At 43.5% G+C, this 57,671-nt stretch carries 42 protein-coding genes and 3 pseudogenes (2 of these 45 running past the window's edge); 13 read left to right on the plus strand and 32 right to left on the minus strand.

Annotation, left to right across the window (positions count from 1 at the left end; all coding sequences use genetic code 11):
* The 4 genes from ADJ77_RS07815 to pyk form a co-directional block, all read left to right on the plus strand.
* Positions 1–641 carry the 3' portion of an MBL fold metallo-hydrolase gene (locus tag ADJ77_RS07815; RefSeq protein WP_234398022.1) on the plus strand. The gene continues 172 nt to the left of window position 1, outside the view, so 641 of the gene's 813 nt are visible here — the last part of the coding sequence; its start codon lies off the left edge, out of view; the stop codon is at positions 639–641.
* A gap of 786 nt (positions 642–1,427) precedes the next feature.
* On the plus strand, positions 1,428–2,195 hold the full coding sequence (locus tag ADJ77_RS07820; RefSeq protein ID WP_025077404.1) for a hypothetical protein: 768 nt from the start codon (positions 1,428–1,430) through the stop codon (positions 2,193–2,195).
* A gap of 30 nt (positions 2,196–2,225) precedes the next feature.
* Positions 2,226–2,570, plus strand: a complete 345-nt coding sequence (locus ADJ77_RS14140; protein WP_025077405.1) for a hypothetical protein — start codon at positions 2,226–2,228, stop codon at positions 2,568–2,570.
* A 19-nt stretch (positions 2,571–2,589) separates the two neighbouring features.
* Positions 2,590–4,056: a pyruvate kinase gene (gene pyk, locus ADJ77_RS07830; RefSeq protein WP_025077406.1), complete on the plus strand. Its 1,467-nt coding sequence runs from the start codon at positions 2,590–2,592 to the stop codon at positions 4,054–4,056.
* Between the two features lie 571 nt (positions 4,057–4,627).
* Here pyk and rpiB read toward each other — a convergent pair.
* From rpiB to ADJ77_RS14070, 14 genes are all read right to left on the minus strand, one after another.
* On the minus strand, positions 4,628–5,074 hold the full coding sequence (rpiB, locus tag ADJ77_RS07835) for a ribose 5-phosphate isomerase B (RefSeq protein WP_025077407.1): 447 nt from the start codon (positions 5,072–5,074) through the stop codon (positions 4,628–4,630).
* A 64-nt stretch (positions 5,075–5,138) separates the two neighbouring features.
* Positions 5,139–7,154, minus strand: coding sequence for a transketolase family protein (locus ADJ77_RS07840; protein WP_050696251.1), 2,016 nt, complete (start codon positions 7,152–7,154; stop codon positions 5,139–5,141).
* A gap of 807 nt (positions 7,155–7,961) precedes the next feature.
* Positions 7,962–8,630 carry an NUDIX hydrolase gene (locus tag ADJ77_RS07845; protein WP_025077408.1) on the minus strand — a complete coding sequence of 223 codons (669 nt, stop codon included), beginning with the start codon at positions 8,628–8,630 and terminating at the stop codon, positions 7,962–7,964.
* A gap of 247 nt (positions 8,631–8,877) precedes the next feature.
* Positions 8,878–10,038 (minus strand): galactokinase, encoded by a 1,161-nt coding sequence (gene galK / locus ADJ77_RS07850; protein WP_025077409.1) that lies wholly within the window; start codon positions 10,036–10,038, stop codon positions 8,878–8,880.
* Between the two features lie 87 nt (positions 10,039–10,125).
* On the minus strand, positions 10,126–11,409 hold the full coding sequence (locus ADJ77_RS07855) for an MFS transporter (protein ID WP_025077410.1): 1,284 nt from the start codon (positions 11,407–11,409) through the stop codon (positions 10,126–10,128).
* Positions 11,410–11,451: 42 nt separating this feature from the next.
* Positions 11,452–12,543: an aldose epimerase family protein gene (locus ADJ77_RS07860; RefSeq protein ID WP_025077411.1), complete on the minus strand. Its 1,092-nt coding sequence runs from the start codon at positions 12,541–12,543 to the stop codon at positions 11,452–11,454.
* Positions 12,544–12,859: 316 nt separating this feature from the next.
* Positions 12,860–13,783 (minus strand): hypothetical protein, encoded by a 924-nt coding sequence (locus ADJ77_RS07865; protein ID WP_050696252.1) that lies wholly within the window; start codon positions 13,781–13,783, stop codon positions 12,860–12,862.
* 508 nt (positions 13,784–14,291) lie between these two features.
* Positions 14,292–15,575: a bifunctional folylpolyglutamate synthase/dihydrofolate synthase gene (locus ADJ77_RS07870; protein ID WP_050696253.1), complete on the minus strand. Its 1,284-nt coding sequence runs from the start codon at positions 15,573–15,575 to the stop codon at positions 14,292–14,294.
* Positions 15,576–15,766: 191 nt separating this feature from the next.
* The gene (gene dnaJ / locus ADJ77_RS07875; RefSeq protein WP_050696254.1) at positions 15,767–16,927 is read right to left on the minus strand and encodes a molecular chaperone DnaJ; all 1,161 of its coding nucleotides are present in this window, start codon (positions 16,925–16,927) and stop codon (positions 15,767–15,769) included.
* Between the two features lie 14 nt (positions 16,928–16,941).
* Positions 16,942–17,517, minus strand: a complete 576-nt coding sequence (locus tag ADJ77_RS07880) for a nucleotide exchange factor GrpE (protein ID WP_050696255.1) — start codon at positions 17,515–17,517, stop codon at positions 16,942–16,944.
* A 62-nt stretch (positions 17,518–17,579) separates the two neighbouring features.
* Complete coding sequence (locus ADJ77_RS07885) at positions 17,580–19,196, minus strand: ABC-F family ATP-binding cassette domain-containing protein (RefSeq protein ID WP_025077412.1); 1,617 nt, start codon at positions 19,194–19,196, stop codon at positions 17,580–17,582.
* A 665-nt stretch (positions 19,197–19,861) separates the two neighbouring features.
* Entirely contained in the window at positions 19,862–21,460 is a 1,599-nt protein-coding gene (locus ADJ77_RS07890) for a hypothetical protein (RefSeq protein ID WP_025077413.1), read from the minus strand.
* 25 nt (positions 21,461–21,485) lie between these two features.
* Complete coding sequence (locus ADJ77_RS07895; protein WP_025077414.1) at positions 21,486–21,689, minus strand: hypothetical protein; 204 nt, start codon at positions 21,687–21,689, stop codon at positions 21,486–21,488.
* Between the two features lie 553 nt (positions 21,690–22,242).
* On the minus strand, positions 22,243–22,785 hold the full coding sequence (locus tag ADJ77_RS14070; RefSeq protein ID WP_208595992.1) for a hypothetical protein: 543 nt from the start codon (positions 22,783–22,785) through the stop codon (positions 22,243–22,245).
* A 206-nt stretch (positions 22,786–22,991) separates the two neighbouring features.
* Here ADJ77_RS14070 and ADJ77_RS07905 point away from each other — a divergent pair, with 206 nt between their 5' ends.
* The gene (locus tag ADJ77_RS07905) at positions 22,992–23,882 is read left to right on the plus strand and encodes an RluA family pseudouridine synthase (RefSeq protein WP_025077416.1); all 891 of its coding nucleotides are present in this window, start codon (positions 22,992–22,994) and stop codon (positions 23,880–23,882) included.
* Between the two features lie 1,112 nt (positions 23,883–24,994).
* On the opposite strand, the gene ADJ77_RS07910 is transcribed toward ADJ77_RS07905, so the two are convergent.
* The 3 genes from ADJ77_RS07910 to ADJ77_RS07920 form a co-directional block, all read right to left on the minus strand.
* Positions 24,995–28,054 (minus strand): glycoside hydrolase family 2 TIM barrel-domain containing protein, encoded by a 3,060-nt coding sequence (locus ADJ77_RS07910; protein WP_050696257.1) that lies wholly within the window; start codon positions 28,052–28,054, stop codon positions 24,995–24,997.
* A gap of 75 nt (positions 28,055–28,129) precedes the next feature.
* On the minus strand, positions 28,130–29,107 hold the full coding sequence (locus ADJ77_RS07915; RefSeq protein WP_025077417.1) for a FecR family protein: 978 nt from the start codon (positions 29,105–29,107) through the stop codon (positions 28,130–28,132).
* 635 nt (positions 29,108–29,742) lie between these two features.
* Entirely contained in the window at positions 29,743–30,267 is a 525-nt protein-coding gene (locus ADJ77_RS07920) for an RNA polymerase sigma-70 factor (RefSeq protein WP_025077418.1), read from the minus strand.
* Positions 30,268–30,723: 456 nt separating this feature from the next.
* Between ADJ77_RS07920 and ADJ77_RS07925 the strand changes: the two genes are divergently transcribed.
* The 3 genes from ADJ77_RS07925 to ADJ77_RS07935 all read left to right on the plus strand — a co-directional run bounded on the left by ADJ77_RS07925 (position 30,724) and on the right by ADJ77_RS07935 (position 36,833).
* Positions 30,724–34,062 (plus strand): SusC/RagA family TonB-linked outer membrane protein, encoded by a 3,339-nt coding sequence (locus tag ADJ77_RS07925; RefSeq protein ID WP_050696517.1) that lies wholly within the window; start codon positions 30,724–30,726, stop codon positions 34,060–34,062.
* A gap of 4 nt (positions 34,063–34,066) precedes the next feature.
* Entirely contained in the window at positions 34,067–35,599 is a 1,533-nt protein-coding gene (locus tag ADJ77_RS07930; RefSeq protein WP_050696258.1) for a RagB/SusD family nutrient uptake outer membrane protein, read from the plus strand.
* 478 nt (positions 35,600–36,077) lie between these two features.
* Positions 36,078–36,833 carry an agmatine deiminase family protein gene (locus tag ADJ77_RS07935; RefSeq protein WP_025077419.1) on the plus strand — a complete coding sequence of 252 codons (756 nt, stop codon included), beginning with the start codon at positions 36,078–36,080 and terminating at the stop codon, positions 36,831–36,833.
* A 182-nt stretch (positions 36,834–37,015) separates the two neighbouring features.
* Here ADJ77_RS07935 and ADJ77_RS07940 read toward each other — a convergent pair whose 3' ends face one another.
* The 5 genes from ADJ77_RS07940 to ADJ77_RS07960 are packed head-to-tail and all read right to left on the minus strand — an operon-like array spanning position 37,016 to position 44,066.
* Positions 37,016–38,500: a DUF4091 domain-containing protein gene (locus ADJ77_RS07940; RefSeq protein WP_394330604.1), complete on the minus strand. Its 1,485-nt coding sequence runs from the start codon at positions 38,498–38,500 to the stop codon at positions 37,016–37,018.
* A complete protein-coding gene (locus ADJ77_RS07945) occupies positions 38,497–39,891 on the minus strand; it encodes a sialidase family protein (protein WP_025077421.1) in 1,395 nt (464 codons plus the stop codon). The genes ADJ77_RS07940 and ADJ77_RS07945 overlap by 4 nt, the downstream gene beginning before the upstream one ends.
* Before the next feature lie 24 nt (positions 39,892–39,915).
* The gene (locus ADJ77_RS07950; RefSeq protein ID WP_050696259.1) at positions 39,916–41,904 is read right to left on the minus strand and encodes a glucosamine-6-phosphate deaminase; all 1,989 of its coding nucleotides are present in this window, start codon (positions 41,902–41,904) and stop codon (positions 39,916–39,918) included.
* Positions 41,904–42,692, minus strand: coding sequence for a glucosamine-6-phosphate deaminase (gene nagB / locus ADJ77_RS07955; RefSeq protein WP_025077422.1), 789 nt, complete (start codon positions 42,690–42,692; stop codon positions 41,904–41,906). Before nagB ends, ADJ77_RS07950 begins: the two co-directional genes overlap by 1 nt.
* Positions 42,693–42,749: 57 nt before the next feature.
* Complete coding sequence (locus tag ADJ77_RS07960) at positions 42,750–44,066, minus strand: MFS transporter (RefSeq protein ID WP_050696260.1); 1,317 nt, start codon at positions 44,064–44,066, stop codon at positions 42,750–42,752.
* Positions 44,067–44,320: 254 nt separating this feature from the next.
* Between ADJ77_RS07960 and ADJ77_RS07965 the strand changes: the two genes are divergently transcribed.
* Entirely contained in the window at positions 44,321–45,865 is a 1,545-nt protein-coding gene (locus tag ADJ77_RS07965; protein ID WP_025077423.1) for an alpha-L-fucosidase, read from the plus strand.
* 109 nt (positions 45,866–45,974) lie between these two features.
* Here ADJ77_RS07965 and ADJ77_RS07970 read toward each other — a convergent pair whose 3' ends face one another.
* From ADJ77_RS07970 to ADJ77_RS08015, 9 genes and pseudogenes are all read right to left on the minus strand, one after another.
* Positions 45,975–46,760 (minus strand): hypothetical protein, encoded by a 786-nt coding sequence (locus tag ADJ77_RS07970; protein WP_025077424.1) that lies wholly within the window; start codon positions 46,758–46,760, stop codon positions 45,975–45,977.
* Positions 46,761–46,853: 93 nt separating this feature from the next.
* Positions 46,854–47,738: a hypothetical protein gene (locus tag ADJ77_RS07975; protein WP_025077425.1), complete on the minus strand. Its 885-nt coding sequence runs from the start codon at positions 47,736–47,738 to the stop codon at positions 46,854–46,856.
* Entirely contained in the window at positions 47,728–48,105 is a 378-nt protein-coding gene (locus tag ADJ77_RS07980; RefSeq protein WP_234398012.1) for a LytTR family DNA-binding domain-containing protein, read from the minus strand. The genes ADJ77_RS07975 and ADJ77_RS07980 overlap by 11 nt, the downstream gene beginning before the upstream one ends.
* A 113-nt stretch (positions 48,106–48,218) precedes the next feature.
* A complete protein-coding gene (locus tag ADJ77_RS07985) occupies positions 48,219–48,854 on the minus strand; it encodes a SanA/YdcF family protein (RefSeq protein ID WP_025077427.1) in 636 nt (211 codons plus the stop codon).
* Between the two features lie 657 nt (positions 48,855–49,511).
* Positions 49,512–50,576: a relaxase/mobilization nuclease domain-containing protein gene (locus tag ADJ77_RS07990; protein WP_025077428.1), complete on the minus strand. Its 1,065-nt coding sequence runs from the start codon at positions 50,574–50,576 to the stop codon at positions 49,512–49,514.
* A complete protein-coding gene (locus tag ADJ77_RS07995) occupies positions 50,560–50,991 on the minus strand; it encodes a plasmid mobilization protein (RefSeq protein ID WP_025077429.1) in 432 nt (143 codons plus the stop codon). Before ADJ77_RS07995 ends, ADJ77_RS07990 begins: the two co-directional genes overlap by 17 nt.
* 298 nt (positions 50,992–51,289) lie before the next feature.
* The gene (locus ADJ77_RS08005) at positions 51,290–51,757 is read right to left on the minus strand and encodes a DUF3408 domain-containing protein (protein ID WP_025077431.1); all 468 of its coding nucleotides are present in this window, start codon (positions 51,755–51,757) and stop codon (positions 51,290–51,292) included.
* Positions 51,758–51,761: 4 nt separating this feature from the next.
* A pseudogene (locus ADJ77_RS08010) lies at positions 51,762–52,768 on the minus strand (toprim domain-containing protein).
* Between the two features lie 217 nt (positions 52,769–52,985).
* A complete protein-coding gene (locus tag ADJ77_RS08015; protein ID WP_050696518.1) occupies positions 52,986–54,260 on the minus strand; it encodes a VapE domain-containing protein in 1,275 nt (424 codons plus the stop codon).
* Positions 54,261–54,891: 631 nt separating this feature from the next.
* Here ADJ77_RS08015 and ADJ77_RS08020 point away from each other — a divergent pair.
* The 4 genes and pseudogenes from ADJ77_RS08020 to ADJ77_RS14540 all read left to right on the plus strand — a co-directional run bounded on the left by ADJ77_RS08020 (position 54,892) and on the right by ADJ77_RS14540 (position 56,905).
* On the plus strand, positions 54,892–55,179 hold the full coding sequence (locus ADJ77_RS08020; RefSeq protein WP_050696261.1) for a helix-turn-helix domain-containing protein: 288 nt from the start codon (positions 54,892–54,894) through the stop codon (positions 55,177–55,179).
* 15 nt (positions 55,180–55,194) lie between these two features.
* The gene (locus ADJ77_RS08025) at positions 55,195–55,485 is read left to right on the plus strand and encodes a helix-turn-helix domain-containing protein (protein WP_025077432.1); all 291 of its coding nucleotides are present in this window, start codon (positions 55,195–55,197) and stop codon (positions 55,483–55,485) included.
* 127 nt (positions 55,486–55,612) lie between these two features.
* A pseudogene (locus tag ADJ77_RS08030) lies at positions 55,613–56,005 on the plus strand (ThiF family adenylyltransferase); the annotation flags it as partial.
* Between the two features lie 133 nt (positions 56,006–56,138).
* Positions 56,139–56,905: pseudogene (locus ADJ77_RS14540) on the plus strand (hypothetical protein).
* A gap of 219 nt (positions 56,906–57,124) precedes the next feature.
* Here the strand turns inward: ADJ77_RS14540 and ADJ77_RS08045 are convergent.
* On the minus strand, positions 57,125–57,671 hold the 3' end of the coding sequence (locus ADJ77_RS08045) for an AIPR family protein (protein WP_025077434.1). 1,802 nt of this gene lie beyond the right edge of the window; the window shows 547 of its 2,349 coding nt (coding positions 1,803–2,349); its start codon lies off the right edge, out of view — the gene reads right to left on this strand; it ends in the stop codon at positions 57,125–57,127.

Here is a 57,671-nt window from a genome sequence, read left to right on the forward strand (position 1 = left end):
AGACAGCAAATACCCGTATTGTTATCGACTGCGGTCCTGACTTTCGCCAACAGATGTTGCCACAACCTTTCTGCAAGATTGACGGACTGTTAGTTACGCATATCCACTATGATCATGTGGGAGGTGTTGATGATGTACGCCCCTATTGTAGGCTGGGGGATATAGATGTCTTCGCTAATGCAGACACCTGTGCTGGACTGCGGCATAATTTCCCTTACTGTTTTGCTGAAAATCTTTATCCCGGAGTACCCAGATTGAATCTTCATGCCATTCTGCCTCATTCTCATATACGGATAGGGGATATAGAAGTGGTGCCCATTACCGTGATGCACGCACAGTTACTCATCCTCGGTTATCGTTTTGGAAAACTTGCTTATATAACGGATATGAAAACGATAGACGATGCGGAACTTCCTTATCTTGAGGGGGTTGAAACCTTGGTGGTAAACGGCTTGCGTTGGGAGCGTGAACATCATTCGCATCAATTGATACCTGAAGCAATAGCGTTCAGCAGGCGAGTAGGGGCTAAGCGGACTTACTTAACCCATCTTACGCATCAGATTGGTTTGCATGAAGTGGCGCAGAAACAGCTTCCGGAGGGGGTGTTCTTTGCGTATGATGGCTTGAGAGTTGAAGTGTAAAGACTAATCTCGTAAAGCCTTTCCCTTTTGATACTTCTCCAAAGGGGGGTATCAATACTGAGTTATTTGTGTGTGTTTTTTCATACAGCAAATGGATTGTTTCTTTTCCCCGTGCATGTAACCCTGAATTATCTTTACATAATTTGTTGTTATTCCTGCTTCAAAACGGTGACAAAACACCTTTGTGGTTGTGCTTGTAACTGTCATGAAACCAATAACTTATAATCTTGGGTTAGGATAAGGTACTTAATGGGGCTTCAATTAAGCCTTAGTTGGACTTCAATTAACGCCCTTTTGGATGCTAAGTAAGGCTTAGTTGGAACGCAATTAAGCATCTATATATAATCAAGTAATGAAAAAATAGGACAAAACCTCTTGTTGTCCAGTTTCTTTTCTTTCAGAAACGGGGGTGAATGTTGTGACATACTTGTATGTCTCTCGGATAGCCTTTTGGTATAGTTCTCATCTGTTTTTTATGTTTCAAAACTTTTCAGTGTCTTACTTCTTCCTTTCTGTCTTTCCTGCTTCTTCTATGTTTCTGCAGCGGTTTTTGTCAGGGAGGGGGGGGCTTCTCATGGAAATGATTGCAGAGCCTCAGTTTCTTTATGCAGGAAAGCAAGTAGAATCTTTCTTGTTTATTCGTTGAATCCACGTTATATTATTGCTTAAAACATTTCCAAGTATGGAAGAAAATTCTTAAATTTGCAGAAAATAATCTGTGCTTGGCAAATTGGCAGTAGGCTTCCTTTGCCCTTGCTGATATCGTTTTTAAGAAAACATAGAGTAATGCAGTATCATGTAACTTGTAATAAATGCAATCGTGCGTTTACGATTACGGCTGATAGCGGTGACCGTATGAAATGTACCTGTCCTTATTGTGGGCAGTCGTTGCTTGTCAACCTGCCGGCTATGGCAGAGCCTGTTACGCCGGTTGTGCAGCAGCCAGTCAGTCCTTCGGTGCAGCCACCAGTGACCGGGCAGGGCGGTAATGATGGTAAAGGTATAGCTGTCAAGATTCTTTTAACAGTGCTTATTGTGCTGATTCTGGGCGGTCTGGGTGTTTTTGCTTTCGTCCAGTGGCAGAATAAGAAAGAGGCAGCACGGCTGGAGTTGCAGGCACAGCGTAAGGCGCATGCTGATTCGCTGATGCAGATACGGGCGCAGCAGGAGGCACAGGAAGCTGAGGCGCAGCGGGTGGATGAACAGCGGAAGTCTGTGTGCAACTTTATAAAATCATTCTATCAGAAAGCCGTTCTGGTGGATGACGTTGACGTCAACTTCTATGAACGTTATCTGACGGACTACTGCCGGCGGATGATTTTCGGAGTGCTGGAGGATTATGAGTCAGATGTGGAGGACGGAACGATATGGTGGGGAGCTTTTGGCAATACGGCTTCCGACCCTGATAAAATCCAACTTCTACGTAACCTCAGCATCACTCCGGTGGAGGGAAACTGGTATAAGGTGAGACTGACACAGGATGGTGCGACTGAATACCGTCAGTTAAAAGTACTTACGAAGGATGGGCACGTCCTCATTGATGACGTAAGATAAAACCCCAGACTAAGAAAGGAGGGAAAGAAGATGCAATTTAACGTCGTTTGCAAGCATTGTCATCGTCCCTTTGTTATAGAATCGGGACCGGGCAGTACATTAAGGTGTAATTGCCCTTATTGTGGTGAAGGTATGGTGGTTGCCACTCCACACATGGAGGTGACAGCCGGCAGTATTGCTGAGACTGCTGCCACAGTGAGCCACGAAGAAGTGGAAAAGGATAACACAAACGAGCAAACCAATCCGGTGAAAACCAAAAAACCATCGAAGGGTGGGTTGGGAAAGAAGGTAACAATAGTATTTGTTGTCCTTCTGGCTGTCGTGATACTGTTGTCATCACTCTTATATATTATTTTCTCAGCAATGTCGAATTAAACAATAACACACTCAAATTATGAAACAGACAAAGATAGTATGTTCTATTAGCGACCGACGTTGTGATGTCGATTTCCTGAGAAAACTTTTCTTCTCGGGTATGAATGTCGTCCGTATGAATACTGCACATGCCAGTCCTGACGGTATCAAGGAGATTATCCGCAATACACGTGCAGTGTCGCCACACTTGGCTTTGCTCATTGATACCAAGGGTCCTGAGGTGAGAACTACGGCTGTTGAGGAGCCTATTCACTACAAGGTGGGTGACATGGTCAAGATCTTTGGTCGTCCAGATGTGGATTCTTCTAAGGATATTATCAATGTTTCTTACCCTGATTTTGCCCGTGACGTGAAGGTGGGCGACCATGTTCTCTTTGATGACGGAGCATTGGACATGCTTGTTATAGAGAGTGTTGGACCTATGCTGGTGGCTCAGGTGCAGAACGAGGGTGAGCTTGGTTCACGCAAGAGTGTGAATGTCCCGGGTGAACATATAGAGCTTCCTGCACTTACAGAGAAAGACAGAAGCAATATCCTGTTGGCTATTGAGGAGGATATCGACTTCATCGCTCACTCTTTCGTGCGGTCAGCTGCCGATGTGCATGAGGTTCAGAAGATTCTTGACGAGCATAATTCTGACATCAAGATTATCTCAAAGATTGAGAATCAGGAGGGTGTTGATAATATTGATGAGATTATTGATGCGTCATACGGAATTATGATTGCTCGTGGTGACTTGGGTATTGAAGTGCCGATTGAGCAGATTCCGGGTATTCAGCGCAGCATCATCAACAAGTGTATCATGAAGAAGAAGCCGGTTATTGTGGCTACTCAGATGCTGCATACGATGATTAACAATCCTCGTCCTACACGTGCCGAGGTGACCGATATTGCCAATGCTATCTACAGCCACACTGACGCATTGATGCTGAGTGGGGAGACAGCGAGCGGCAAGTATCCTGTTGAGGCAGTGCAGACAATGTCACGTATTGCTGAAGCTGCTGAGGTCGATGCTCACAAACGTGGACACGTTACGGTTCCTATGACCAACCGCAACGACCAGCGTGAGTTCCTGTCAAGAAGTGCAATTGAGGCAACTGAGCAGTTGGGTGTTAAAGGTATTATCACTGACAGTGAGACCGGGCAGACGGCACGCAACCTTGCTGCCTTCCGTGGTCCGCACCCAGTGTTGGCTATCTGCTATAAGGATAAGGTGCAGCGTTGGCTGAATCTCAGCTATGGTGTCATTGCTGTCTATCAGCAGCAGCATAAGTCAAACCAGGAAATGTTTACTGCTGCCTTGCGTATGCTTCGTCAGAAGGGGTATATTGATCTGGAGGATAAGATTGCTTATCTGTCTGGTTCGTTCGGTACTGGTAGCGGTACGACTTTCCTTGAGATTAATAAGGTGGGTGATGTGTTCGACCAAAGTTATCGTTTCCACCTCCCGGAGGGATCGTACAGTAAAGGAACAGAAGAGGCTTAATGGCTGTTTATGCTGAAAGGGCTGCATGAAGTGTGTCCCTTTCAGCATATTTTTTCTTAGCTTTTCTTCTTTATGGGCAGGTAAATTCATTATCGGATAATCTGTTATTCCTCTCTGGCAAGTAGTTCAGTTTCTTGGAGGATAAGAGTCTCAAGTCGGTTGTTGGAGGTTCTTGGAATTAGAGTGTTAGATATTCTTTTAACTCGATAATGTTGCATTGTCTTTGGAGAAGTAAGTCTGCTAATCAAAGAAGGCTTGTTTACTTTTGGTAGCACAACCCTTTTTTAACTATAAGTTGCTCTCCTTCCAGTAACATTTTGCAACGTGTTAGTGCTTAGCACCATTGGTGTTTGCTAACATCACCATGTGTGATGGGCAACAGCACATCGGTTGTAGACGGGAAGACATGTTCATTATTGTCATTAGAATGTATTATATAGTGACATCAATGACTTACTTGTATGGGATATATTTACCTTACAGTACTGATTCAGAATAAAAGAAAAGGTGTTCAGAATGTGCTCCTGAACACCTTTTTTGATGTAGTCTTTATTAGATGTTATGACTCTTTTTAGTCCTGCTGGATGGCAATCTTCTTGACACGGCGTTCGTGTCTGCCACCCTCAAAGCTGGCTTTGAAGAATTCATCAAGAATCTTTGCGGCTGTCTTGTTATCAATAAATCTGCCAGGAAGCACTATGACGTTTGCATCATTATGCTGACGGGTCAGCTCTGCTACGTCCTTGTTCCATACCAGACCGGCACGCACACCTTGGTGTTTGTTGAGCGTAATAGCCATGCCTTCTCCACTGCCACAGATGGCAATGCCCGGGTAAACTTCACCACTCTCAATGGCTTCAGCCAATGGGTGGGCATAATCAGGGTAATCGCAACTCAAGTCACTGTTGCAGCCAAAGTCCTTATATGCGTACTTGTGTTCTTCCAGATACTGGATAACGAACTGCTTCAATGGATAGCCTGCGTGGTCGCAGGCAACTCCTACTGTCTTAATTTCCATAAGCTGTTTAGGTTTTATGAGCCCCTTGGTCCTGATGAAGACCCCAGGGGGTCAGGTTAAACGTTTATGCTAAAAATGCTTTAACTTGCTCGTAGACATTCTCTGGGGTGAAGCCTAATTTCTCGTCGAGCACCTTGTAAGGTGCTGAGAAGCCGAAGCTGTTGAGACCAAAGACCTTACCGTTGGCACCGACCAAGCCTTCAAGGGTGACAGGAAGTCCTGCTGTAAGACCGAAGATCTTGGCATCCTTCGGCAATACCTGTTCCTGGTAGTCCTTGCTCTGACGACGGAAGAGACCCTCTGACGGTGCTGTTACAACACGTACCTTCAGTCCGTCCTTACGCAGCAGTGCGGCACCATCAATGCAGGTAGAGACCTCTGAGCCGCTTGCAACGAGGATAACGTCAAACTGGTCGTCTGAACCTGTTACGATATAAGCACCCTTGCGTGTCTGCTGATAGTCAGTTCCTTCGGGCAGGCTATTTATGTTCTGACGCGAGAAGATGAGTGCTGTCGGCGTATCCATGTTCTCCATTGCCATCTGCCAGCAAACAGTTGTGTCATCGCTGTCGGCAGGACGAAGTACACGTACAGAGTCCTGTCCGGCATGGTTCCTTAGTTTCTCCATCAGACGAATCTGTGCCTCCTGCTCAACCGGCTCATGTGTAGGACCATCTTCACCGACACGGAAAGCGTCGTGTGTCCAGATAAACTTCACAGGAACCTGCATGAGAGCAGCCATGCGTACAGCTGGTTTCATGTAGTCAGAGAATACAAAGAAAGTTCCCATAGCTGTGATGACACCTCCATGAAGCATCATACCGATACACATACATGCCATTGCCAACTCACTGACACCTGCCTGGAAGAAGGCGCCGCTGAAGTCGCCGCGTGTGAGTGAATGTGTCTTGTTGAGGAATCCATCAGTCTTGTCAGAATTACTGAGGTCGGCTGATGATACGATCAGGTTAGGTACTTGTTCTGCAAGCAGACCGAGGCAGGCGGCAGAAGCATTACGTGTAGGGATGTCACGCTTCTGTACAAGACCACTCCAGTCAATCTTCGGAGCCTTGCCAGAGAACCACTGACGCATCAGTTCAGCCTTCTCCGGGTTTTCTTTCTCCCAAGCTGCTTCAGCTGCGTGACGTTCTGCGACAATCTTTCTGAGTTCTGCAGCACGGTCGCTATAGAGTTTCTGTACTTCCGGGAAAATCTTGAATGGGTCTTCAATATCACCACCAAGATTCTTTATGGTATTTGTATATGCGTCTCCGCCAAGTGGTGCACCGTGAGTCTTTATGCTGTTCTCGTAGCTACTGCCGTCAGCCTGCAGTGCTCCCTTGCCCATAACGGTCTCGCCGATGATAAGGGTCGGGCGATGTTCTTCCTTGTTTGCAGCGACAAGAGCTTCACGAATGGCATCCGGGTCGTTTCCTGCAATCTTCATAACGTTCCATCCCCACGCCTGGTACTTCATGGCAGTATCTTCTGTCATGACGGCAGCGCACTCTGTAGAGAGCTGAATGCCGTTGGAGTCATAGAACATGATGAGATTGTTCAGCCCTAAGTTTCCAGCCAAACGTCCTACTTCGCTGCTGATACCTTCCTGAATACCACCGTCAGAGATGTAGGCATATATCTTGTGTTGCATCATGGTTTTGCCAAGACGTGCCTCAAGGAACTTCTCGGCTACAGCTGCACCGGCAGCGTAAGCATGGCCTTGTCCAAGTGGACCTGACGAGTTCTCTATGCCGTGAGCAATGTCACGCTCTGGATGACCGGGAGTGATTGAACCCCACTGGCGGAACTGTTTTATATCATCAACCGTAAACTTTCCCTGTAGGGTCAGTGCTGCGTAAAGCATTGGAGACATGTGACCTGGGTCGAGATAGAAGCGGTCACGTCCTGCCCATTCCGGTTGTTCTGGGTCATAGACGAGAAATTCAGAGAAAAGGATGTTGATAAAGTCCGCACCACCCATAGCACCACCGGGATGTCCCGACTTAGCCTTTTCTACCATTGACACTGCGAGAATTCTAATGTTATCCGCTGCTCTGTTCATCAATTTCTTGTCATTCATAATAGATAGGATTAAAAAATTATAATGCAAATATAAAGATAAATATGGAGACATCAAAATATTAAACTTACTATTTTATGAAAATGTTTTAAAATAATTTTAACCACTGGCTGGTGTCCTGTGTTTATTGTAATGTATGGTGGTTCTCTCTTCTTTTATTATGACTTGAAGTTGTTGTCGGTGATGCTTGGAGAATAGCAAAAGGCATTGCTCGTGTTTGTCCTTTTTTTTCATGACCTTCATTTTTATTGGTGCTTTCTTGCATGCTAATTAAGGCTTAATAGCATTGCAACTAAGGCTTAATTGAAGTCCAATTAAGCATCATTTCTTGTTTTGATATTGTAGTTAATTGATGCACAGGCATTTGTAAACATCTCGTTTTGTCCGTTATCTATCATTGGAGGGAATGTTGCTGATTGTCTTTTATTTCATACTTATATTGCTGTCTTTTGCAGCCTGAGGGGGAGTTTTTACGTTATACTTGAGTCTTTTGGGCTGCTTATGATGAGATACAATAAAAATGGGAACGCACGGTGATACGTTCCCATTTCAATTGTTGTTTTATGGATGCGAAATAGTATCTCCTTGTAGTTTGTGTTTGACAGACAGTTAGTTTGCTGCTATGCACTACCTGCTGTGGTAATAACTCCAGCTTGCACTTTTATGTTGGCAGTGTAAATTTAATGCCGTGTAATGTAGGAGAGGGTTGTGTTTTGCATCCGTTTCATAGATAGATTCCTGCTACTTGTCAGTGTGATGTGGATTTCTGCACGGCTGCTTCCTGAAGCCTGAACACAGTTTTATGGATTATAGCGTTGCGTCCATGTATGCCTGCTTGTTGATGCGATACAAGGCTGCGCCACGTTTGCTTGTAATCTTATCAATGAAGTTCGTTTTCTCAATGAAGTCAATCTGCTTAATACGCTTGCGGAAGTTTCGCTTGTCAATCTCTGTTCCTAAGATAGCCTCATGGACATGTTGAAGTTGTGTGAGAGTAAAGAGGTCCGGGAGAAGATTGAAGCTGATGGGATCTTTGTGAAGGAGCTTACGTAGTTGGCTCAAAGCCATCTGTACCATAGCGATATGGTCACCGTACAGTTCCGGCAACTTGTCGATGTCAACCCATTGAAGGTCGTTCTCTTCCAGTAGTTGATGGTCATAATCAGAAACATTGATGAGTGCACAGTAAGCAATAGAAATGACACGGTCGCCCGGGTCACGGTCGGTTTCACCGAATGCTCCCACCTGTCGCATGTAAATGTCGTTGATGCCTGTACACTGATACAAGACGCGGTTTGCAGCTTCCTTCAGGCTTTCGTTTTCTCTTACGAAACCGCCATAAAGTGACAGTTTACCGCTGTACGGCTCAACTTTTCGTTTACCGACAAGTAGCTGAAGTTTCTTGTTTTCAAAACCCAGTACGATGCAGTCCACCGATACCAGCAGTTTAGGTTCTCCTTTATAGTATTTATTCATGTTATAGGGTTTTTGATTAGAGATGTAAATGTATGGTTATTTCTTTGGTGAATAAGTAGTAGTAATCCGTTTGTTTTTGGAGTAAAAGGTTTGAAAGGTTGGTCACGTATATGCCCGAGTGGCTTGGTTGGACTTGTTGACCTTATTGGCTGAAAGGGCTGAATCCCATGTGAAGAACCCAGCCCTTATGCTAAATTACGTATATCCTTGCAGATGATGACACCTTAAACCAGATGTCATGGTATCTTTAGCAAACCTTGTGGGAACCTTCACTGATAACCACTGGATAAACTTCTGGTGCATGACCATACTTTGCATTGAACTTCTCAGTTGCATCTGCAATGAATTTGTCATACAGTTCATCCTTGACAAGGTTGATAGTGCAACCGCCAAAGCCGCCGCCCATGATACGAGAGCCAGTCACGCCATTCTCCTTAGCAACGTCGTTGAGGAAGTCAAGCTCTTCGCAGCTTACCTCATACTCCTTGCTAAGACCGTGATGTGTCTCATACATCTTCTGACCTACTGTCTCATAGTCACCAGCAAGGAGTGCGTCGCAGACAGCGAGTACACGTTCCTTCTCACCCAGTACGAAGTGTGCACGCTGGTAATCTTCAGCACTCACCTCTGCTTTGACAGCCTCCAGTTCGTCCCAGTTAGCATCACGCAGTGTCTCGAACTTCTTTTCTGGGAAGTGCTTGCACATTGCAGCAACAACATTCTCACAGCTTCTGCGGCGGTCGTTGTATGGGCTACCAACGAGTTCGTGCTTAACCTTTGAGTTTACAAGAACGAGCTTGTAACCCTGTGGGTTGAATGGGAAGTACTCGAACTCTCGGCTGCGGCAGTCAAGACGCATCAGCTTGCCTTCCTGTCCGAAGACACTTGCAAACTGGTCCATGATACCACAGTTCACACCGATATACTTGTGCTCTGTAGCCTGACCTGCGAGTGCGATGTCCCACTTTGAAATCTTATTGTCAGCGAACAAGTCGTTCAACGCACATCCGAAGCAACTCTCCATAGCAGCGGAAGAGCTCATACCTGCTCCGAGAGGCACATCACCTGCAAAGGCAATGTTGAAACCCTTTACGTCAACACCGAGAGCCTTGAACTCCTGTACCATACCATAGATGAAACGTGCCCATGTTGCGCGTGGTCCCTCTGGGTCGTCAACCTTGAACTCTACACGGTCCTTGAGGTCGATAGAATAGCACATTATGGTGTTTGTACCGTTTGGACGAACCTCAGCCATGATGCCTTTGTCCACTGCACCTGGGAATACGAAACCACCGTTATAGTCGGTGTGTTCGCCGATGAGGTTGATACGTCCTGGTGAGAAATAAATGTTTCCGGTCTTGCCGTCGAAATGTTTGATGAAACGACTTCTTACGAATTCTATGTCCATGTTAGTAATGTTTTAAATGATTGTTAGGGTATTATTGATATATTTCAGTATAATGGCAAGCATAATGCCTGCCATTATAAGTTTTTTTTAAGCCTTTTTTGAAGGATGTGAACCAATCAAAGCGTAGAAGAGCATGTATGCGAGCATGCCGACAATGAGCCAATAGCTGTTGATGTCGCCAATCTTGGTAGCCATGAGGTTCTGGATTAATGGCATTACACCACCGCCGACAACCATGGTCATGAACAGACCAGAAGCTGTTGCTGTGTACTTGCCGAGACCTTCTGTTGCGAGGTTGAAGATAACACCCCACATTACTGATGTACAGATACCGCAAAGGATGATGAACAACACCTTTGTTGGAACTTCTGCCTCAATCCATGTACTCTCAGCAATATTAGGAATTGTAAGGCTCATCTTGCTTGTTTCAGACATGAAGATTGCAACGAGCAGAAGAACAATAGCTAAAGCCGAAGTAACTGTAAGCTGTGTACGTGAAGAAACCTTGCCACTGATGAAGGCACTTACGAAGCGACCAACAAGCATCAGCAGCCAGTAGATACCAGCAATAAGACCTGCAATGGCAGCACTACCGAGCACACCACCCTCTGCAATTGGCTCACTGAGGTAGAACAGGAGCTGACCAGGGATACCAACCTCAACACCTACGTAGAAGAAGATGGCAATGATACCAAGTACCAACTGGCGATATCCTAAAGCGCCTTTGATGCCACCAATAACGTCAGACTTCTCTGTCTCAGGCTCTGTCAACTGTGTAAACCAAACGATAACGAAGGAGGCTGCAAAGATAACCAATGCGATGAGCAGCAGTGGGGTGACAGCCTTTAGGGATGTTCCCTTTGTAATCTCACCAATCATAGAACCTGCAACCATTGGAGTCAATGTTGCTGCGAGTGAGTTCAATGATGCACCAGTCTGGATAAGCTGGTTACCACGGTTACCACCGCCACCAAGAAGGTTCAGCATTGGGTTTACTACAGTATTCAAGATACAAACACAGAAACCGCAAACGAAGGCACCGAGCAGATAAACTACGTATGTGCTGATAGCGTTTCCGTCCATTCTACTTGAACCATATTGGATGGCAATACCGATGAAGCCAAGTGCTAAAGCAACAAGAGCAGTTTTCTTGTAACCATGCTTTGTAATCATCATACCGGCAGGGATACCCATGAACAGATAGGCAGCGAAGTTCATCATGTTACCCATCATGCCAGCCCACTCGTAATGCTGTTTCCAGATTGTACCGAAAGGTGCAGCCATGTTGGTGACGAAAGAGATCATAGCAAACAGGAACATCATGGTAATAATAGCTACCAAGGTTCCTTTCTTGTTAGTTTGATTTTCCATTGTTATGCTTTAGTTTTTATTTATTATTTCGTATTCAGGTTCTTATTTCTCTACACCGAACTTATAGATAGTTCTCTGCGTGTACTCCTTACATGGCTCCAGGATAACTGAAGGGAAGTAAGGATGGTTCGGACTGTCTGGGAAGTGCTGTGCTTCAAAGCAGATGGCACTGCGGCGTGGGAAGGTTGCACCGTGCTGACCTTTGTAACCGTCAGCCCAGTTGTCAGTATATACCTGAACGCCAGGCTCTGTGGTGTAAACCTCCATTGTTCTTCCGCTCTTTGGCTCCTTGATACGTGCAGCGAATGAAAGTTCTCCCTCTTCTTTCTTATTCAGAACGAAGCAATGGTCGTAACCAGCACCATTCTTAATCTGCTCATGGTCAGCATCAATGTCCTGACCTACAGGCTTTGGCTCACGGAAGTCGAATGGCGTACCGGCAACCTTCAGAATCTCACCTGTCGGGATAGATGTCTCGTCAATAGGGAGATAGAAATCGGCATTTATCTGACACTCCAAGTCATCAATCGTTGGTGTTGGATTAGCAATACCTGCCAGTGAGAAGAAGCCATGGCTGGTAAGGTTGATGATTGTCTTCTTGTTGGTTTTTGCTGAATACTTGATAACAAGTTCGTTATCATCTGTGAATGAATAGGCTACCCAGATGTCAACTTCGCCCGTGTAGCCTTCCTCTCCGTATGAAGATGTGTACTTCAATACAACAGCGTGGTCGTTTACCTGTACCGCATCCCATACCTTTGCATTAAATCCTTTCTTTCCTCCATGCAGTGAGTTAGGACCATTGTTGATGGCAAGGTTGTACTCCTTCCCATTCAACTGGAAACGTCCTTTGGCAATGCGGTTACCATAACGGCCAATAAGGGTTGAAAGATAAGGTTCTGGTGAATTGATGACCTCTTGTATATTATCATGTCCTTGGATGACATTTGCCAAGTTTCCTTCTTTGTCAGGAACCATGATAGCAACAATCGCACCACCGTAATTAGTGACTGCAACCTCATTGCCCTTGGCATTTCTGAGTACATAGAGATCGGTTTTCTTACCATCTATCGTAGTCTGGAAGTCCTCTTTCTTCAGACCACACACGTAGTGTGTCTCTTCGACATTTACCATGATGTTCTGTTTTTAGTTACTTTTCAAGAGTTGCAAAGTAAATAAAAATAAACGAAAACTGCAAACTTAACTTTGAAAATAATAGTGTATGGTGTGTTAAAAACAATTAATATAATAGCGTTTTAACCCGATTCTGTCATTAAGAATATTGCTTTTGGCATTTTTTAATGACTGAATAGGGTTAAAATCAATTCAACACTAAAATCTTAGTTATAAATTATATAGGTGTTTGATAATAGCGCAATCTGCATGCTTCAGTGCTTTTGTCTTCGCCTAAAGAACCTTTGAATCGCCTTTGTTTTTTGATGAACATGCTTTAAGCAAAGGATAGTTCGAACTCTCCTGAAACTTCATTAATTTGCGCTGAATAGGATCTAACTCTTCGTGTTTCTTTTAGCTGAAGCATTTTCTTGATAAAAGGTGCTGTCGGACTATCAGGATAAGCCTTTATAAATCGTTCCCACTCGTCTTTAGCTTCTTTTTCTACGTAATCAGTATCCACAGCAGGAGTGTTATCAAGGCCAAACAAAAAGGCAGACTGGAGGAATTTATAGTCATCTCGTAGTCTACAGAATAATTCCTTCTGTGTTGGATATTTCTTTACGTAAGCCTCGTGTCGAGCAAGCAGATTACCCAACTCTCGCCAAGTTATTATGAGTCCAGCATCTATGCTAATATTCTCAGCATCCTTTATCAGGTTCCAGTAGTCCTGATAGTACTTAGGCAATAGTTTGACATACTGAGTGTATATTTTGGTTGGTAGGGTCAATTCTGCGAGTCCCTCTCCCAATTCTTTTATTTCTATCCCTGCCTTCTTATAGAATAACTCCTTCTTTTTGATGGAATCGTGTGGCTCTATTTCATGACCATCGTTGTCTATTCTAAAACTGTAATAGTTCTCAGTGTAATAGAACTCACGCTCATTGATCTTGTCCAGCTCTTTTTGTACTTGCGCACTAAATTCATCAAAGATTCGACAACGCTCCTCCGGCGATGCATCCTTTATTTTAATGTCAATTATTTGCTGATGAAGTTTTATACGCTTCAAAGGGTCGGTTGTTTGTGCAAGAACTTGCTTAACGCTATCAATCTTAGCATTTTGTTGGGTGCTGTCGATATTTGTTTCTTGCTTTGTACTATCGATGTTTTGAACATCTTTATTTGTTTGCTTAGAAGGATTGTTTTGACAAGCTGTCAATAGTACAATTCCTGATAAGAATAGATATATGATTCGCTTCATAAGATTAATGTATGAAAGGTTTAGTAATGATATATATTGTTCTCTGTTCTTCTGTGCAAAGATATATATAATATAGGAAGAAACTCTCAATTATTTGTTTTTCTTATTTGTTTCTTTTTAATATATTTTTTGTATCAAGTTGTTCTGTTGTGCGTGTCTTAGTTTGCCTTTTTGTGGTTTGCTTTTAAAAATACCCAAACTTAATATGCTTGAATAGACACCTTTTTAGAATGTTTGTGTTTGAAATATTCTGACAAAAGCCAGTCTTATAAGTTCGTTTTTTAGGTAAAAAACAGTAATTTAAGTGGGCTTTGTAACTGTCAAGTAATCAGATAGTTGAAGGGTGGTAAAATAAAAGGTGCTTGGTTGCATTCCAAAAGGGCGTTAGTAAGACCTCAAAAGGGCATCTTTTGCAAGTCAATTAAGCCTTAATTCGAATGCAATTAAGCACCAATAAGAATTCGGTTTGTGATTTTTCTTTACAAAGTTATTGTTTGGGAAATAAGTGTTAAAGCCCACTTAGCAAGTCGGCAACCACATAGCTTGAGCCACCAACGAAGATGAAATCATCTTTATCGGCATCTTGAAGGGCTGCTCGGTAGGCTTCAAGGACTGTTGGATAGACCTTTCCGTGCAAATCGTAGTCGTCGGCTGTTTCTGCAACCTTTTCTGCTGGGAAGGCACGATGTGTGCTCGGTTGTGTCCAATAATAGATGGCATCATCGGGGAGCATAGACATAACCGCATGCAGGTCTTTGTCGTCTACCATTCCGAAGACCATGCGCTTCTGTTTACATGCTTGGCGATTGATTTGTTGTGAGAGGTAGGTCCAACCGCCAGCGTTGTGACCTGTGTCGCAAATAACCAATGGATTTGCTTGCAGCTTCTGCCATCTCCCCATCAGCCCAGTTGCCTTGTATACATTAGCAAAGCCTTTCACAATGCTGTCGGTATTCTTGATGACACCTTTATTATATAGCTGCATGGCTGCCGTGAGCACAGTGTTGGTGTTTTTCTCTTGATAGTTACCGCCCAATTCGCCTACAATGTCGCCGAAGAAACGAGTATGATAAGCAATGCCTCCATCAGGGTGTGGGTGAGAAGAAAGTACTGTGGGGATGTCTTCTGCAAAGATAATGAGCGACTCCTCCTTCTGTGCTTTTGCCTTGAAGACAATTTGTGTTTCAGGCACTGACTCACCAATAACGACGGGTACACCATGTTTGATAATACCAGCCTTCTCTGCTGCGATTGCCCCGAGTGTGTTGCCGAGGAATTGGATGTGGTCGAGAGATATGTTGGTGATAATCGATAGGATAGGGGTGATGATGTTTGTGCAATCAAGTCTACCACCTAAACCCACTTCGATGATGGCAATATCAACCTTTTGTTCAGCAAAATACTTGAAAGCCAATGCTGTTGTGAGTTCAAAGAAAGAAGGGTGGAGCGGTTCAAAGAAGGCACGTTCTTGTTCAACAAAATCTATAACCTCCTGTTCTGAAATCATTTCTCCGTTGACTTTGATACGCTCGCGGAAGTCAACGAGGTGCGGACTGGTGTAGAGTCCGACTTTATATCCTTCAGCTTGGAGGATAGCCGCCAACGTATGTGAGCATGAACCTTTTCCGTTGGTTCCTGCAACATGGATAGAAAGGAAGTGGGTGTGTGGATGACCGAAGTGTTCATCTAATGCCTTTGTAGTCTCAAGTCCTTCTTTGTAGGCAGAAGCCCCGACGTGTTCAAAGACGGGTGTGCTGTTGAATAGATATTCTACTGTTTCTTGGTAGGTCATAGTTGGGTGTTGGGTGATGGGTGTTGGGTGATGGGTGGTGATGAAATGTTAGGAAACGATTTAGCCCCATTAGCCAATGAAGTCTAATGGGGCGTATAATCATTATCTTAATTCTATTTGTAAGCTCATTGCTTATTTATAAAACTTTTCTAACTCGTCAGCTTGTCCAACTCGTTTACTCGTCAACTTGTTTAGCTAAAGAGCTTTTTGAAGTTCTCAAAGATAGAACGCTTAGTGCTGTTATCACCACGGAAGTTCTCGCTTTGGCGCAACTCCTCAATCATTCTCTTTTCTTCCTTATTCAGTTCCTTTGGAACATAAATGCTGATGTGAACCACTAAATCACCAGTGCCGTTGCCATAGCCTTGTACGGCAGGAAGACCCTTGCCACGCAGACGGAGCGTCTTGCCGGGCTGTGTGCCGGGTTCAATCTTTATCTTTACGTTACTGCCGTCGATGGTAGGAATCTCAACCTGTCCGCCTAATGCAGCTGTTGGAAAGTCAAGGAGAAGGTTATAGATCACATTCTGACCATCACGAACAAAGGTGTCGTTGTTTTCTTCCTCAATATATACCTGTATGTTACCCGCTACACCATTGTGTCTGCCGGCATTACCTTTACCAGGTACATTGACAACCATACCTTCAGCTACACCAGCCGGAATGTTGATTTCAACAACTTCCTCGCCCTTTACAATACCTTCACCATGACAGTGAGTACACTTGTTCTTGATGATAGTTCCCTCACCATTACATACGTGACAGGTTGTCTGGGTCTGCATCATACCAAAGATACTCTGCTGTGTGCGGATTTCAACGCCCGAACCATGACAGTTCTGACAAGTCTCTGTGCCGCTTCCACTCTCTGCACCAGAGCCATGACAGTGGTTGCAGGTTACATCCTTGCGCACCTTGAACTTCTTGGTAACGCCTGTTGCAACCTCTTGTAAGGAGAGACGAACCTTTAATCGAAGGTCAGTTCCACGATACTTGGGTGCCTGATGCCTGCCACCTCCGAAACCTCCGAAACTTCCACCATGTCCGCCGAACACATCACCGAACATAGAGAAGATGTCGTCCATGGAGAAACCGCCACCACCGAATGGATTGCTACCACCAAAGCCACCACCAGGAGCATCAAAGCCAAACTGGTCATACTGCTGACGCTTCTGTGGGTCGTGCAATACATCGTAGGCTTCAGCAGCTTCCTTAAACTTAGCCTCGGCTTCATCATCTCCCGGATTGCGGTCGGGATGATACTTGATGGCAAGTTTTCTGTATGCTTTCTTTATCTCGTCTTCAGAGGCATTCTTGCTGACACCCAGCACCTCATAGTAATCTCTTTTTGCCATTCTTCCTTATGAAATTATTGTCCCACAGCTACCTTTGCATGGCGTATCACCTTGTCATTGAGCGTATAACCCGTCTGTACACAGTCAATGACCTTGCCTTTCTTGTCATCGCCCATACCTGGAACCATTGCAATGGCTTCATGATAATCAACGTTGAAATCGGCATCATCGGTCTCTATCTTCTTCACACCAAGGTTTTCCAAGGTCTTTAAGAACTTCTTGAAGATAAGCTCATAACCCTCTTTGATTGCCTGTGGGTCTTCTGTCTTGTCGGCAGTAGCACGCTCGAAGTCGTCAAGGATAGGTAGAATGGCAGAGATAGACTTCTCGCTTCCATTGAGAATCAGCTCTGACTTCTCTTTCAGCGTACGCTTCTTGTAGTTGTCAAACTCAGCTGCCAGACGGATATACTTGTCCTTCCACTGCTCTGCTTCTGTCTGTGCAGCTGTCAACGGGTCAACTTCTTCTACAGTTGCTTCCTCTTCGTTCGTCTCTTCAGCCTGTGTTTCAGTTTCGTTCTGGGTTTTCTCTTCGTTGTTCAACCCCAGCTCTTCGCCTTCAACCTTTATATTTTTCTCTTTTTTGCTCATAACTTAATTGTACTATTTGTCATGGCATATACTTGCAAATTGTATGCCATGTTTTGAATAGCTTAGTACATTCCTGCTTTCTGCTCCTTTATCTGGTCGTCATGGATATACTCATCATAACTCATCAGCTTGTCGATAGTACCATTTGGAGTCAATTCGATGATACGGTCAGCAACGGTATTGATGAACTCGTGGTCATGTGAACTGAAGAGAATATTACCCTTGAAGCCAACCAGATTGTTGTTGAATGCCTGAATACTCTCCAGGTCGAGGTGGTTGGTAGGGGTATCAAGAATCAGACAGTTTGCATTCTGAAGCTGCATACGGGCAATCATACAACGCATCTTCTCACCTCCAGAGAGTACGTTCACCTTCTTCTCAACCTCTTCCTGCTTGAACAACATACGCCCCAAAAAGCCTTTCATAGCCACTTCGTTGCCCGGACCGTACTGTGACAGCCAGTCAACAAGGTTCAAATCGCAGTCAAAGAATGTGGTGTTATCCAATGGGAGATAAGCTGTGGTGATGGTTACACCCCAGTTATATGTACCGCCATCAGCCTCACGATTGCCATTGATAATCTCGAAGAGGGCTGTCATAGCCTTTGAATTGCGTGAAAGGAAGACAACCTTCTGTCCCTTTTCGATATTAAAGTTCACGTTGTCGAACAGTACAGTACCGTCTGAATCAACAGCCTTCAGGTTCTCAACCTCAAGAATCTGGTTGCCCGGCTCACGCTCCATAGAGAAGATGATGCCCGGATACTTACGGCTTGACGGACGGATTTCCTCAACGTTCAGACGCTCCAACATCTTCTTACGTGATGTTGTCTGCTTACTCTTGGCAACATTGGCAGAGAAACGGCGGATGAATTCCTCCAGCTGTTTCTTCTTCTCTTCTGCCTTCATCTTCTGGTTCTGAGCCTGACGCAATGCCAGCTGTGAACTCTCATACCAGAATGAGTAGTTACCTGCAAAGACGGTTACCTTGCCGAAGTCGATATCAATTGTCTGTGTGCTGACCGAGTCAAGGAAGTGACGGTCGTGCGAAACAACCAACACTGTCTGGTGTTCGTCAATCTCGCCGAGATAATCCTCCAGCCACTCAACGGTCTCAAGGTCAAGGTCGTTGGTAGGCTCATCAAGCAAAAGGTTCTCTGGCTTACCGAAGAGAGCCTTTGCCAACATGACACGCACCTTCTCTGTGTTTGACAGTTGCGACATCTGCTTCTGGTGCAGGTCGTCCTTGATGCCAAGGTTCTGCAGAAGCTGTGCAGCATTGCTTTCAGCCTCCCATCCGTTCATCTCAGCAAACTTCAGTTCCAGGTCAGCAGCACGGTTACCATCTTCCTCGGTCATCTCTGGCTTGGCGTAAAGTTCCTCACGTTCCTTCATGTTCTGCCAAAGTGACTCATGTCCCATGAGGACAGTGTCCATCACCTTATACTCATCATATTTGAAGTGGTCCTGCTCCAATACAGACAGACGCTCTCCCGACCCCAGCTCTACTGTTCCCTTGTTAGGCTCCAAGTCGCCTGAGATGGCACGGAGCAAGGTAGATTTACCGGCACCATTGGCACCTATGACTCCGTAAATATTACCTGGTGTAAACTTCAGATTGACATCCTTGTAGAGAACTCTCTTGCCGAATTGGATAGCAAGATTTGAAAGTGTAATCATCTTTTTCTAATACCTTATTATATAATAATTTGGCTGCAAAGGTACTATTTTTATTTCACATGACAAAATCTCATCCTTGCTTCTACTGACGTTACTTACTAAAAACTTCCCACTCTGATTTGGTGATGTAGCAAGACAGTATAAAGATTGGTTCTTCCAGCGTTTGTATTGATAAAGCCTACAAAGAATAGACGTAAACCACTGAACTTATCACACGATTATTTTAAATTCATTTTGCTGTCATTTTAACATTTTGCGTAAACACCTTGTAAGCTAATCAGTTAAATGTTCATGATGTGTGACAGAAGTGACAGGAAAGTCTGTTTTGAAATAATCGGTTATGAACTCTCTCACCATACAAGAAAAGACAAGTATATAGAGTCTTATCATCTCTCCACTTACCGTTCGAAGATCATATTGAGAGTCTTATTCTGTTTTTCGTTTTGCCTTTAACCCAAATCGGCCGTTAGACTACAATGCGTTCATTATGAATCGTATTGTTTTCTGACAGCCGATTTGAATGTTACGAGGCTAAACAATAGAAAAGAGCCATATCAGAACTCGTAATTAGAGTTTGATATGGCACTTTTATACCCAATGATTATAATCTATAACTTTTTGATATGTGCATTATAGTTTTAACACACCCACATCAGTTCTCTGCTTTACTCTGCGGTCCACAGACGCATTCCCTTGTAACGGTTAAGACCTCCATATACATCAGCACAGCCCATATGACCTTCTACAGGATAGAAATAGAGATAATATGCACCTCTGGTAGCTACAGTTGGATTGCCATTCATTGGAGTCGGAGTGCTCGTCCAATAGGCACCATAGGTTCCGATACCAGAGAGTGTTCCATTATCATAACTTCCCAAAGCAGGAAGGAAGAAATAATCATCAATGCGGCTCGGTCGCCCTGTAGGGACATTGTGATTAAGAATATTACAAGATATATCTTTAGTCGTATAATTATTGCCATCAGAAGAATTATTAGAACTGAAGCTGTTAATCTTATTCTTTTTCTTAAACCACATTCCACCTACGTATATGTGTCCCATGACTGTCCAAAGCTCTTCATTATCCCAATGGGGATTACCGCCTGTTATATACCAGGAAAGCTCATTTACGTTTGGACAATTTATACAACTGCGTTCAGCCCCTCCTGCAGAGAATGCCTTTTCGTTGTACCAACGAGAGTCTGTTACACTCCGTGGGTAATAAAATGAATTACTCTGTCCATTAATGGCAGGCTGGTAATTTTCTTTACCTTTCCAGTAGTCCTGATCATTCCTGGCATCCCACATATAATACTTAGAACTATAGTCTTTTGGATCCAGATTAGCAGTGATATCATAAATCATACCAGTCTCACAGTTGACTTTAACAGTCTTGGTAACAGTACCTTCAAGCGCAGGTCCTCCATAAGGAAAAGGAATGTCTTTTTTATTACGGAGCCAATAGCGTATGGTCAGGGAATGTTGTCCTGGAGCAATGACAATATAAGAACCGTTTACAGAAAGATCGGCCTGACTGTTTGTTACAGGAAAACCGTCACGACCATCCAAGGTAAGCGTGATCTTTTTGGAACCGCCAAATTTTGGAGAAGGCGAAAGCGTTCCATTAGCAAAATCGTAGGTACCAGCAATTTCATCCTCTGATATGACTTCAATCTTAAACAACCTACTGTTCTTTACATATTTATTTGATGTTCGTGGTTGGAAGCAAAGATAGGATGCTTTGTGTTTAAGTCTGAATTTCAACTGGTTGCCATTACCTGAAGCTATGGCACTTCCACAGTCACCAGACGTGCCGGCATGGGTGAAGTCGTTAGGCTTTTCCTGCTTCTGGTCAGAGCTAATAGTCACTTCTGTACCTGATGCGCTATTAGCACCTGTGTAATGTATTTCACAGTCATTCTTGAAAGATCCGATAATAGAAAAAAGACCACGAGTCTTGTCTTTGTTAAGTTTTCCTTCCGAGCTCTCTTGCCAATTGCCGCGCATGTCTTTTGCCCATATTTTGTCTCCTGTAGACCAATAAGGGGTTGCGCCTTTCCCAATGGCATGGGTAAGGAAAGTGCGACTTGCTGGAGAATTAGCACGTGTTGGCAGTACATCCTCACTTATGAATGTCACTTTCGTGGCTGCGCCATTTCCCCCGTCTTTTTTATCCCCTTGTACTGCATCGTCGTTGGTACATCCTACCATTGTGATAGCTGCAACCAGAATAGCTGTCTTAAAAAATAGATTTCTTGTTTTCATTTAACACCTAAATTTTTGATAATTACTACTTTTGGGGAGTATCTGCGCTCCAAGGTTGATTGTCTTCGTCATTGGAGAAAAAATCCTGTTTGGCATCGCCGAATGTACCACCTTGTCCGATGTGTTCATGATCTCCACTGGCTTCTACCATCAAACTCTCAACTTCTACATGGATGTTTTCTACCATGGGGCAGGTATATACCTGTTTCTTTAATTTTGTTCGATTCATTTTCAACATTTTTTAGAGTAAATAATAAATGATATTTATATAATTTGTGAATATTCTTAATCAGATAAACGTAAGATGTTTTTTCATCCTCTATGTTTATGGAGAAACATGTATTTTTACGCAGAAAATCATAAGGAGCTTTAGCTATGTGTACCTTCATATTGGTAAAGTATGATAGAGAAATCACACACAATCTGTTTAAAAAGCAGGAAAATCAAGAATATCTTAATCCTCATCCTTATTTAAGTTAAGTTTATAAAGCAATATTGAATATATTTATTTGTTTGCCAACATCTCATTTTTTAGTTAATTTAATTTTCTGTCTACAAAGGTATGTGTTTTTTAATTGTAAGAAGCAAAAGGTCTGGTATAAATATATTTTTTTAACATTCAATGTTCCATGTGTAACTATTTAACGATATGTGTATGATAAAATTTCAAGCCTCAAACAAGACTTGAATTGCATTAAACGGGGTCGATTGCGTTTCCTGTCAGGTTCAAGGATTTAATGTAATTCCAGAAATGCGTCTGCTCCTAAATTAGTGCGGAATGCTCAAGAATTCTTCTGTTTGATTTTCAGCTTGCGTATTCTACGTTCATCACAATTCTTGAATACAATTACATAGTGGTGTATTTCCTTGATTATCACTTTCTGCTCCGGGGTCGAGACCGCTTGCGTCACATAGTCAAGCACACGCTCCGCATCTGCAAGCAGCTCGCCATAATCAGTGCAGTGGTCAGGCGTATTGTCAACAACCTCATCAGGCGAAGAGTTGCAGGACAGTTTGTGCCCATTATGTCCTTCCTGACCGCCCGACTTTCTGCCACTTAGTTTGCGAAGAGTTTTCGTTCTTCTGACAATCTCGTCTTTCATGCTCTCTTTGCCTGACGGCGTGCTGCTGCCTGGGCTCTTTCCCTGCTTCTCGTATTTGGACAGACGCTCTGTCAACTTGGCGATACTCTTGTCTTTCTTATGAATCTGGCGATTTGAACATTCTATGTTACGGTTCAGTCTGGCAATCTCAGCATACTGCTCGTTGATGGTATCATGTGTCAACCACATCTTTGCTTTCATACCCTGCAGTACTATTGACATGTCCGTAACTTGCTCTTTCATTAGGTGTAAAGGTGTGAAAGAGATCTCACATATATTAGAAATAAGCACACTTCATCCTGACTTGTTGTAAGTCTATTATAAAAAATTCAGAAATAATAATAAGGGTATATCACTTACTGCTGAATAGTTACCTTTTTTGTCTTAAAACAATCTGCCATTCTATTTATTCTTTGTACTTTTGCAGCATGATAAGAAAGAACCCATATAAAGAGGAGAAATACAAGCATTATCGGGTGGCGGAGCCGGCTTCGTTGCTTGAGTGGCTGTTGGCTAATCTGAAAGAGAGCAAGAGTAAGGTGAAGGCAACGTTACAGAACCGTGGCATTAAAGTTAACAGCAAGTGTGTTACGCAGTTCGACTATCAGCTGAAGGCGGGTGACAAGGTGTCAGTCAGCAAGAGCAAGAAGAACGACCAGTTCCATAGCCGTTACGTGAAGATAGTCTATGAAGACAGGTTCCTGGTTGTGGTAGAGAAGAATGTCGGCATCCTTTCAATGGCTGCCGGTCACACTTCGCCGAATGTGAAGAAAGTCCTGGATGATTATTTCCATAAGACAAGGCAGAAGTGTACGGCACATGTCGTGCATCGTCTTGACCGTGACACGTCGGGACTGATGATTTATGCCAAGGATATGCAGACCGAACAGTTGCTGGAGCGTGACTGGCACAATATAGTCTACGACCGCCGTTATGTGGCTGTGGTAAGCGGTGAGATGGAAGATGACGAGGGAACGATAGCCAACTGGCTGAAGGACAACAAGTCATACGTTACCTACAGTTCGCCTGTGGATAACGGAGGAAGATATGCTGTTACGCATTTCCGTGTGCTCGACCGTACGGTTTCGCACAGTCTTGTGGAGTACCGTTTGGAGACAGGGCGCAAGAACCAGATTCGTGTTCATTCTGCGGATATGGGGCATCCTGTCTGTGGTGATATAAAGTATGGTAACGGCGACGACCCTCTGCACCGTCTTTGTCTGCATGCCTATGTGCTCTGTTTCTATCATCCCGTGACACATCAGCGTATGGAATTCGAGACCCCTGTTCCAACAAATTTCAGACATTTATTCAAGTAATAGAACAATTCCTATGGACAACCTACAGTATATAATACCTCTGCTTGCAGTTATTGTAATCGGTTTTATTCTTATCAAGAAGATAACGGGTTGCATCTTCCGTATTGTTGTTACAGCTGTGATGCTTGCCGTTTTTTATTGGGTTCTGACAACTTTAGAAGTTCTTTAGTGGAATAGTCGCAAATTATTTACGTGAAAAAAAATTCTTTTTTCATGAAGATAATTTGATGGCTGTGTATATTCAGCTGCGGCAATATGACGAGATTGTGGGGTAAGGTAGCCTTATCTTTGGTTCTTCCGTTAAATGCGTAGATTGGAAACAAAACAGAGGCTTATACACCTGCATGGTATGACTGTCCAAGGTCGGACGGTCTCACAAAAAGGAATAAAGCACAAGATAAAAATGCAGAAAAGGCAAACAGATACTATGTCTTTCCGTTTTCTACAAACAACTTATTCCCATATCACCCAACGTTTGTAAACTATTTTCATGCAGTTCAAAGCTAACACATGGTCTTTTGGCTTTGAAAAGACGCCCAATTGACCTGCAATAGACGCCCTTTTGAAGTCCAATTAAGCACCTTTTCTTGCATGACTTTATAACCAACTGATTTTCTGTTGGTTGCAAACTTGCTTTTTATACGTATTTTTGCCTTTGTCTGTAGGTGTTTTACCCGAAATTATGTCATGATTTTTCAATCCGTTGTCTGCCTTTTCAAAGTGTTGACATGAAAAGGTTTTCTGCATAGGAGGATGATAATAAATCAGGTGGCCAAGACAGTCTTGGCTGTGTTTTTATTTAACAAATAACTCCGGTTCTTCCGTTAAAGCTATACGAAAAGTGTCCACGCATTTAACGGATGAACCTTATTTTTTCGTTTTGGTATGCCTTTCTCCAGACGTATTCCTGTCTGTATTGAGTTGCGGAGGAGATTAGTGCGAAGCATATACCTTGTTGTCCGAACCGATAACAGGCATAGGAATAGCCCCTTTCATTGTCTTGCGAAAATTAACTTTGAATTTTATTGAACGCAAAAAGCCCTGTTCCTTTCGGCCTTGGAGATAGAAGGCAAAGGGAACAGGGCTTTGTTATATTTGTTTGCTGTCTGCGTTTATTTGGCCAAAGCTGGATAGAGTACAAACTCGAAGTTGGTAGGTTTGACAGCTACACGGTACTTCTCTGCAACGCCAGGACCACAGGTGGCAGTACCAACACCGTTCTGTGCAGCATCCAGATGTACGGTAAGCATACCGTCACGTGACAGCTGATTGATATGGGTTGCGCGGTCGATGACGCTGTCAGAGAATGGCGTTACAGAGAACTGGAACGGACGCTTTGCTGCTACCATGAGGCTGTTACGTGTGTCAGAGAGTGACATCCAGCGCACGTCTGTACGGTTGCCCGTTGCCTGTGGCTTCACATAATAGTGGAACATCGCCTCAGCTGTAGTCTTGTAGCGTCCAATCAGACCAGCCTGTGTGCGGTCGTTATAGGTCTCAACATCACCACGACCGTTGTATTCAACCTTGTCAAACGAGTCCTTTACACGGAAAGTAAGACCAAGGCGGGCAAGCGACTTGATGGCAGCTGTATCAGGTGTGAAGTCTACCTTCACTGCCAGTGCACCGTTCTTCAGTGGCTGATAGGTGAAGACAGCCTTTCCAATCACGTTGCCTTTCTTGCCAATTACCTCTGTCTCGGCACGTGTTACTTCCTTGTTGCGGGTAATCTTCGTAACTTTCTGACTGATAGAATCGAGCCCATCCTTGCGCCATACTCTTACACCGAACTGGTCACGTCCATCGTTGTCGGTTGCAGGGCGGTAGAGGCTCAGGCTCAGCGGAGCATCGAGGAACTCCTGACTCCCGTTCTTCAGAGAGGTCAGTTCGCCGGTATTCTCATTCACCTTGTAGCTGATGCGCTGCTTCTCACGTGGGAGGAAGGTGGTACAGTCGACTGCCCTCTCCAGTACAAACTGGTCATATGCAACAACGTCATTCTTCGTAAGAATCAGCGCATCGTTGACAGGACGCCATGTAAGGTTGAGGTAGAGTTCCTTCTGTGTACCAGCTGAAACGGATGGGAGGATGATTGTTGTTGTCTCGTGTGGAGCGCAGTCTACGTGCTGCGTTCCCTCTAAGACGGTCTTTCCGTTCTCGTCAATAATCTGCCAGTTGAGCTGGTAAGCGTTCAGATTGGTGAAATCAAACCAGTTCTTTACCTTTACAGATATTTCCTTCTCGGTTGAAACCAGTTCAGACTTGATGTTCTGGTAGATTTTCTTCACCTCTGCAAGATGCGGGTGGGGGGTGCGGTCGGCTGCAATCAGACCGTTACAGCAGAAGTTGTCGAAACTTGGCACATCCTTAGGACCGTAATCACCACCGTAACTCCAGTACCAGTTGCCGTTCCTGTCAATCTCTCGGAACGACTGGTCAACCCAGTCCCAGATGCTTCCACCCTGCAAGATTGACTCTGATTCAATCAGGTCCCAGTAGTCCTTCATGCCGCCACAGCTGTTACCCATAGCGTGAAGATACTCACACATGATGTAAGGGCGTGTTGTATCGGTTCGCTTTGCGTATTTCTTCATGTGGTCGAGGGACTGATACATAGGACAATAGATGTCGGTATTGAAGTTTTCCTCGGCACGTTCATATTGGATAAGACGTGTCTTGTCGGCGTTCTTCAGCCATCGGTAGGTGTGTTCGAAGTTCACGCCGTTGCCTGCTTCATTGCCCAGCGACCAGATAATGATGCTCGGGTGGTCCTTTGAACGTTCATACATGCGGCGTGTTCTGTCCATGTGTGCAGCCAGCCAGGTACTGTCCTTTGCTAAAGACTCTTTGCCATAGCCCATTCCGTGAGACTCAATGTTAGCCTCGTCAATGACATACAAGCCGTATTTGTCGCACAGCTGGTACCAGTAAGAGTCGTTAGGATAGTGAGAACAACGCACAAGGTTGATGTTGTTCTGCTTCATCAGTCGGATGTCCTGTTCCATGAGTTCCTTGCTCACGGTGCGTCCGAGCTCTGAATGTTCATGTCTGTTGACACCCTTCACGAGGATAGGTGTACCGTTCACGCAGAGCTGTTTGTCCTTTATTTCTATGGTTCTGAAGCCCACCTTGCTGCCAGTCTGCTCAGTAACGTTGCCGTTCTTGTCCTTCAGTGTGATGAGGAGCGTGTAGAGGTTAGGGTGTTCGGCACTCCACGCAGCGACGTTCTGTACGGTCTTTGTGGTGAAATTTATCAGCTCGTCATTACCCTTTTCGCTGACGGACTTATCCTCAGAGAGGACAGTATTGCCCTTTGCATCGGTCAGAACATAGCTTACAGTACCATTTCCTGCACCTTTAATATTTGTAGTAAGGCTGAAATTTCCACTGAAAGAGCCGTTAGCTTGCTTGTCAACACCTGCTGCAACGTTGTAATCAGCAATATACTGCGTCGGGGTAGAGTAGAGGTAAACGTCCTGCTCAATACCACTTATGCGCCAATAGTCCTGACACTCGAGGTAAGAGCCAGCTGCCCAGCGGTAGACTTCCATAGCGATAGTGTTCTCACCATCGTTCAGATACTTCGTGATGTCCCACTCTGAAGGCATCTTTGCACCCATATTATAGCCAATGTAGGTTCCGTTTATCCACAGATAGAAGAACGACTTGACACCCTCGCAGCAAAGAACTATGCGTCGACCCTTCCATGTTGAAGGCACAGTAAAGGTGCGGCGGTAAGATCCCACTTCGTTCTCTGCGTATGGAACAAGGGGAGGATTCTTCTTGAATTGGAAGAGTTTGTCATCAAACTCGTAGGTTTCGTTGACATAGATAGGCAGACCATAGCCCTGACGTTCCCAGTTTCCTGGCACGTTGATTTCGTTCCATCCCTGTACGGCAAAGTCAGTCTGGAAGAAGTTTTTTGGTCTGTTGTCAGGATTCTTGGTCCAGTGGAATTTCCATTTGCCGTTGAGTGTCATGTAATAGTCCGACTGCTCATAGCCTCCGGGCTGTTGTAGCTTATCAACCGAGCTGTAAGGCAGGACATAAGCATGCGGCTCAATCTTGTTCAAACCTGTGGTGTACTGACTCTGCCACTCAGGGGTAGGCGTCTGTGCAAATGAACACAAGGGGGTAAGTGCTCCTAAAAGAAGCGCGTAAAGTTTTCTCATGTCTATGTTAGGTAATGAAGTTGTCCGAAAGCGACCTTGCTAATTCACAATAGAGAAGATAACTCTCCCAGCTTGTTATTCTGAGAGGGTTATCTCCTTGTTGTTGATAGTGTAATGGAAAGAAATGGTATAAGAGAGTCCGTCCAATACGTTTCTTATATCCTTGTTCTTCTTGATTACACCCGTATAAGTCTTCTTGTTGTCTAATTTGGAATCAACGATGATCTTATAATCATAGAGCTGCTCCAGAATGTGTGCAATCTCTTTGACCTGCATATTGTTGAACGGTATCATGTTGTCACGCCACACAGCATCGACAGCTGCATACTCATTCTCGGTCTTGATGGACTTTGAGTCTTTGCTTACGGTAGCCTTCTGGTTGGGATGAAGGATAACCTTTCCCTGTCCGTTGAGCCCTGTCACTTCCAGTTTTCCTTCTATCAGGCTGATGACTTCACGTCCTTCGGCACTCTGTCCGTTGAAGTTGAAGGTTGTTCCTAATACCTTTGCTGATGCGCCGTCACTGTTTACAATGAATGGCTTTTCTGCATTCTTGGTCACATGAAACAGTGCCTCGCCCTTCAAGTTGACCTTTCTCTCATCTCCTTCAAAGTTGTCTGCGTAGCTGATGGTCGCTCCCTTGTTCAGCCAGACAGTGGACTGGTCAGGTAATGTGACTTTTTTTATTTCATTCAGAGCGGCAACAGTGATGGTTTTTTCAGAACGGTAAAGATAGGCAAAGAGCCCTCCTCCAATCATCAGTACAGCCATCAGAATGGCTGCGGCATAGCGTAGGAAGTGGAATGTGCCTTTACTTCTCTTCTGTTTCTCGTAAGCGTCAATCTGATTGAAGAGTCTGGCTTCTGCTTCCTCAATCTTTTCAGATGTGGCAAGTGGGTTAGGCTTTCCCAGGTGGTAAGCCAGTTCCATCCCGAAGAAGTCCTTGCGATTCTCCTCCGAGTGTGCGAGCCATTCTGCCAGCTGCTCCATCTCTCTGTCTGTTGCCTTGCCAGTGAGATAGTCTTTGGTAATCTTATTATTTATATCGCTCATTCTGTTTTGCTTCAACTGCGGTCTTTAATTATGCTTTTTAATCAATATCAATTTATCAGATGATATTCTTTATAACAACCCAACAGCTCTTTTTACGTAATGATGATTAATAAAAAATGTTATAACCGTGTAGATCCGTCACTACAGCATGCTTTGTCTGTCGTTGTTTTTTCAGCGTTGTGACAGCGTGTTGCCATAGTCAATGGTATAGAAAAACACGATGAAAATTGTTATTATATAGGGTTTACAGTTGTTCAGTCACATAGCCTTCTCGTGAAATATATTTACAAACAAGAGGGGCTTAATAGTCTTGTAAACAGCATGAAAATGCTTTCGTGACAAGGTTTGTAACAGTCTTTCAATCAGGTGATTATATGGTTGTACAAGAAAAGCAGCTTAATTGGGCTTGAATTAAGCCTTAGTTGGCGTTCAATTAAGGCTTAGTTCGATGCCAATCAGGGCTTGAAAGGGACGCAAGTAAGCATCTGTTGGATTTCTGTCAGGTGAGTTTTTATTACAAAAGTCAGGAAACCCAAATGTCAGCGTTACGGTTTTTGCCCGTTCCGTATCCGTTTCAGGCAACGGCGACAGGGCAAACTGGCTTTGCAGCAGTTCAGTCCTCGTTAGGGAAAGTCTTATGCGTGGCGTTTCAGTTTTAGTCTTAAAGACTTCAAAGCCTTGTAAAGATGCACTTCTACAGTGCGTATTGAGATGCCTAACTGTTCGGCAATCTCCTTGTTCTTCTTGTCGTGCTGATAGCTGAGGATGAATACTTCACGGCATTTGGTAGGAAGTTCTCCGATGGCATCATTGATTTGCTTGCGCATCTCCAGTCCTTCAATATAACCCATTACATCGTTAGCCTCGGGGTTATAGTAGTCCAGCTTGAACTGAGTAACCTTCTTCACGCTTTCGGCATGGTTGCTGACCACTGTACGGTGCTTGATGACATTGAGTGCACGGGTATAGACGATGCGATAGAGGAAAGCCTTGATGTGGTTTTCGTCTTCAACGTCTTCCTTGTGTTTCCAAAGTTCCATGAAGGCTTCCTGCACGATGTCTTCCGCCTCGTCGTCGTGTACAAGGCGTGCGGCATAGAAGGAAAGAGAGGGGTATAATGCCCTGAATATCTGTCTGAACCTTTGTTCTGGTAATGTCATCGTTGATTTCTTGTTCCTGCCGATTATGGTTCTATCAGTACCTGCAGATTGGCATCTGGCATGGTGTCAGCAGAAGAATTTTAATCTTTATGTGACAAAGATACACTTTTTTATACTTGCTAAAGGGGCTTTAGTGGTTAATTTATGTGAAATGGATGTGTTCTACCTCTTATATAAAGAAAATTGACTATCTTTGTAAAAATAAAGTTTTAAGTAGATGTTCATAATTAATTGCCAGTATATTTAAGTCTGTTTTCCATTCAGTCTGCCAGCTTGAAGTAAGGAATGTAGCAGGCTACACGATTGATGAGAGTTGCCGGATTGACAAAGAACAGACCTGGGGATATTGGTAAAGCAAGGAATAAAACATAAAAAAACATGTATGCGGTTAATTCTGAATACCTGTTTTTATGTGTCGTCAGCGTGTTATAAAGATAATACCTGTTGAAATGGAATATGAGTAAAGCTGATAGTCCGAAAGTATATTTTACCCTTAGATTATGTCTGTGTGCCTTCCTGTTGTTGATAGGTGTACAGACTGCTTCTGCGCAGGTGTCGCTGACGACGAATCAGACAGAACTGAAGACGGTCATACAACGCATAAAATCGAAGACTAAATATCGCTTTTTTTACAATGACGAACTTGGAAAAGAACTGGTCAATGCTGTTTCCATGCGCAATCTGCCGATTGATTTCGTTCTGGACAGGCTCTTTGAGAACACGGGAATAACGTATAAGATAATTGACAATATCATCTATCTGAAGAAGGAAAAGCAGCCTGTAGCAGGTGGGGAAGCCAATGCTCCGGCTTCTGACCATCCGCAACGTAAGGACGGAACACGCAAAACGCCTGTGCTCTATACTTTCAATGGGCAGATACAGGACGTGGCAGGCAATCCGCTCATTGGTGCAACGGTCATGGTAAAGGGGGCTTCAAAGGCGCATGCTGTTGCTGACCTTGAAGGTAAGTTTGTGCTGAAAACTGAGAATCCCAATCCGTTGCTGATAGTCTCCTGTATAGGTTATAATTCTGTCGAGAAGCGTATCGAGAGCCGGCATAACCAGCTGTTTGTGTTGAAGGAAAATCTCTTCGAGTTAGGAGATGTCTTTGTGACGGCTTTGGGTATAAGCCGTTCACGTAGAGCCTTGAACTATAATGTCAAGCAGATGGATGGGGATGAAGTGAATACTGTGAAGACAACCAATCTTATCAATGCCTTGGGAGGAAAGCTGGCTGGCGTCTCTGTCAATGAATCGGCAGCCGGAATGGGTGGTGCAGCGCGTGTTGTGATGCGTGGTCCGAAGTCGTTGGCGCAGAGCAATCAGCCACTTTATGTCATTGACGGTATCCCTGTCAATAACCGTAGCAATGATGATGTGAAAAGTGGTATATACTCCCAGCAGCCCGGTACGGAGGGTATTTCAGATATTAACCCGGATGATGTGGAGAGTGTTTCCGTGCTCAGTGGTGCCGCTGCCGCAGCCCTTTATGGATCTGCTGCCGCACAGGGTGCTGTGATGATAAAGACGAAGTCGGGAAGAGTGGGGAAGATGTCAGTGGAATTATCCTCAAGCACCCAGTTCCTGTCGCCCTTTGTCTTGCCCGAGTTTCAGAGCAGGTATGGCAACCGCATCAACGAGATGAAGTCGTGGGGAGCAAAGAATACGCATGGCTCTGGCGGCTACACGCCCGATGAATTCTTCCGTACGGGGGTAAACTTTACCAACAATGCCACGCTGACAACGGGTACTGAGCGCAACCAGGTATATCTTTCTCTGGGTTCTTCAACCGTGAGCGGCATTATTCCTAACAATGATTTCCAGCGTTATAATCTTACGTTCAAGAATGTTTTTTCAACCTTGCAGGACAAGCTGAGGCTTACTTTTTCTTTTAAGTTCGTAAGGGAGAATGACAGGAACATGTTGGCACAGGGACAATACTTCAATCCCCTGACATCAGTCTACCTTTTTCCGCGTGGTGAGAGTTTTGAGGCAATCAAGGAGTTTGAGACTTATGATGTGTCACGAGGGATAAGTCTGCAGAACTGGAAGTATGGTGACGACCTGAAGATGCAGAACCCTTATTGGGTGGCTAACCGTATGGTCAAGACGACAAAGCGCAACAGATACCTTACAGACCTCGGTGTGAAGTATAATCTTACAAACTGGTTGGCACTTGAAGGACGTCTCCGGTGGGATGAGGCTGTGAATAAGCTGGAGGACAAACGCTATGCTTCCACGCTCGACATCTTTACCCATTCACCTTACGGATATTATGGTTATTGCAAGGTGAACGACCGTTCTCTCTATGCTGACTTCATGGCTGACATTTCCAGACGTTGGGAGAACTTCTCACTTGAAGCGAATGTTGGGGCGGCATTCTCAAAAACATCGTATGATGTGGCTGGTTTTCAAGGTGGTTTGAAGGCACCATCAAATATCTTTACACCGAATGCAATCGACTACAGTAAGGTGTCGGGAGATAACCGTCCAATCTTCGATATTACACGTCATGCCATCAATTCGCTTTTTGGAAGTGTGGAAATGGGCTGGCGTGAACGCATTTATCTGACGGTGACAGGCCGAAATGACTGGGATTCAGCTCTCAGCAACACTGCCCAGCAGTCCTTCTTCTATCCTTCTGTAGGCTTGTCGACCATTCTCTCAAGGCAGTTCAAGCTGCCGGAATTCATCGACTTTCTGAAGTTCCGAATGTCATGGGCATCTGTAGGGTCAGCCATACCAGCTAACATCTCTTCCACTTCACGCTACGAGTATATCCCCTCTACGGGAACTTACCACACAGTGACCTATAAGTTTCCAAAGAACTTCTATCCTGAACGGACAAACTCGTGGGAAGCGGGTATGACGGCTAATCTGTTCAAGGAAGCAGTGTCAGTGAAATTCACGCTCTACCAATCGGATACGAAGAACCAGACTTTTCTTCGCCAGATAACCTTGGGTGGTGCTTATAACCGGGAGTATATCCAGGCGGGAAACGTGCGGAACAGGGGCTTGGAACTGGGTGTCGGCTACAATAAGAAATGGAACAGTCTGCGCTGGGCGGTGGATATGAATTACAGTATGAACCGTAACCGTATTGTCAGATTGCTTGATAATCCTGATGAAACCTTGCGACAAGGCGGATTGAATGGTTGCGAAGTGATACTGACACAAGGCGGCACGATGGGCGACCTATATACATTTACTGATTATAAGCGGGATGCACAGGGAAACATCCAGCTTAATTCAGACGGGCAGGTGATGCAGATGGAATTGCCTTCACCTAAGCTGGTCGGCTCGGTGTTGCCTAAGGCACACCTTGGATTGAGCAGTAAGCTGTCGTGGAAGGGAATGGAGTTCGGCATGCTGATTACAGCCCGTTTGGGTGGAGTCTGTGTGTCGCAGACACAGGCTTTCATGGATTCGTACGGCGTATCTAAGAAAACAGCGGAGCTGCGGGATAGAGGTGGAGTTAAGATAGGTGAGCAGTTGCTCTCGACGGAGAAGTTTTATTCGGTCGTGGGAGGTGAGACTCCAATCTGGGATGAGTATGTTTATAAAGCATCAAATGCCAGAATAAGGGAGCTTTACCTTGGTTACACGTTCGATAAGTTGATTCGTGGGGCAAAGGTGTCGTTGGCTCTGACAGCGAGAAACCTGCTGATGTTGTACTGTAAGGCACCTTTCGACCCTGAAGCAACACCTTCCACGGATATTTACTATCAAGGCTTTGATTATTTCATGCAGCCCAGCCAACGCTCGTTGGGCTTTAGTATCAACGTAAAACTTTAAGGTTATGATGTTTAGTAGAAAGATACAGTTCTTCTTGTTCTGTCTGCTGGCAGTCCTGTCTTCCTGTACGGGCAACTTCGTTGATATAAACCGTCCGGGTAGCAAGTTGTCGCCCGAGGAGCTGCAACGCGATAACTATGCGGTAGGCTCTTTCCTTATTCAGATGCAGGGAGTGGCTTTCCCAGAGCAGGAGAATGCTTACCAGACGATGATAGACTTCGTTGGCAACTATCTTGGACGTTACACAACCTACACAAAAGAGCTGCCGAAGAACCACACGCTTTTCAATGCAAGCAACGCTTGGTGTGCCTGGCCTGCCTCTTATGCACCCTCCGTCGTCTCTGCTTTCAATGAGGTGGTGACGCTGAACGGCAAGGAAAATATTTCTTATGCATGGGCATTGATACTGCGAGCACAGGCATTCCTGCGTTTTACGGACATATACGGACCGTTCCCGCTCAGTATGGATAAAGACAATGCCGAGGTTTATTCTTCGCAACGGGACATTTATCTGCAACTGATAAACGACCTTGACAAGGCGACAGCCTATATTGCATCTGATGTAAACCTTGCCAATGAAAAGACCGTTTTTGCCCCATACGACCTTGTTTACAAGGGCGATTTCAATAAATGGCGTAAGTTTGCCAATTCGCTCAAGCTGCGCATTGCCGTGCGTATCAGCAATGTGGAACCAGCAATGGCACGTTCGTTGGCAGAACAGGCTGTTAGGGATGGTGTGATAGAAGACAATGAAGAAAACTGTACCATCAGTTATAACAAGTCGGGCTTGTGGACTACTGCTGTTTCATGGGGCGACAGTCGCATCTGTGCCGACCTTGAAAGCTACATGACAGGATATAGGGATTCACGACTGTCAAAGTACTTCTTGCAGCCGAATGTGGCTGGTAGCCGTAAGTTCATTGGCTGTCGGGCAGGAGCGTTGATTGAGAGCAATGTACTTGCCAAGCGTCTTTATTCTACGGTCAACCTGTCAGAGACAACTCCGGGAGTATGGCTTACGGCTTCAGAGATGGCTTTCTGCAAGGCAGAAGGTGTCCTGCGTGGTTGGAATATGGGTAGCGGAGCTGTCAGGGACTTCTATGAGCAGGGGATAAAACTATCCTTCAAGCAGTGGGGAGCGGATGGTGTTGCTGCCTATTTGCTTGATGATACATCAGTGGAAGCTGATTATACAGACGCATCAGGGGGCTTTGGAGGGAATGTTACGAAGGTTTCAACGATTACCATAAAATGGAATGACAATGCACCGATGGCGGAGAAAATGGAGCGGTTGATTACGCAGAAGTGGATAGCTCTTTTCCCGAACGGACAGGAGGCATGGAACGAAATCCGCCGTACAGGTTACCCTCGCATCTTCCCTGTACCACAGGCTACCAATGGATATACGCTATTGACGCCCAACAGGATTCCCTTTGACAAAAATCAGCAAATCAATAACCGTAGTAATTATGACAAGGCTGTAGAGTACTTAGGCGGTGCGGATGATTACGCAACGCCAATGTGGTGGCAGAAATAGGATTTTTTCTGTGCTTATATAGTAGCGTTTTTGAGAAAGTTTCTTTACAAAAGCATATGCTTCTATATGCTGTTTTTGCACTCAAAAAGGCTGTTTTTATCACTCTTGTAATCGTCATGTAATCAGGTAGTTATAAGAGTACGCAAGAAAAGGTGCTTAATTGGACTTCAAAAGGGCGTTAGTAAGACCCCAAAAGGGCATCTTTTGGAAGCTAATTGGGCGTCTTTTCGAATCCAATTAAGCATCTCTTTGCTTTTGAATAGTGAATTTTTATTTACAGTTACTTCGGTTTCTACTTCCCTTTTGATAGGTATATGATTCTTTGGTCGTTTTGTCGTTGGGTGTAGGTTATAGATTTAAAATATAATATTACAGTTCGATATAAGTTTATATGTGGAAAAAGTTTACTTGATAGTCATAATATCAAAGGAAACGGCTAAAGGAACTGCTACAATATATTAGAATCGACTATAGGAAATTGAGGTATACCAAGGATTATAGGGCACGTGACTATATGCCTTTCCAACTGGGTAAAAATAACTTCTTAAAATATCGATACTATCCAGATTACCTTGTTAATAGCAAAGATGATAATGATAGGGATTATATCACAAACTGTACCAAGGTTTTAAGTGGTATGAGTATTAGCTGTAATTCCATTAATCTCCTCGTTGATGGGGGTAATATGGTCGTATGTGGTCCATATATTGTAATGACGGATAAAGTATATGTAGAAAATCATTGTAAGAAAGACGACGCTGAATTCAAAGCGAGACTTGAGTCTGAGTTAGGACATCCAGTCATTATTATACCTTGGACTATGCGCGGTGATTTTGATGCTAAAGATACAGATAAGTATGGACATTCTGACGGTTTCATAAAATGGTGTGGCGATAATCGTATACTGATGTGTAACCACGGTGATGAATATCCAGAAGAAGCTACTGCTATAAAAAATGAACTTGAGATGTATGGGTTTGAAGTGGCTGAGATGAGATTTAATGATAAGGTGACTTCGCCTATGGCAGGTCTCAATTGGGCTTATATCAATTTCCTTCAAGTCGGCAAGCATATTATTATGCCAATATTTAATATTGAAGAGGACTTCATTGCTTATAACTATATAGCGGATGCATTCCCTGATTGTACTATTCATCAGATAGAAATGGCAGAGATTGTTGAAGAGGGAGGAGCACTTCATTGTATAAGTTGGAATATATTTCAGAATAATTGAGAGGCAACTATATTAGTTAAACAATGTTTACAGACAATTAAGCATTATTCATAATGAATTGAAAGAAGAATTTTATTGGATGTCAAAAAATAATCCCACGAGTGTAGTTATCTACACTCGTGGGATTAATTTAGAGGATAAAAAACTTCTTCTTAAGCATGAGAGCCTACCAACAAATATCGTTATTTGTTGAGTAGTGATTCAATCTTATATATGCTTTCTTTCAATTCAGCCTCGTTTGGCGTTGGGTTCTTGAACAGAGAAAGAGCTTCTTCTAATTGCTGTAAGGCTTTCAGATTCTTCTTTTGCTTGTACTCCTTGCGCAATGTCTCAATCTTTGCAACGTTTTGTACACCTCTTATTATATGTTCAAAACGGCGGCTTGAGTGGTTCCCCGGATACACAATGTAGGTGTCGCCCGGTGTGAACAACTTGAAGCGGCTGTCATACATCGGGTTGTCGGTCCAGTTCATCCATGCCCAACGTAGGAAGCCGTTGAAGCGATTGGCAATACAATAGAGTGGGAGGTAGGTTGCTTCTATCGGCTCGTTGTTACTGCCGACATTCGGCATTGCATCTGGGCAGGCGGTATAGGAAGTGCTAATCCAACCTTTTGAGTTTCTCAAAGCAAGGTCTTCTGGTGTGAATTGCTGCTTCCAAGCAATGCAATAGTCGTAGATTTTATCGACAAGTTCTTTATGGTAGTTACCTGCTAACGACATTTTAATACCGGGCGCAGCCTCCTGTGCAATGCGGTAGGCATCTTGCATAGCATCGAGGGCGCGTTCGTCCATCGCTATGACAGTTCTGTCAAACCAACCTTTCTCCTTCTGGTGGGCAGCAAAAGAACGTAAGAATGGAATCCATAAGTCGTTGTACTCTTTGCTGTTAGTTGTCGTTTTAAGTTCCTTATGACTTTTCGATGCCTCATCATAATAGGTGAAAGTCATGTCCCAAGGCACCATTGAAAAACAATTGATGTCTCCATTGATTCCGCAGGATTCGAGGAAAGAAATCCAACGGTCGAAGGCTGTATAGTCATACGACCATGTTCCGTCTGTCTTTCGTGTCGTTTCAATCATCGCATCGAACTTGTCATTGCTCTGTACGCCCCATGGCTCGTAGAAAAGGATGGCTGAAGCGTTGCACTGTCCAGCACGTGCCAGCAACTGCATGTAGGGGCGGAGAATGTCAAGATGGGCTTGACTCCAAGGAGCTACACCGTAGTATCTACTAACTGCGTAGGGTTGTTGCCAGAAATTCAGGTGGAAGTTATTAGAGAGTGTAATCTTTCGATTGAGCACTTTTACGGTGAAAGGGATGGTACTGACCGTTTTCCCGTCTTGTTGTAGCTGTAGGTTTAGTTTGTAGGTGCCAGCTTTGATGTCCTGCGGAATCTCAATTGTGCACCATGCTGCCTTGCCATACATTGGGTCGTCAGCTCTTATGCTATCATCACCGATGATGTCGGGCATGAGCCATGTCTGTAAGGAGTCGGGGTGATCACCACAGTTTTGGAAGTCATCAGTGATTACGGCATTAAGAAAATGAGCTGTAGCAGTCGACAGGAGTCGATTGCTACAGCTCATAGTTAATTTTAAGTTGCCCTTTACCGTTTCTGGTAATGGGAACTCAAGTCCGATACGTTCGCCTTTCCAGGCTGTTATTTCTTTCTTCTCACTTGCTTTTTTTTTACGGCAAGTAGTGCTTTTGTCTGATGTGCCTTTGCTGCATCTACCACGTACTTAGTGCGGTCAACGTAAGGAAGAATATCATATTCACCCTTAGTAATAGCCTTCAATGACAGACTCTTGAACTCAATATCATAACCGTCGTTCTGTCCACGGACTTCGTAGAGGAAACCGATGCGCTGATTCTTCATAAGAACCATTGTAGAGTAGCAAGAAGACTCGTCGGTTACACGCAGACCTTTCTTCCAGTTGCTGCCCAATGCGTCGGCGGTAGAGTAGTCAGCGTAAGATGCCAACTCCTTATAGAAGAAACCTACACTGTCACGACGTGCGCTAAGTGGTACTGACTGAAGAGCTACGAAAAGATTCTTGCCGTCAGCAACTCTCTTTGCAGGAACGATGAGAATACCACCGTTGCAGGCATTTACCTGCTTGCCAGTCATGTTCTGTGGCATTACTTCCTCGCCCCAGCTACCTGTAGCCTTCGCAGCATCTTTGTAAGTATAGATATTGAAGCGTCTGCCTCCGTAAACATCACGGCAGCTAAGTAATACGCTACCATCAGGCATTTCTTCAACCTTTGACTCGTCCTGTGCAATAGAAGGAGCCTTTGATGGAGTACCTAAGACATTCCATGTGCGACCGAAGTCATCAGAATAGATAACGAATGTACCGCAGCGGTCAACGCCCTTCTGACGAATAGGGTGTGCGATGTAAAGACGATAGAACTTTCCTTTGCGCACGTAACGGCTCTGCATAATCTTACCTGATGTCAGGAAGATACCATCTGGGTTGCCACCGTTAGGCAGCTTACCATCGTAGAGACCGTGAATCATTTCGGTAAGGTCGGTTCCATTGTCCCATGTCTTGCCACCATCAGTACTATGGAAGAAGTAAGCATGCTGTGGGTTCTGACGGGTTGCAGTCTGATAAGCACTCTTTCCTGCTACACAATGGAGCAACACATTGTCTGACGTACGGTCAGCAATGATACTTGGATCGCCGAAGGCGGTACGGATTGGGTCAGCTGCATGTTCGTTACCACGTGCCACGCAAACCGTATCAGACCATGTTTTACCGAAGTCCTTACTTGTCTTCATGACAACGTTAATCTGCCACAAACCATTTCTGTTATTCCATCCCACATCAGTGTGACTAAGACGGAAATCGCAAGTAGCTAACAGTGTTCCCTTACGTGTCTCAGTAATTGCAGGGATACGATAAGGAACTGGGCTGTTAGCTCTATCAAAAACGATGGTGGTAAAACCATCATCGTTCTTGATATTGTTGTTCTTGTCTGTTCCTACTGCACCTACTTGTAAGAGTGAGGCGCAGAGGGATACAGTTAATAAAATCTTTTTGTACATTTATTCTTATTTGTCGGAAAAATACTAAAACTTGTATTCAACAAATGCTTCCATTGCCTCGTAGCAAGCAAGTCCTAAGTCATCATAGAGCTTGGCAGTACCACGGTTGCGGTCTTCTGAACGCTGCCAGAAGAGACGCTCGTCATTGCCAAGGAATGGAGCACTTTCCATCTGACTCTGATGCTTCAGGATAGAGTTACGTTTTGCACGGAGTTCCTCTGGGCTGATAGGAACACACATCTCGATGTTCTCAATTTCCCATTCTGCCCATGCACCACGATACATCCATACGCGGCAGTCCTTCAGCCACTCTGACTTAGCTTCCTTCTCAAGGTCGATAGCAGCAAGAACGGCGTCTGTACACTTACGGTGAGTACCATGTGGGTCAGCCAAGTCGCCTGCTACATAAATCTGATGAGGCTGTACCTTGGTAATGAGTTCTCTAACGATGTTTACGTCTGCTTCGCCCATTGGGAGCTTCTCAATCTTACCAGACTCATAGAAAGGCAGGTCAAGGAAGTGAACATGGTCGAGTGGAATCTGATTGAAGGTAGAAGCTGTACGTGCCTCGCCACGACGGATAAGTCCCTTGATGGTACGAATGTCCTGTGTGTCGATGTCACCTTCCTTCTTATTCTTTAAGAACTCCTTAATCTCCTTGTACTTAGACTTGATAACCTCGTCTTGCTCACCAGCGAAGAGCTGATTGAAGCCATTGATGAAGTGCATGAAGCGTACAACTTCCTCGTCACCTACAGCAATGTTACCTGATGTTTCGTAAGCTACGTGAACATCATGTCCCTGCTGTACCAAACGGCGAAGTGTTCCACCCATTGAAATAACATCATCGTCAGGGTGTGGAGAGAATACAATCACTCTCTTTGGGAATGGATTAGCACGCTCTGGACGATAGGTGTCGTCAGCATCTGGCTTGCCACCTGGCCAGCCTGTAATTGTATGCTGGAGATCATTGAAGATCTTAATGTTTGCATTGTATGCTGAACCATAGAGTGCAAGGAGTTCGCTAAGACCATTCTCGTTGTAATCCTTATTAGTCAACTTGAGGATTGGTTTCCCTGTGACCTGGCAGAGCCAAACGAGTGCAGAACGTACCAGCTTGTCCGTCCATTTACAGGAAGCAACGAGCCAAGGGTGCTGGATACGTGTCAGCTTTGCTGCTGCTGAAAGGTCAATGGCAACGTGCGCATCGTTGTGTGTCTGCAGGAAAGATGCCGGAACCGCATCAGTAACCTTTCCTTCAACGGTCTTCTTGATGATGTCTGCCTTTTCTTCACCCCATGCAGTAAGGTATATCTTGCGAGCAGCGAGGATGGTGTTGACCCCCATTGTGATAGAACAGGGAGGAACTGATTCCTGTGAACCGAAGCTCATCTTCATTTCTTCACGTGCAGTCTCATCAATAAGGATGAGGCGTGAGGCTGATGTAATACTTGAACCAGGCTCATTGGTTGCAATGTTGCCCATGCGTCCGATACCCAAGAGAATAACATCAAGCCCACCCAGTACTTTGATGTGCTGCTCATACTGGCGGCAATGCTCCTGTACTTCATCCTGAGCAATGGTACCATCTGGTGTAAAGATGTTCTCAACTTCAATATCAATATGATTCAGGAAACGCTCCTTCAGTTGGTTGATGCTTCGGTTTACATTCTCAGCATTCAGTGGAAAATACTCATAGGCATTGAAGACGACAACATTCTTGAAACTAAGCCTTCCTGCCTCATGACGCTTGATAAGTTCCTGGAAGATTGGAGTGAGGGAGGAACCAGAGCCAACGCCCATAACATATTTTCTTCCTTCCTGTTCTCTCTTCTTGATATCAGCCTCAAGCTGGTTGGCTATGTTAACAGCGCCCTCTTCTATCGTTGGGAAGATGTCTGTCGGAACCTTCTCAAAGCGTGTGATTTCAGAGCGTTCTATGGCAGTTGCCGGATGATAAAACTCCTCAGGTATTTGATTGAGTACTATTTGTGAACTTAAATTCAGTTTCATTACAAGTTCTCCTTCTCTATGTCTTTAAAGTATTTGTATGTTTCTACAGTTAACTTGTCTGTTGCACTTTCATCACACACAATGATACCGTGCTCGTGCATCTGTAGAGCACTGATTGTCCATTTCTGTGTGAGCGGACCTTCTACAACAGCACGCAAAGCCTCGGCCTTGTTATGACCATTAACAAGAATCAATACCTCTTTTGCGTCCATTACTGTACCAACACCTACAGTCAATGCATGTACAGGGACTTTGTTTGGATCATTATCGAAGAAACGTGAGTTTGCAATACGTGTGTCTGAAGTCAAAGTCTTGATGCGTGTACGTGAGCGAAGTGATGAACCTGGCTCGTTGAAAGCGATATGTCCGTCGGGACCAATACCACCGAGGAAGAGGTCGATGCCGCCTGCTTCACGAATCATATCCTCATAGTGCTGGCACTCTGCCTCAAGGTTTTCTGCGTTACCATTCAGAATATGGATGTTCTCTTTTGGACAGTCTATGTGGTTGAAGAGGTGCTCAGCCATGAAAGAGTGGTAGCTCTGTGGATGACTCTCTGGCAGTCCGACATACTCGTCCATGTTGAATGTAACCACGTTCTTGAAGCTCACTCTGCCTTCTTTGTAAGCCTTTACCAACTCTGCATACATTCCTTCCGGTGATGAACCAGTTGGCAAGCCGAGTACAAATGGCTTCTCTTGATTCTTAGCAGCATTGATGCGCTCAATGACGTAGTTGGCTGCCCATTTAGATAACTGTTCGTAGTTGGGTTCTATGATTAATCTCATAATCTATTGGTTTTAATTATTTTGGTTTGGTTTTATGTTAATAATTCTCTTCTATTTTTATGCTTCAATCTTTTCTTTTTTCGTCTTGTCTTCGTATGTGAATGGAACGAACCATGTTATCAGCAGCGCTGGGATGGTACATACCAATACGAAGATAAAGAACTGACGATAACCTAACATGTCACTGAAAATACCACTCAACATACCTGGTAACATTACACCCAAGTTCATGATGCCACTTGCAAAAGCATAGTGTGCCATCTGGTGTTTACCAGGTGCAATCTGCTGCATCATAAAGAGTGAGAGTCCAACAAAGCCGAAACCATAGCCGAAGTATTCCATAACAATAGCCCCACCAATCAACCAAAGATTCTCTGGTTGATAGACTGCTAATAAAGTATAGGCGATAAATGGAATGTTAAAGATTAATGCGAGGGAGAAGAGGCTCTTCTGCAATCCTCTCCATGCAATGTAATAACCCGCAAGGATAGAGCCAATAACGAAGGCTGCAGCACCGAAGGTTCCATAACAGAGTCCAATCTCTTGTTCACTTAATCCCAAACCTTGTTTGGCACGTGATGCCTTAAGGAAGAGAGGAACAATCTTCATTACAAAACCCTCTGCAAAACGATAGAGGATAATGAAGAATATATAATATATAATGTGTTTCTTCTTGAAGAAGTCAATGAATACCTCTATAAGTTCGTTTAATGATTCTTTTAATGACTTTGGCGAATCTGTTGTTGCCTTCTTTGGGTTTGGAAGGATAAAGATGTGGTAACAGCCTATCACTATCATAATTGTAGCAATAATAAGCATGATAAACATCCATGCCTTTGTTACACCAAAATGCTCAATGAATGTACCTGCAAGGTAGACCAATCCACCTGTTGCAGCAATCTTAGCAATGTTATAGAAGGCTCCCTGCCAACCAATCCAGCGTGCCTGTTCTTCATTTGAGAGTACAGACATATAGGTTCCGTCTGCAGCAATATCATGCGTAGCACCACTCAGCGCAATAACTGCAAGTATTGCAATCGTGACAGAAAAGAAGAATGGAAGATGAAGGGCAAAGGCTACTAATGCAAAAAGCACACCTGTAAGTAGCTGTGTCAGAACAACAAAGAATTTCTTTGTTTTATAAATCTCTAAAAACGGACTCCATAAGGGCTTTAAGGTCCAAGGAAGCATGATGAGGGAGGTCCAAAAGGCTATCTGTTTATCAGATACTCCCATTCCTTTATACATAAGTGTACAAACCATGTTGAGCACAACGAAAGGCATACCCATGGCAAAATAAAGCGTAGGAACCCATGTTGCTGGACTATGCACCATCTTGTTTTCCTCTTTTAGGTTCTTAGGGTTTAGACTCATTTTCTTTAATTAATATTTTCTAAGAAAGTAACAGCTGAAGAGCTACTTGTACTTATCTGCGAGGCTTCATTTAACTTTAATTTACCAATGAGATAGGTTTGTAGCTCTTAAAGCTATACTTCTTTGATTTCAGACCTAATATATAACTCATAGAAATGTATTTTATTGTATGCGTTTTTGGTTTATTCGATGAAAATATCTAATTTTGCCGCAGAATTTCATTTTTGCATTTATAAATCATTACCTATATTCTTATGTGGCTGAATTCTTATTCCCATTTTTTGAAGGCAACGATAGCTTGTACAGGCTTATTATTCTCATCGGTAGTTCTTCCTGTGGTTCATGCCCAGGAACAGAATGTTGTTGTAATTAATCCGACGGATTCCCCTGCTGATATTGTTCATAAGGCAGCAAATGTTGTTCCGTCTGAACGTCAGTTCAACTGGCAGCGTCAGGAACTTACAGCTTTCTTGCATTATGGTGTAAATACTTATACTGGTAGAGAGTGGGGCGATGGCAAGGAGTCACCGGCTATCTTCAATCCTACTGACCTCGATGCAGACCAGTGGATACGTGAGTTGAAATCGGCTGGTTTCAAGTGTGCCATCCTTACCTGTAAGCATCACGATGGTTTTTGTTTGTGGCCATCAGCCTATACAGAGCATAGCGTGAAGCATTCTCCATGGAAGGATGGTAAGGGCGACGTGGTACGTGAGGTGAGCGATGCCTGCAAGAAGTATGGTATGGATTTCGGCGTTTACCTTTCTCCTTGGGACCGTAATTCGGAACTTTATGGAACTGAGGCTTATAACGATTTCTTTGTTAAGCAGTTGACAGAATTGCTGACCCTGTATGGTAAGGTGAGCGAAGTGTGGTTTGACGGTGCTTGTGGTGAAGGTCCTAATGGAAAGAAACAGGAGTATGACTTCGTACGATGGTATGAACTTATCCGTAAGTTGCAGCCAGAGGCAGTGATTGCTGTAATGGGACCTGACGTGCGTTGGGTTGGTACTGAAACTGGTCGTGGTCGTGAGATGGAATGGAGTGTTGTTCCAAAGGATAATCTTGACCAGGATGCAATTGCAAAGAATTCACAGCAGGAGGTGTTGACTGCACCTGTTGGCGATATGATGGGGCAGGACCTCGGTAGCCGTAAAAAGATTGAGAAGGCAAAGTCACTTGTCTGGTATCCGGCTGAGATTGACGTCTCTATCCGTCCAGGTTGGTTCTATCATGAGGCACAGGACAGCAAGGTGAAGTCGCCAAAGGAACTGATGGATATCTATTTTACTTCTGTCGGAATGAATGGTGTACTTCTGTTGAATCTCCCTCCTAACAAGGAAGGTAAACTTGCTGATGCCGATGTTAGGAGTCTTCGTGGTTTCCGTCAGTTGTATGCTACTACCTTTACTGATAATCTCTTGGCAAATGCTAAGGTTACTTGTGCGCTTTCAGAGGGTAAGAGTCGCAATGTCGTTGACCATAATTATGATACATCTGTATTGCCAAAAATGAAGGATGGTAAAGCTGTCTTCCAGTTCAAACTGAAGAATCCAGCTACTTTCAACGTTCTTTCTGTGCAGGAGGATATCCGCAAGGGACAGCGTGTAGAGAAGTTCTCACTTGAGGTGAAGGATGCAAAGGGCAACTGGAAGAGGGTGACAGAGGGTACAACCGTAGGCCATAAGCGTTTGTTGAAGTTCCCTGTAGAGACTGCTAAGGAGGTGCGCCTTATCATCAGTGAGGTGCGTGCCGTACCTGCTATCTCTGAGATTGGTTTGTACCGATTAAGAGATTAGGCTATTATTCTAAGGCTTATTACAATAAGTTATATAAAAAAGGACGCACAGTTTGTGCGTCCTTTTTTATATAATAATACTTATTCTTTATTACAATATCAGTTCTTATTTATCTCAAAGTATGTTGATTTTTGATTTCGACCTGCTTTGCAATCTCTCTTAATAGTTCATTGCTAATGGCAATAGAGAGTTGTGGAACATTTCGGTTGTTTATAGTAGAAATAACTTTAGCTTTGCCGAAAATATCCTGTGTTAGTTGTTGGTCCTTACGCAAAGCATCAGCGTATGGTCCACAAGCGAGGATAACTGTGTCGAAATGTGACCAAAATGATTTTGTTTCTTTCATAAGGTCAAAGCGTTGACGGATATTTTCTTCTGTTTCTTGTCTCTCTTTTACAGATAGTCCATAATTATTTACTCTACATTTTTCATTCAATTCTGTGATAAAACAGTCTTTATAAAAGTCAATTGTAGAGATGTTGACAGGATTATCAAGTTTCCCAAGTTCTCTGATATAATTGATGAGTTTCTGATAATTATACCAAGTAGCAGATGTTCCACCAGCACCCGAAATAATCTTATCACCTTTCTTCCTCTCAATAGTGAATCGTTGAGGTTTATTATATGGAGCAAATGGACAAAATGTTTCCCAACTTCCATCCCACTGTGGGATTTCCTCTTCATTAATAAATCCATGTCCTTTTTCCACTAAATTCATCCATTGATTATAGTTATTAGAACATTCTTGCTGCTCTGAGGTACTTCCTTCTTCGTGGGCACATTCCTTACCAGTGATTAGTATTTTGGCATTTGGGTTACCCAATCCAATGTAATTTTTCACTTCTTTCTGTGAAAACTTCATTAATAACTCTTGAAAAGCGTTGATTAGTTCCATAGTTTTAAGTTTATGAATTTATCTGTTTTAATTTAATAAAAGCATGAATGGTTTGTCTGTAAGTCTTTATCTCTCAAGCTGTATTTTATTGGTTTATTGTTTCTTAAATATCAATAAGTTATCTGCATACCCCTTCCAATCAGCCACTCCACAAATACTATCTGTTGGGGTGCGATAGAAGGTGTTGCCGTTGTTTCCACCTGTCAGATAGATAGCGTCAGTAAAACCGTAGTCGGAAAGGGCTTGTGCAAAGTCGTAGAGGGATTCTTTATGGATTGTCTCAACATACCAAATCGTTGTAGAGCCTGCCTTACGTGCTAATGCACAGCGTGTCACTTTTCCCTTTAAGGCAAACTGCTCCTCACATATTTGTCCTGCCGATACGAGGGCAAACTGGCGGAACATACTGCCGTTGTGGGCTTTTACATACTCCTTTATAGTATCGTCTTGACCGATGCCAATTTGCCATTTATTGCCAACGATGGCTACAAAGCCAGCCTTGCTGTGACCGTTTGCATATTCCTTGCCTTGATAGACAAAGTCGCCAATGTACTTGTATTGATGGTTTTCATCCCAATAGTAATCCCAACCATGTGTAACAAGGCAGACCGTAGAGTCAATGACCGAAGGGACTGTGCGGGATAGGGTAGGCGTGAGTCCGTGCAGTTCGTATAGTCTCATACTTACTCCATAGAGTGAGTCTACCTTCATTGTCACACCTTGCAGAGAATCTGATGGCATCTTTTCCAAGTCGCAAATGATTTCAGTTGAGGTGCGACTTAGCGGGTAATCAAAGGAAAGTGTACGGTTATTTGCTTTCTGCCAGAAGTAGACGGTTGCAGCAGAGAGGGAGATAAAAACAAGCGCAACAAGTCCTGCCCACCATCTGCGGGATGCTGGCTTCTGCTTGTCTTCTATCTGAGAAGGTTTGAAGTCCGTACCTCCTAAGAACTGAATATCGTCGTCATTATAACTCATTTTGCTTTTGTTTTATACCCTCTTCAAGGAGTTGCAGTGCCTTGTGGGAAATAGAATCGAGAACTATCTTTTGTGACAGTTCCTTTCTCCATAGGCTCAGCTGGTCCTTTTTTGTGTCAATTCTACTGATATAGTGAAGGTTGAGTACATATTGTTTACCCACCCTTACAAATACGATTTCCTGCTGTCGCATCTGTTGGTCAATAAGTTCTGTGATGGTTTTGAGGTTCATCCATAGCTGTATCTCCTCCCCATTTGAAAGTGTCATCACACAGTAGTTGCCGTCTGACCGGATATAAAGAATCTCGTCAAACGCCAGTCGCATCATTTCTGTGCTTCCGTTTTGTATGATTAACAGCTGTTTCACTACTTATTGCCAACAATTTATTATAGTACTGCAAATTTAGTAAATAAAAGCTATACTCTCGTTTCTTTGTTGAGAAAATATCTCTCCTTTGGACTATCAACTGCATAGAATCTCTACTTGCAGAAGTCTTTTCGGTGTGTAACGTGCAAGTCAATGAAGAGTTTAACCCTTGCCAGTAACTCTCTTATATGTGTCCATATAGCCCTTGGATGGCGCACGTCGTCGGCATTATACCCCACGGCATTGATGTTCATCTCGTCTGCTAAGAAGATGCTGCGTTCGTTATGCCACTTCTGAGAGATGATAATCATGTCATGTACATCGAAGTTTTGTTTTATATTCCTCATAGAGAGTAGGGTGCGATAGCCTTGTCCGTCCATCGTGATGACACTGTCAGGTACGCCTCTTTTCATCAGGTCTTGGCGCATTGTCTGTGGCTCGTCATAACCTTCTCGCTTGTCTCCACTGATGATGAGCTGTCTGAACTTTCCATGTTTGTAAAGTTCTGCTGTGGCATTGATGCGTGCCATGTAGAAGGCACTCGGCTTTTTACCGTCCCTTGCCTTTGGGTTTGTGCCGAGCAGTAAGGCTGTCTCCATTTCAGGAACGTTGTTGATGTCGTTGAATGTCCTGCCTTCTGCATTCTTGTCAACGATAAAGTTACAGAGTACGACTACGGCTCCGAGTAAGGTAATGATAGCGATAGTGGAGTAAATGATTCGCTTCTTCCTCTGTTTGTTTCTTTTCATTTTTATTTGAATTAAATATACCAAGTTGTCATACACTTTAATGTGTCTTGTCTTGATACTTTTTTAAATAATCTCGGTGCAAAGTTAGACTTTATCTTCTACCTACTCTCATCCTTTTTCTCCCTGCTGATGAAATAGTGTTCAGGCTGTATGAAACGTAGAATTTATAATTCAAAATTCACAATTATGATTACCGATTGTAGGATAGTTCAAAGTTCAAAATTATGATTATCGATGTAGGATAGTTCAAACGTCAAAGTTTAAAGTTGAGCTGTCAACTATCTTTACAAAATGATGAGATATTAAACTAAAAAATCCTCTGAAAATACTTGTTTTAAGTGTTTTTGTAAGTAGTTTATTATCAGGTGGTTGTGAGGTGGTTTTTTAAAAGGTGCTTGTTAAGGGTTCAAGAGGGCGTTAGTAACACGGCAAGATGATTTCTAAAATACAACTAATTGGAAATAAACAAGTTACCTTGTTTGTTAAACTGAATAGGTAACGATTTGGAAACGAACGAACTAATTGGTGTCGCTGTTTTCTGCCTAACAAAGAACGCTTGTTATTCTGTTTGCAAAGATAATACTTTGTTACCGAATAACAAGCGTTTTCAAAGAAATATTCACATATCTGCATTTTTGATTGTTGCTGTTGGAGTTGCTATAATCCTCTCCCTCGCTTCTTCTTTCTGTTGGCTTGGTTTCTGAGCTTGCGCTGCCATGCGGACTCGGCATAGTCATCGCCATGTGTTGTTGGCGTAATCATTCCGCCTACCCCCTCCACCAAATCATCGGCTGTACTGATGGCTGCATCTGCCATATCTCTTATAGTTTGTGCGATTTTTGGCGTTTCCTTAGTTGGTGGTGGACTGTATGAACGGCTTGGGGGTACGAGTTGATAGTCAGCATCCTTAGTATCTGTATGCTTTGACGATTTGCGTATTACTTGGTCAGATTTATTCGTATCGGTTTTCTTACCTGCCTCGAAGTTCTTTTGCAAAGAACGGTAGCCAAACTCTCTGCCTACTTCCGATGCCTTGAACGAATATTCTCCGTATGAGAACTTCAAACCATAAACCTTGCTCTGCTTGTTCTTCATACGATCTATGGTTACTCCATGCTTGTTCAACTCATAGAGGAACATAGAATGTCCTGTGATACCTATACTTTTGTACTTTTCAAGTAGGTCATAGCATATTCTTTGTAGTTCTCTCTTTGTTTCCTCTCTTGTGGGATTGGCTTTTGCTTTCTGATGTTTCCTTTTGATTTTGACTTCCTTTGCAATGGTTAAGCCTTTCTCCCTGCTGATTTCCTCTGTTATTCTTGCAGCCTTGTTGCTTACAAAGGTGGTATCATAAACTTCTCCGTATAGGCTGATGCGGTTGGCGATAATGTGGATATGCCTGTTGTCTGTATCCTTGTGCGTTACTGCCATCCACTGATGGTTGTCAAGTCCCATTTTCTTGGCAAACAGATGGGCTATTTGGGCAAGTTCAGAAACAGATAGTTTCTTCTCGTCCTGTGGCGCAATGCCGATTTCGATGCGCAGGAATTTGTTTCTGCATCTGGTATTGTAATCGCTGACCAAGTTCATTTCCTCGTAAATAGCCTTTGATTCTCTGCTACAAAGGTTATGAAAGGCAAGCCGATTACCCAGCTTGCCCTCTCTGAAGATATAGTCCAATGCAGTGCTTCCGTGCGCTATCGCCTTACACTTTCCTATCATACCTCGGCAGATTTAAAACCTTATATATATCGTCACCAATGCGGAAGTGAGGGTCGAAAAAACGCTTAAATGCTTCTTTGGCACATATGGAAAGGTTCTTGGTTATCGGCACCCATGACTCGTCCTTTATCCTGATGAGGTTGGAAACCTGTGCGTAGAACATTCCCGTTCGGTAGAGTACGGCAATGGCTTCCTTTTCATTGTCGGTCATCTTGGGAACGGTTACCACTTCACCATTCAAAAGAATCTCACGGCAGTACTCGGAGAACTTCCGCCCTGTGCTTTCTGCCTTTGCCTTGATGCGCTGCTTCTCCTCCAAAGTACACCTAATCTTGATGAACTCCGTCTTGTTCATCTGTTTTTCTTCATTGTTCTTCTGCTGCCATTGGGTAGCTTTTCTTCTGTATTTCTTCATATAAGTTTCTCTGAAAGTTAATCATTATGGATGATTCGTTGCTGCTTAATTTCTGAATGATGACCGATGAGAACGGAGTGATTACGGTCTAATCTCCCCGACTGTTTATCGAGGGGAGCAAGAGCAGTTTGTACCCACAAACTGACGTCTTGCAATAGCTGCTGAAATGCCGATAACGCCTTGGGGCGTTTCCTCTGCCGAAAGTGAATGCACGGCATTCCGTGTCTAACTACGTTCGTGGCATTCCCTCCTTTCTGTCTTTTAGACAATAACATAGTATTCGCTCCTTTTTTCGTGCTTATAGCTTTCTCCACTTCTCTATATCCTCGTGGTATTCCTCCAAATGACTGCGCACGAGGTTCTCCACGAAACTTGAAAGATTGCTGCCCCTGTCGCCCAATCTTCGCACGATGAGGTCTGCACGTTCCTGTGTTTCCTTGCTCAGATAGACAGCCTTCCTATTACTGAGTTTGGCAGGTAAAAGATAGGCTTGCTTGTAGGCTTCAAGCGTTTCCTTTCTCATTTTGGCACTGATGCGTTTCTGAACGGGTGCATTCTCTGGCAGCCTTGCTTGTTCAGTTTCGTGTAAAAGCTCGGTACACCGTGATACCTCTGTGTTCTGTAATGGCTCGACATCCTCTGATGGCTTACCGCTCCGTGTCATCTTTGTGTGCTGCTGGCTACTTCTTCCGAGCAGTTCTTCTTCGTTACCACCTAAATAATATGAAAGGTCATACTCTACCTCTGTTGTTTTCTTCTTTTCCATTTTTCTATCTTATTTTATGTTTAACTTGTTTTACCTTTATGGAGTTGCTTTGCATTTGCTGCATCGCCTTTGATTGTTTTTCTTCTGCTCACATACCCTATGCACGTGATACTCGTTGAGGTCTTTGAAGTTTCCGTAATGCACGGACATATCCTCGACCTTGAAACCAGCCCTGATGAAATCATTGGTTGCCCTCTTTCATGCTTCGTCATTGTCAAGGAAGGTACGGATATGGGTGAGGTGTCGGTCATTCAAATAGCGGATAGTCCTTGCCACGTTGCTCACGGAGTTCATCACGAGGCAAACTCTCGTTACTTCTTCTTTCATTGAAAGGAGAGAAAGGAAATCCATAAATCCCTCGAACACGCATACAGGCTGTATCTTATCAGCGTCCTTGTCTCTCAACTTATCTATGAATATCGGAGTAATGTCCTTCGGGGCAATCGTTCCCTTGAAGGAACCATTGTCCCGAAGCTCATAGCCACCCGACTGATTGGCAAAGCCGATGGCTTGATAATGATGGCCTCTTACCTCATAGCTGATACAACGTAGAAAGGGTGTAGCCTTTTCTATGTTGATGCAGCGTTCTTCTGTGAGGTATTTCTGCAAATGGAGTGGCAAGATGTCTGATATACCTGTCAGTCTCCTTGCTCCGTTTGCAGATGCTGCTTGTCTGATGCTTTCCTGCTTGGAAGAGTCTTGTACACTCTCTCTTTGAGGATTACACACTGTATAATCGGGAGCGTTTCGTCCCAATTGACGGATGGCTTCCAACAGCGTGCAGCCTTCTAACCGCACACAAAGGTCGATAATACTTCCGCCTTTGCCTTCGGCATAATCTATCCAAAGGTTCTTCTCAGTGTCCACCTTGAAACTTGGATGTGTGTCTTCACGAAACGGTGAACGGTAGAGGGCATAGGCTGGTGTCCTACGCACAGATTTGATACCTTTCCTTTCAAGGTACTCCACAATAGAGTATCGCTTGATGCGTGATAAATCTTCTTCTTTCATTGTCATTATAATTATTGGTTGAACATTTATTCATTCTGATTTTATATCGGATTATATTTTGATTATGCTGATAGCGCAAACTTCATTGATGCTTTTTTGCTTCCTAAAGTTTTTCCCCTAAAAACTTTTTTCACTTTCTTCTTACTACATACTTCTTTAATGTAAGTTATTGATAATCAGCAATACTTTGTAGTAAACGATGATACTACACACTCTACTACATCAAACTACTACAGCTATTTACCAGTGGGCAGGGGTGGATTTTCCTAACCTTATACACATAGACAGGACTACAACCCTCACGCCTCTTGCTTACCTTTTCAAAGCCAGCTCTTTTGAGTGCTTCGCCCATACGTTTGAGTGTCAAAGGTTGATGCGTATAAACACCTAAATAAGCGAGTATTTCGGTAGTGGTCATGTAAGCACAATGAGGATTGTCCTCTGTTGGCTTTTCAAAACAGCGTAATAGTAGTTCCATTTCTGCGGTCTGTACTTGGAAGTCCTCACTCTCCTTGTAGAGTTCCGTGATTTCTTCATCGTTAAACCAATATCGAAAGCCTGCGTTTAACAAGGCTTTGGCTTCGGTATAGACGGCATCCATAGAGATAGCTTTAGCTCGTTCAATATCAATGGATAGCATCTCAAACGGAAGGAATCGTCTGCTTCCTGTGGGGTCAGTCAAGAAATCATTGCCGTTTACCGATGCTACAAAACTCGCCAAGTGTGGGTGTTCCTCCACATACTTGTCGTAGGGCATACGGTATTTGACCATCGGGCAGGTGATGAGGTTCTTCAGTTCGTTCTCGTCACGCTTATTGAGGGCTTTGAGCTGGTCGTCAATGTTTACGATAAGGTTTTGTCCGATATAGGTGAGGGTATCTTTCTCCTGCGGATATATCTTACCTGTGTAGCTGTAACCTTTAAGCGCAGGCGGACAAAGCAAATCAAGAAAGGTGGTCTTGAACTTGCCTTGTTCTCCTGTCAGTACAAGGCAGGTATGGTTACGGCATTCACGGTCGTCCATAGCGTTGGCAACTACTGCAACAAGCCATTTGATAAGGTATGGCAACCACTTTTCAGAGTTGCGGACGATAACGCACGATGCAAGGTTGGCTATTGTGCTTTGGTTTACCTCCATCTTGTGCAGCACTTCTGAAGCATCAACCGTTGGCAAAGCCTTGAAATACTCCTGTATGGGATTGATACGGGGAGAAAAGCTGCTTTCAATGATGGAATAGAGATTATCAGCGGAAGTAATAATACCTTCCTCGCTATCAAGTTCCCTGCGAAAGGTATTGATGTCATAACGGCTGACCTTACTATACACATTGGCATATTTGGGAGAAAACTCTGTTCTGCCAAGTACAGTGTTGAACCTGAAGTCATAATGGGTGGAGAGGTAGCTTTCTATCTCCTTGTTTTTGGAAGTTTGCCTACTATGCTTCGGCTTATCTTCTGTGCGTATATTGCTATTGTCTGCATACTTCTTCATAATCATCCTAAAATGATTTCTGAAAGTGAAGTTAAGGAGGATAATTCTGATAGCCAAGCATTCTCGGTGTGCTTGCATAATGTTGCATAGACTTGCTATAAAATTCCTTGTAGGAAATCATCAAACATCTTATTTTTTAGTGGATTAAATGAAGAAATCAAAGGATAAAAGGAAATGATACAAATACCAATAATTGATTGGCTTTGTAACAAACCACATTCAAATGCGGTATTCTGCACATATGGGTAGTGAGCTATAAGTAAAGGAATAACAAAGAACGGATAAGGCGAAAATAACTACCTATTTAAACAAAAAGCAATCCACAAAAAGATGTAAGCAAAAATTAAGAGCTTATCTCTATGTTCTCAGAAATCTTAGAACAAGATAGAAGGTTTATGCCAAATGGTTGACTGTATCTTTATATTCTATTGGCAGTGAAAGAAGGAAAGTGGGTGTTTCAGTGTTGATAACGACAAGAAACGAGGAAGAAATTTTCATCGTGTTTCCTTTGTTTTCCCTGCTGTTCCTTAGTGCTTTGAGCATAAGGAAACTATCCCTACTTTTGCATCGTGCTGGGGCGCAGAACGCTGCAACATAAGCAAAAAGTAACAACAAACAAAACAATAGAAGTATGGGATATTTGATAATTACAGACCAGAACTGGCAGAAAATAAGGGATGAGATATTAAGTCTTGCCGACTGCTGCCACAAGGCATTTGGAGAGAAGTGTAAGCACACAGATTGGCTGCACAATGGTGATGTGTGCCAGCTGCTTAACATCAGCAAGCGCACCTTGCAGCATTATCGTGATACAGGCGTGCTGCCATTCGCACAAATCGGGCACAAGTGCTATTACAAGCGTGAAGACGTGGAGCGGTTGTTACAGACAAAATCGGAGAAAACCAAGAGCAACAAATAGACAAACAATGAAAAGATGGAAACTGTTAGAGATTTGAACATGGACATGGACAAAATGCAGGTAGTGCTGTCCGCTATCCACAGTGTGAGCAGGAGAATTAAGGAAGTGGCACAAACGCACAAGCCGCTATTTGGCGGAGAGCATTTCCTTACGGGTGAGGAGGTGTGTGAGCGGCTGTATATTAGCCCTCGCACATTGCAAGATTATAGAGATAAGGGGATTATACCTTATACGCAATTTGCAGGGAAGATACTATACAAGGCTTCGGATTTGGAGAGGCTGTTAGAGGAAAATTATAGCGTATAACAATTTTAGCACACCTCTATTTGTTATAAAATCTAAAAAAGTATCTGTTTCATCTTCTTTTTACACTTTTGTGTAATGTATTTCTTGATATACACTTCTAATTTTGCAAAAAAATAAATTATCAGTTATGGAAGAAAGATATGATAGAAACAGACTCTATGTGAGTGAAAACGAACAAAGTATGATTAAGGATTATAAAATATTCCTTGGTGGTGTTGGTATCGGTAGTATCGTGGCAGAATGTGCTTTAAGATTAGGTTTTGAACATATCACCATTGTTTATGGTGATAAGGTAGAAAAGACTAACTTAAATAGACAAAACTACACGGAAAATGACATCGGTAGATATAAAGCTGAGTGCTTGGCAGAACGATTGTTAAGTATAAACCCTAATGCACATATAGCCGTACATACCGAGTTCTTAGCGTCAGATAATATCGAAGCATTGATTGCCAATCACAATGTTGCTATCAATGCTTTAGATTTTAAGGACGAAACTCCTTTTGTCTTTGATAAAATCCCTTATTTCCGCAGCGTTTTTGCTTGCAAGAAAAGCAAGTGCCTGATACATAAAAGTATTCAAACACTTGCGTATGTCAGAAAATTCACTTATCTTAGTGCTACTAAACATATAAAATAATCAACCAACTGACATGACAAAAGTAGCAATAAAATCTGACAAAATAACCTCTTTGGGTGGAATTTTTCACGTAATGGATGTTTTTTCCAAACTTGGACTCAATCAAATTATGGACTCCTCGCGTGGTCAGCGTGGCAGTACAGGTACGGCATTCCAATATAGTGATATTATTTCTTCGCTGTTTATAGCTATTTATGTGGTGCTGATTGCTTGGAAGATATTAACACGCTCGTTGCTCAGTTTTCATTATCCTCCAAATGTACACTTCCTGGGGCAGACATTGTTGGTCGTGGTTTAAAAGAACTTAAGGAAGCAAATGTGGTTTACACTTGTGATAAATCCAAGCACGCTTATAAGTACAATAAGGCTGAGAAATTAAACCAACTTCTTCTGACGATGGTTAAGCATCTTGGTTTGACACACGAAGGAAGCAGCGTTGATTTAGACTTTGACCACCAGTTTATTCCTGCGCACAAATACGATGCAACATATTCTTATAAAGGCGATTACGGTTACTTTCCTGGCTGGGCACACCTGCCTTTCTCCTTTCTTGAGCAGAACACCTTCTTTATGCTCGTTACAGCAATGTTGAAGAACTTCTACCTTTTTCTCATTGATAAATTGTCTCAACAAATAGAACCTCTAGAGAAAAGCAGCCGTTTGAAGAAGTTCATATTACACTTCATCAACGTACCTGCCAAATGGATTAAGACAGGAAGGAGATACGTCTTAAACCTATACACACCCAAAAAGTATTATATCAAGATTTTTAAAGAATAGCTTCAAACTCTTTGCTGAATTTTATCTTCCCCATTCCCTATGGGTAAGGGAACTTGTGTCCAATAACCAACCTATTTGTGGTAAGTTGAGCAAAAAATGACAAATCGACCTTTCTCGTAGGGTTAAATGAGACGCAAGCAAGTTTTGAAACAAACAAGGAAATTGTTTGCGGAAATAAGGTTATTTGTTAATGTTCGTTTATCATTAAGCATATAGTCCTTATTCTGTAAACCCTCTTTTTTTGAAAGTTATATAGTTCATATACATTCCTCTTTTCATTCTTTCATCCAATGGACGTTTCCCATTGGCTATCTCATCCATAACTTTCCATTGCCAATCTTTGAGGACACGACGTCTGCGATCCCACTCAACCATTTTTTGAACCAACTCAATTGTGATATTATCGTTATCAGTCGAGGAAGCATGACTTGCACTAGGTGCTTTATCGTCTTCGGAAGCAAGCTTATCTGCCTCAAACAACAATTCGATATTCTTCTCACAAACGATATTATAAATATTTATGGCTTTTCTTCTTTCTGAATCAGTAAACTTATGATTAAACTTCAACTTATGAGCCGTTTCTTGAGCAGCAGACTGATAATTGATAGACAAACAATCAGTTTCTTTTCCCCATTCAGCAATTTTTCTCCACAATGAATATGGAATAGATTCTATAATTTCCATATCATGAGCTACATCTTCATCGTTCTTATCAGGATTCAGCGAAAAACCTTTTCTGACTGGAGTTGAAGAATTTATGAGATCA

It is taken from the genome of Prevotella fusca JCM 17724 (assembly GCF_001262015.1).
Taxonomy (GTDB): domain Bacteria; phylum Bacteroidota; class Bacteroidia; order Bacteroidales; family Bacteroidaceae; genus Prevotella; species Prevotella fusca.

Bases quoted from the DNA above. Each gene is read 5' to 3' on its own strand.
- ADJ77_RS07905 (WP_025077416.1), top strand. From the start codon at position 22,992: ATGATAAGAAAGAACCCATATAAAGAGGAGAAATACAAGCATTATCGG.
- nagB (WP_025077422.1), bottom strand. From the start codon at position 42,692: ATGAGATTAATCATAGAACCCAACTACGAACAGTTATCTAAATGGGCA.
- ADJ77_RS07995 (WP_025077429.1), bottom strand. From the start codon at position 50,991: ATGAAGAAATACAGAAGAAAAGCTACCCAATGGCAGCAGAAGAACAAT.
- ADJ77_RS14070 (WP_208595992.1), bottom strand. From the start codon at position 22,785: ATGTCAATAGTACTGCAGGGTATGAAAGCAAAGATGTGGTTGACACAT.
- ADJ77_RS07915 (WP_025077417.1), bottom strand. From the start codon at position 29,107: ATGAGCGATATAAATAATAAGATTACCAAAGACTATCTCACTGGCAAG.
- ADJ77_RS08025 (WP_025077432.1), top strand. From the start codon at position 55,195: ATGGAAACTGTTAGAGATTTGAACATGGACATGGACAAAATGCAGGTA.
- ADJ77_RS07925 (WP_050696517.1), top strand. From the start codon at position 30,724: ATGAGTAAAGCTGATAGTCCGAAAGTATATTTTACCCTTAGATTATGT.
- rpiB (WP_025077407.1), bottom strand. From the start codon at position 5,074: ATGGAAATTAAGACAGTAGGAGTTGCCTGCGACCACGCAGGCTATCCA.
- ADJ77_RS07895 (WP_025077414.1), bottom strand. From the start codon at position 21,689: ATGAATCGAACAAAATTAAAGAAACAGGTATATACCTGCCCCATGGTA.
- ADJ77_RS07945 (WP_025077421.1), bottom strand. From the start codon at position 39,891: ATGTACAAAAAGATTTTATTAACTGTATCCCTCTGCGCCTCACTCTTA.
- ADJ77_RS07960 (WP_050696260.1), bottom strand. From the start codon at position 44,066: ATGAGTCTAAACCCTAAGAACCTAAAAGAGGAAAACAAGATGGTGCAT.
- ADJ77_RS07860 (WP_025077411.1), bottom strand. From the start codon at position 12,543: ATGGTAAATGTCGAAGAGACACACTACGTGTGTGGTCTGAAGAAAGAG.
- ADJ77_RS07930 (WP_050696258.1), top strand. From the start codon at position 34,067: ATGATGTTTAGTAGAAAGATACAGTTCTTCTTGTTCTGTCTGCTGGCA.
- ADJ77_RS07975 (WP_025077425.1), bottom strand. From the start codon at position 47,738: ATGAGTTATAATGACGACGATATTCAGTTCTTAGGAGGTACGGACTTC.
- ADJ77_RS07920 (WP_025077418.1), bottom strand. From the start codon at position 30,267: ATGACATTACCAGAACAAAGGTTCAGACAGATATTCAGGGCATTATAC.
- ADJ77_RS08005 (WP_025077431.1), bottom strand. From the start codon at position 51,757: ATGGAAAAGAAGAAAACAACAGAGGTAGAGTATGACCTTTCATATTAT.
- ADJ77_RS07985 (WP_025077427.1), bottom strand. From the start codon at position 48,854: ATGAAAAGAAACAAACAGAGGAAGAAGCGAATCATTTACTCCACTATC.
- galK (WP_025077409.1), bottom strand. From the start codon at position 10,038: ATGGACATAGAATTCGTAAGAAGTCGTTTCATCAAACATTTCGACGGC.
- ADJ77_RS07880 (WP_050696255.1), bottom strand. From the start codon at position 17,517: ATGAGCAAAAAAGAGAAAAATATAAAGGTTGAAGGCGAAGAGCTGGGG.
- ADJ77_RS07840 (WP_050696251.1), bottom strand. From the start codon at position 7,154: ATGAATGACAAGAAATTGATGAACAGAGCAGCGGATAACATTAGAATT.
- ADJ77_RS07890 (WP_025077413.1), bottom strand. From the start codon at position 21,460: ATGAAAACAAGAAATCTATTTTTTAAGACAGCTATTCTGGTTGCAGCT.
- ADJ77_RS07820 (WP_025077404.1), top strand. From the start codon at position 1,428: ATGCAGTATCATGTAACTTGTAATAAATGCAATCGTGCGTTTACGATT.
- ADJ77_RS08020 (WP_050696261.1), top strand. From the start codon at position 54,892: ATGGGATATTTGATAATTACAGACCAGAACTGGCAGAAAATAAGGGAT.
- ADJ77_RS07845 (WP_025077408.1), bottom strand. From the start codon at position 8,630: ATGAATAAATACTATAAAGGAGAACCTAAACTGCTGGTATCGGTGGAC.
- ADJ77_RS07865 (WP_050696252.1), bottom strand. From the start codon at position 13,783: ATGAAGCGAATCATATATCTATTCTTATCAGGAATTGTACTATTGACA.
- ADJ77_RS07870 (WP_050696253.1), bottom strand. From the start codon at position 15,575: ATGACCTACCAAGAAACAGTAGAATATCTATTCAACAGCACACCCGTC.
- ADJ77_RS07990 (WP_025077428.1), bottom strand. From the start codon at position 50,576: ATGATAGGAAAGTGTAAGGCGATAGCGCACGGAAGCACTGCATTGGAC.
- ADJ77_RS07855 (WP_025077410.1), bottom strand. From the start codon at position 11,409: ATGGAAAATCAAACTAACAAGAAAGGAACCTTGGTAGCTATTATTACC.
- ADJ77_RS07970 (WP_025077424.1), bottom strand. From the start codon at position 46,760: ATGGAACTAATCAACGCTTTTCAAGAGTTATTAATGAAGTTTTCACAG.
- pyk (WP_025077406.1), top strand. From the start codon at position 2,590: ATGAAACAGACAAAGATAGTATGTTCTATTAGCGACCGACGTTGTGAT.
- ADJ77_RS07910 (WP_050696257.1), bottom strand. From the start codon at position 28,054: ATGAGAAAACTTTACGCGCTTCTTTTAGGAGCACTTACCCCCTTGTGT.
- dnaJ (WP_050696254.1), bottom strand. From the start codon at position 16,927: ATGGCAAAAAGAGATTACTATGAGGTGCTGGGTGTCAGCAAGAATGCC.
- ADJ77_RS07965 (WP_025077423.1), top strand. From the start codon at position 44,321: ATGTGGCTGAATTCTTATTCCCATTTTTTGAAGGCAACGATAGCTTGT.
- ADJ77_RS08015 (WP_050696518.1), bottom strand. From the start codon at position 54,260: ATGAAGAAGTATGCAGACAATAGCAATATACGCACAGAAGATAAGCCG.
- ADJ77_RS14140 (WP_025077405.1), top strand. From the start codon at position 2,226: ATGCAATTTAACGTCGTTTGCAAGCATTGTCATCGTCCCTTTGTTATA.
- ADJ77_RS07950 (WP_050696259.1), bottom strand. From the start codon at position 41,904: ATGAAACTGAATTTAAGTTCACAAATAGTACTCAATCAAATACCTGAG.
- ADJ77_RS07885 (WP_025077412.1), bottom strand. From the start codon at position 19,196: ATGATTACACTTTCAAATCTTGCTATCCAATTCGGCAAGAGAGTTCTC.